At 71.3% G+C, this 55,184-nt stretch carries 55 protein-coding genes and 3 pseudogenes (1 of these 58 running past the window's edge); 21 read left to right on the plus strand and 37 right to left on the minus strand.

Annotated features, from left to right (window positions below; genetic code table 11):
* Positions 1-292 precede the first annotated feature (292 nt).
* Positions 293-1,318, minus strand: a complete 1,026-nt coding sequence (locus AB0F91_RS36365; RefSeq protein ID WP_360605134.1) for a 6-phosphofructokinase — start codon at positions 1,316-1,318, stop codon at positions 293-295.
* A 293-nt stretch (positions 1,319-1,611) separates the two neighbouring features.
* Here AB0F91_RS36365 and AB0F91_RS36370 point away from each other — a divergent pair, with 293 nt between their 5' ends.
* On the plus strand, positions 1,612-2,703 hold the full coding sequence (locus AB0F91_RS36370; RefSeq protein ID WP_360605136.1) for a 3-deoxy-7-phosphoheptulonate synthase: 1,092 nt from the start codon (positions 1,612-1,614) through the stop codon (positions 2,701-2,703).
* Positions 2,704-2,714: 11 nt separating this feature from the next.
* Here the strand turns inward: AB0F91_RS36370 and AB0F91_RS36375 are convergent, their stop codons facing one another.
* Genes AB0F91_RS36375 through AB0F91_RS36385 form a run of 3 tightly spaced genes read right to left on the minus strand, consistent with a single transcriptional unit; the run spans position 2,715 to position 4,980 of the window.
* A complete protein-coding gene (locus AB0F91_RS36375; RefSeq protein ID WP_360605138.1) occupies positions 2,715-3,686 on the minus strand; it encodes a S41 family peptidase in 972 nt (323 codons plus the stop codon).
* A gap of 26 nt (positions 3,687-3,712) precedes the next feature.
* Entirely contained in the window at positions 3,713-4,201 is a 489-nt protein-coding gene (locus tag AB0F91_RS36380; RefSeq protein ID WP_360605140.1) for a polyadenylate-specific 3'-exoribonuclease AS, read from the minus strand.
* Positions 4,202-4,218: 17 nt separating this feature from the next.
* Positions 4,219-4,980, minus strand: coding sequence for a lysophospholipid acyltransferase family protein (locus AB0F91_RS36385; RefSeq protein WP_360605142.1), 762 nt, complete (start codon positions 4,978-4,980; stop codon positions 4,219-4,221).
* A gap of 221 nt (positions 4,981-5,201) precedes the next feature.
* Here AB0F91_RS36385 and AB0F91_RS36390 point away from each other — a divergent pair, with 221 nt between their 5' ends.
* From AB0F91_RS36390 to AB0F91_RS36400, 3 genes are read left to right on the plus strand one after another with little or no spacing between them, the layout of a single operon-like run.
* Entirely contained in the window at positions 5,202-5,966 is a 765-nt protein-coding gene (locus tag AB0F91_RS36390) for an alpha/beta fold hydrolase (protein WP_360605144.1), read from the plus strand.
* On the plus strand, positions 5,966-6,499 hold the full coding sequence (locus AB0F91_RS36395; RefSeq protein WP_360605146.1) for a hypothetical protein: 534 nt from the start codon (positions 5,966-5,968) through the stop codon (positions 6,497-6,499). Before AB0F91_RS36390 ends, AB0F91_RS36395 begins: the two co-directional genes overlap by 1 nt.
* A 10-nt stretch (positions 6,500-6,509) precedes the next feature.
* The gene (locus AB0F91_RS36400) at positions 6,510-7,646 is read left to right on the plus strand and encodes a glutamate--cysteine ligase (protein WP_360605148.1); all 1,137 of its coding nucleotides are present in this window, start codon (positions 6,510-6,512) and stop codon (positions 7,644-7,646) included.
* Here AB0F91_RS36400 and AB0F91_RS36405 read toward each other — a convergent pair.
* The 3 genes from AB0F91_RS36405 to AB0F91_RS36415 all read right to left on the minus strand — a co-directional run bounded on the left by AB0F91_RS36405 (position 7,643) and on the right by AB0F91_RS36415 (position 9,249).
* The gene (locus AB0F91_RS36405) at positions 7,643-8,500 is read right to left on the minus strand and encodes an NUDIX domain-containing protein (RefSeq protein WP_360605150.1); all 858 of its coding nucleotides are present in this window, start codon (positions 8,498-8,500) and stop codon (positions 7,643-7,645) included. The two genes, AB0F91_RS36400 and AB0F91_RS36405, sit on opposite strands and share 4 nt — an antisense overlap.
* A 69-nt stretch (positions 8,501-8,569) precedes the next feature.
* Positions 8,570-8,983: a hypothetical protein gene (locus AB0F91_RS36410; protein WP_360605152.1), complete on the minus strand. Its 414-nt coding sequence runs from the start codon at positions 8,981-8,983 to the stop codon at positions 8,570-8,572.
* Positions 8,984-8,985: 2 nt separating this feature from the next.
* The gene (locus AB0F91_RS36415; RefSeq protein ID WP_360605154.1) at positions 8,986-9,249 is read right to left on the minus strand and encodes a zinc finger protein; all 264 of its coding nucleotides are present in this window, start codon (positions 9,247-9,249) and stop codon (positions 8,986-8,988) included.
* 130 nt (positions 9,250-9,379) lie between these two features.
* Between AB0F91_RS36415 and AB0F91_RS36420 the strand changes: the two genes are divergently transcribed.
* Complete coding sequence (locus AB0F91_RS36420; RefSeq protein WP_360605156.1) at positions 9,380-10,219, plus strand: helix-turn-helix transcriptional regulator; 840 nt, start codon at positions 9,380-9,382, stop codon at positions 10,217-10,219.
* The gene (locus AB0F91_RS36425) at positions 10,216-10,383 is read left to right on the plus strand and encodes a DUF397 domain-containing protein (RefSeq protein WP_360605158.1); all 168 of its coding nucleotides are present in this window, start codon (positions 10,216-10,218) and stop codon (positions 10,381-10,383) included. The genes AB0F91_RS36420 and AB0F91_RS36425 overlap by 4 nt, the downstream gene beginning before the upstream one ends.
* A gap of 77 nt (positions 10,384-10,460) precedes the next feature.
* Here AB0F91_RS36425 and AB0F91_RS36430 read toward each other — a convergent pair whose 3' ends face one another.
* From AB0F91_RS36430 to AB0F91_RS36455, 6 genes are read right to left on the minus strand one after another with little or no spacing between them, the layout of a single operon-like run.
* Complete coding sequence (locus AB0F91_RS36430; protein WP_360605305.1) at positions 10,461-11,414, minus strand: ROK family protein; 954 nt, start codon at positions 11,412-11,414, stop codon at positions 10,461-10,463.
* Positions 11,415-11,429: 15 nt separating this feature from the next.
* The gene (locus AB0F91_RS36435; protein WP_360605160.1) at positions 11,430-11,894 is read right to left on the minus strand and encodes a hypothetical protein; all 465 of its coding nucleotides are present in this window, start codon (positions 11,892-11,894) and stop codon (positions 11,430-11,432) included.
* Positions 11,887-13,050 carry an ArsA family ATPase gene (locus AB0F91_RS36440; RefSeq protein ID WP_360605162.1) on the minus strand — a complete coding sequence of 388 codons (1,164 nt, stop codon included), beginning with the start codon at positions 13,048-13,050 and terminating at the stop codon, positions 11,887-11,889. The genes AB0F91_RS36435 and AB0F91_RS36440 overlap by 8 nt, the downstream gene beginning before the upstream one ends.
* A gap of 5 nt (positions 13,051-13,055) precedes the next feature.
* A complete protein-coding gene (locus AB0F91_RS36445) occupies positions 13,056-13,493 on the minus strand; it encodes an SRPBCC family protein (protein ID WP_360605164.1) in 438 nt (145 codons plus the stop codon).
* 27 nt (positions 13,494-13,520) lie between these two features.
* Positions 13,521-14,315, minus strand: coding sequence for a metallophosphoesterase (locus AB0F91_RS36450; protein WP_360605166.1), 795 nt, complete (start codon positions 14,313-14,315; stop codon positions 13,521-13,523).
* Between the two features lie 9 nt (positions 14,316-14,324).
* Positions 14,325-14,753 (minus strand): polyketide cyclase / dehydrase and lipid transport, encoded by a 429-nt coding sequence (locus AB0F91_RS36455; protein ID WP_360605168.1) that lies wholly within the window; start codon positions 14,751-14,753, stop codon positions 14,325-14,327.
* Between the two features lie 114 nt (positions 14,754-14,867).
* Here AB0F91_RS36455 and AB0F91_RS36460 point away from each other — a divergent pair, with 114 nt between their 5' ends.
* Positions 14,868-16,664 carry a long-chain fatty acid--CoA ligase gene (locus tag AB0F91_RS36460; RefSeq protein ID WP_360605170.1) on the plus strand — a complete coding sequence of 599 codons (1,797 nt, stop codon included), beginning with the start codon at positions 14,868-14,870 and terminating at the stop codon, positions 16,662-16,664.
* 118 nt (positions 16,665-16,782) lie between these two features.
* On the opposite strand, the gene AB0F91_RS36465 is transcribed toward AB0F91_RS36460, so the two are convergent.
* The 3 genes from AB0F91_RS36465 to AB0F91_RS36475 form a co-directional block, all read right to left on the minus strand.
* Positions 16,783-17,235: a YbjQ family protein gene (locus AB0F91_RS36465; protein WP_360605172.1), complete on the minus strand. Its 453-nt coding sequence runs from the start codon at positions 17,233-17,235 to the stop codon at positions 16,783-16,785.
* Between the two features lie 41 nt (positions 17,236-17,276).
* The gene (locus tag AB0F91_RS36470) at positions 17,277-18,398 is read right to left on the minus strand and encodes an FAD-dependent oxidoreductase (RefSeq protein WP_360605174.1); all 1,122 of its coding nucleotides are present in this window, start codon (positions 18,396-18,398) and stop codon (positions 17,277-17,279) included.
* Between the two features lie 78 nt (positions 18,399-18,476).
* Positions 18,477-19,721 carry an aminotransferase class I/II-fold pyridoxal phosphate-dependent enzyme gene (locus AB0F91_RS36475; RefSeq protein WP_360605176.1) on the minus strand — a complete coding sequence of 415 codons (1,245 nt, stop codon included), beginning with the start codon at positions 19,719-19,721 and terminating at the stop codon, positions 18,477-18,479.
* Between the two features lie 71 nt (positions 19,722-19,792).
* On the opposite strand from AB0F91_RS36475, the gene AB0F91_RS36480 reads away from it, so the two are divergent.
* The 4 genes from AB0F91_RS36480 (at position 19,793) to AB0F91_RS36495 (ending at position 22,601) form a co-directional block, all read left to right on the plus strand.
* Positions 19,793-20,275: a hypothetical protein gene (locus AB0F91_RS36480; protein WP_360605178.1), complete on the plus strand. Its 483-nt coding sequence runs from the start codon at positions 19,793-19,795 to the stop codon at positions 20,273-20,275.
* 32 nt (positions 20,276-20,307) lie between these two features.
* Positions 20,308-20,514 (plus strand): hypothetical protein, encoded by a 207-nt coding sequence (locus tag AB0F91_RS36485; protein ID WP_360605180.1) that lies wholly within the window; start codon positions 20,308-20,310, stop codon positions 20,512-20,514.
* Positions 20,515-20,786: 272 nt separating this feature from the next.
* Positions 20,787-21,116, plus strand: a complete 330-nt coding sequence (locus AB0F91_RS36490; RefSeq protein WP_360605182.1) for a hypothetical protein — start codon at positions 20,787-20,789, stop codon at positions 21,114-21,116.
* Between the two features lie 360 nt (positions 21,117-21,476).
* Positions 21,477-22,601, plus strand: a complete 1,125-nt coding sequence (locus AB0F91_RS36495; protein ID WP_360605307.1) for a GDSL-type esterase/lipase family protein — start codon at positions 21,477-21,479, stop codon at positions 22,599-22,601.
* On the opposite strand, the gene AB0F91_RS36500 is transcribed toward AB0F91_RS36495, so the two are convergent.
* The 11 genes and pseudogenes from AB0F91_RS36500 to AB0F91_RS36550 form a co-directional block, all read right to left on the minus strand.
* Entirely contained in the window at positions 22,598-23,080 is a 483-nt protein-coding gene (locus AB0F91_RS36500; protein ID WP_360605184.1) for a hypothetical protein, read from the minus strand. The two genes, AB0F91_RS36495 and AB0F91_RS36500, sit on opposite strands and share 4 nt — an antisense overlap.
* Complete coding sequence (locus tag AB0F91_RS36505) at positions 23,077-23,565, minus strand: hypothetical protein (protein ID WP_360605186.1); 489 nt, start codon at positions 23,563-23,565, stop codon at positions 23,077-23,079. Before AB0F91_RS36505 ends, AB0F91_RS36500 begins: the two co-directional genes overlap by 4 nt.
* Positions 23,565-24,803: an MCE family protein gene (locus AB0F91_RS36510; RefSeq protein ID WP_360605188.1), complete on the minus strand. Its 1,239-nt coding sequence runs from the start codon at positions 24,801-24,803 to the stop codon at positions 23,565-23,567. The genes AB0F91_RS36505 and AB0F91_RS36510 overlap by 1 nt, the downstream gene beginning before the upstream one ends.
* On the minus strand, positions 24,800-25,981 hold the full coding sequence (locus AB0F91_RS36515; RefSeq protein ID WP_360605190.1) for an MCE family protein: 1,182 nt from the start codon (positions 25,979-25,981) through the stop codon (positions 24,800-24,802). Before AB0F91_RS36515 ends, AB0F91_RS36510 begins: the two co-directional genes overlap by 4 nt.
* Positions 25,978-27,174 carry an MCE family protein gene (locus AB0F91_RS36520; protein WP_360605192.1) on the minus strand — a complete coding sequence of 399 codons (1,197 nt, stop codon included), beginning with the start codon at positions 27,172-27,174 and terminating at the stop codon, positions 25,978-25,980. The genes AB0F91_RS36515 and AB0F91_RS36520 overlap by 4 nt, the downstream gene beginning before the upstream one ends.
* Positions 27,175-27,208: 34 nt before the next feature.
* Complete coding sequence (locus tag AB0F91_RS36525) at positions 27,209-28,240, minus strand: MCE family protein (RefSeq protein WP_360605194.1); 1,032 nt, start codon at positions 28,238-28,240, stop codon at positions 27,209-27,211.
* 64 nt (positions 28,241-28,304) lie between these two features.
* Positions 28,305-29,342, minus strand: coding sequence for an MlaD family protein (locus AB0F91_RS36530; protein ID WP_360605196.1), 1,038 nt, complete (start codon positions 29,340-29,342; stop codon positions 28,305-28,307).
* Positions 29,339-30,724 carry an MCE family protein gene (locus tag AB0F91_RS36535; protein ID WP_360605198.1) on the minus strand — a complete coding sequence of 462 codons (1,386 nt, stop codon included), beginning with the start codon at positions 30,722-30,724 and terminating at the stop codon, positions 29,339-29,341. Before AB0F91_RS36535 ends, AB0F91_RS36530 begins: the two co-directional genes overlap by 4 nt.
* Entirely contained in the window at positions 30,721-31,581 is an 861-nt protein-coding gene (locus AB0F91_RS36540; RefSeq protein WP_360605200.1) for an ABC transporter permease, read from the minus strand. Before AB0F91_RS36540 ends, AB0F91_RS36535 begins: the two co-directional genes overlap by 4 nt.
* A gap of 1 nt (position 31,582) precedes the next feature.
* The gene (locus tag AB0F91_RS36545; protein ID WP_360605202.1) at positions 31,583-32,377 is read right to left on the minus strand and encodes an ABC transporter permease; all 795 of its coding nucleotides are present in this window, start codon (positions 32,375-32,377) and stop codon (positions 31,583-31,585) included.
* Between the two features lie 115 nt (positions 32,378-32,492).
* Positions 32,493-32,821 (minus strand): annotated as a pseudogene (locus tag AB0F91_RS36550) (SDR family NAD(P)-dependent oxidoreductase); the annotation flags it as partial.
* A 124-nt stretch (positions 32,822-32,945) separates the two neighbouring features.
* Here AB0F91_RS36550 and AB0F91_RS36555 point away from each other — a divergent pair.
* Positions 32,946-33,131, plus strand: a pseudogene (locus AB0F91_RS36555) (sigma factor); the annotation flags it as partial.
* Between the two features lie 64 nt (positions 33,132-33,195).
* On the opposite strand, the gene AB0F91_RS36560 reads toward AB0F91_RS36555, so the two are convergent.
* From AB0F91_RS36560 to AB0F91_RS36570, 3 genes are all read right to left on the minus strand, one after another.
* Entirely contained in the window at positions 33,196-35,901 is a 2,706-nt protein-coding gene (locus tag AB0F91_RS36560; RefSeq protein WP_360605204.1) for a GNAT family N-acetyltransferase, read from the minus strand.
* Between the two features lie 2 nt (positions 35,902-35,903).
* Positions 35,904-37,076 carry an acetoin utilization protein AcuC gene (locus AB0F91_RS36565; RefSeq protein ID WP_360605206.1) on the minus strand — a complete coding sequence of 391 codons (1,173 nt, stop codon included), beginning with the start codon at positions 37,074-37,076 and terminating at the stop codon, positions 35,904-35,906.
* A 79-nt stretch (positions 37,077-37,155) separates the two neighbouring features.
* Positions 37,156-37,995 carry a sulfurtransferase gene (locus tag AB0F91_RS36570; protein WP_360605208.1) on the minus strand — a complete coding sequence of 280 codons (840 nt, stop codon included), beginning with the start codon at positions 37,993-37,995 and terminating at the stop codon, positions 37,156-37,158.
* Positions 37,996-38,105: 110 nt separating this feature from the next.
* On the opposite strand from AB0F91_RS36570, the gene AB0F91_RS36575 reads away from it, so the two are divergent.
* From AB0F91_RS36575 to galE, 3 genes are all read left to right on the plus strand, one after another.
* Complete coding sequence (locus tag AB0F91_RS36575; RefSeq protein WP_304504291.1) at positions 38,106-38,828, plus strand: metal-dependent transcriptional regulator; 723 nt, start codon at positions 38,106-38,108, stop codon at positions 38,826-38,828.
* A complete protein-coding gene (gene galK / locus AB0F91_RS36580; protein ID WP_360605210.1) occupies positions 38,825-40,006 on the plus strand; it encodes a galactokinase in 1,182 nt (393 codons plus the stop codon). Before AB0F91_RS36575 ends, galK begins: the two co-directional genes overlap by 4 nt.
* A gap of 521 nt (positions 40,007-40,527) precedes the next feature.
* Entirely contained in the window at positions 40,528-41,508 is a 981-nt protein-coding gene (galE, locus tag AB0F91_RS36585) for a UDP-glucose 4-epimerase GalE (protein ID WP_360605212.1), read from the plus strand.
* A 164-nt stretch (positions 41,509-41,672) separates the two neighbouring features.
* On the opposite strand, the gene AB0F91_RS36590 is transcribed toward galE, so the two are convergent.
* Entirely contained in the window at positions 41,673-42,743 is a 1,071-nt protein-coding gene (locus AB0F91_RS36590; protein ID WP_360605214.1) for a DUF4192 domain-containing protein, read from the minus strand.
* A gap of 135 nt (positions 42,744-42,878) precedes the next feature.
* Entirely contained in the window at positions 42,879-43,730 is an 852-nt protein-coding gene (locus AB0F91_RS36595) for a M23 family metallopeptidase (protein ID WP_360605216.1), read from the minus strand.
* A 237-nt stretch (positions 43,731-43,967) separates the two neighbouring features.
* On the opposite strand from AB0F91_RS36595, the gene AB0F91_RS36600 reads away from it, so the two are divergent.
* The 3 genes from AB0F91_RS36600 to AB0F91_RS36610 all read left to right on the plus strand — a co-directional run bounded on the left by AB0F91_RS36600 (position 43,968) and on the right by AB0F91_RS36610 (position 47,188).
* Positions 43,968-45,098: a histidine kinase gene (locus AB0F91_RS36600; protein ID WP_360605218.1), complete on the plus strand. Its 1,131-nt coding sequence runs from the start codon at positions 43,968-43,970 to the stop codon at positions 45,096-45,098.
* Positions 45,095-45,736 carry a response regulator transcription factor gene (locus AB0F91_RS36605; protein WP_360605309.1) on the plus strand — a complete coding sequence of 214 codons (642 nt, stop codon included), beginning with the start codon at positions 45,095-45,097 and terminating at the stop codon, positions 45,734-45,736. The genes AB0F91_RS36600 and AB0F91_RS36605 overlap by 4 nt, the downstream gene beginning before the upstream one ends.
* 639 nt (positions 45,737-46,375) lie before the next feature.
* Positions 46,376-47,188, plus strand: a complete 813-nt coding sequence (locus tag AB0F91_RS36610) for an alpha/beta hydrolase (RefSeq protein WP_360605220.1) — start codon at positions 46,376-46,378, stop codon at positions 47,186-47,188.
* On the opposite strand, the gene AB0F91_RS36615 is transcribed toward AB0F91_RS36610, so the two are convergent.
* Positions 47,157-48,944, minus strand: coding sequence for a Xaa-Pro dipeptidyl-peptidase (locus AB0F91_RS36615; RefSeq protein ID WP_360605222.1), 1,788 nt, complete (start codon positions 48,942-48,944; stop codon positions 47,157-47,159). The two genes, AB0F91_RS36610 and AB0F91_RS36615, sit on opposite strands and share 32 nt — an antisense overlap.
* An 86-nt stretch (positions 48,945-49,030) precedes the next feature.
* On the opposite strand from AB0F91_RS36615, the gene AB0F91_RS36620 reads away from it, so the two are divergent.
* Entirely contained in the window at positions 49,031-50,572 is a 1,542-nt protein-coding gene (locus AB0F91_RS36620; protein ID WP_360605224.1) for a DUF4139 domain-containing protein, read from the plus strand.
* 3 nt (positions 50,573-50,575) lie between these two features.
* Here AB0F91_RS36620 and AB0F91_RS36625 read toward each other — a convergent pair whose 3' ends face one another.
* The 3 genes and pseudogenes from AB0F91_RS36625 to AB0F91_RS36635 all read right to left on the minus strand — a co-directional run bounded on the left by AB0F91_RS36625 (position 50,576) and on the right by AB0F91_RS36635 (position 52,971).
* Positions 50,576-51,007 (minus strand): CBS domain-containing protein, encoded by a 432-nt coding sequence (locus tag AB0F91_RS36625; protein ID WP_360605226.1) that lies wholly within the window; start codon positions 51,005-51,007, stop codon positions 50,576-50,578.
* 100 nt (positions 51,008-51,107) lie between these two features.
* On the minus strand, positions 51,108-51,554 hold the full coding sequence (locus AB0F91_RS36630) for a hypothetical protein (protein ID WP_360605228.1): 447 nt from the start codon (positions 51,552-51,554) through the stop codon (positions 51,108-51,110).
* Positions 51,551-52,971 (minus strand): annotated as a pseudogene (locus AB0F91_RS36635) (PLP-dependent aminotransferase family protein). The gene AB0F91_RS36630 and the pseudogene AB0F91_RS36635 overlap by 4 nt, the downstream one beginning before the upstream one ends.
* A gap of 81 nt (positions 52,972-53,052) precedes the next feature.
* On the opposite strand from AB0F91_RS36635, the gene AB0F91_RS36640 reads away from it, so the two are divergent.
* Positions 53,053-53,631, plus strand: a complete 579-nt coding sequence (locus AB0F91_RS36640; protein WP_360605230.1) for a TIGR03086 family metal-binding protein — start codon at positions 53,053-53,055, stop codon at positions 53,629-53,631.
* Here the strand turns inward: AB0F91_RS36640 and AB0F91_RS36645 are convergent.
* Entirely contained in the window at positions 53,624-54,550 is a 927-nt protein-coding gene (locus AB0F91_RS36645) for a neutral zinc metallopeptidase (RefSeq protein ID WP_360605311.1), read from the minus strand. The genes AB0F91_RS36640 and AB0F91_RS36645 overlap by 8 nt on opposite strands.
* 169 nt (positions 54,551-54,719) lie before the next feature.
* Here AB0F91_RS36645 and AB0F91_RS36650 point away from each other — a divergent pair, with 169 nt between their 5' ends.
* Positions 54,720-55,184, plus strand: the start of a protein-coding gene (locus AB0F91_RS36650) for a prolyl oligopeptidase family serine peptidase (protein ID WP_360605232.1). It continues 1,545 nt past the right edge of the window; 465 of the gene's 2,010 nt are visible here — the first part of the coding sequence; it begins with the start codon at positions 54,720-54,722; the stop codon falls past the right edge of the window.

Raw genomic sequence — 55,184 nt, forward strand, 5'->3', positions numbered from 1 at the left:
GTCACGCTTCCGCCGCAGACGACAACACCAAGCCCGACTCAGCCACTACAAACGACGCGGCTACCCACTCACCTAACCGCCGTTGCAGTACTAGGCGAGGAGCCGCCGGCCGTGTCCGGCGGCCGGACATCCACGAGCTGCCCGGAGCGCTCCATCCACAGTGGAGCCTGGAGTGGCCGCCAAAGCCAAGTCCGCCACCGGAAACCACCGGGCGGCGCCCGCACCGATCGACGAGCACCATCGCGAATCCCGCGCGCCGGGTGGGACTGGCCCCACCCGGCGTGGGAGAGACTCAGCCGAAGAAGACTTCGGCCTCTTCGTAGCGCTCCAGCGGCACCGTCTTCAGCTCGGCGGTCGCCTCGGAGAGCTTCACGCGGACGATGTCGGTGCCCTTCAACGCCACCATCACGCCGAAGTCGCCGTCGGCCACCGCGTCCACGGCGTGCAGGCCGAAGCGGGTGGCGAGCACGCGGTCGTAGGCGGTCGGGGTGCCACCGCGCTGGACGTGGCCCAGCACGACCGCGCGCGACTCCTTGCCGGTGCGGTGCGCGATCTCGTCGGCCAGCCAGGTGCCGATGCCGCCGAGGCGGACGTGCCCGAAGGCGTCCTTCTCGCCGGTGACCAGCTTCTCCTCGCCGCCCTCGGGCAGCGCGCCCTCGGCGACGACGATGATCGGCGCGTACTCGTTCTCGAAGCGGCGCTCGACCCACTCCACGACCTGGTCCACGGAGAAGTGGCGCTCCGGCACCAGGATCACGCTCGCGCCGCCGGCCAGGCCGGAGTGCAGGGCGATCCAGCCGGCGTGGCGGCCCATGACCTCCACGACCAACGCGCGGTGGTGCGACTCGGCCGTGGTGTGCAGCCGGTCGATCGAATCGGTGGCGATGGAGACGGCGGTGTCGAAGCCGAAGGTGTAGTCGGTGGCGCCCAGGTCGTTGTCGATCGTCTTGGGCACGCCGACGACGCCGATGCCGTCGTCGGTGAGGCGCTTCGCGACGCCGAGGGTGTCCTCGCCGCCGATCGCGATCAGCGCGTCGATCTCCTGCTCGGCGAGCACGGCCTTGATCTTCTCGACACCGCCGTCGACCTTGTACGGGTTGGTCCGCGACGAGCGCAGGATCGTGCCGCCACGCGTGAGGATGTCCTCGACGTCGCGCAGGCCGAGCGGCTTGCTCTCGCCCGTGAGCGGTCCCTGCCACCCGTTGCGGAAGCCGACGAAATCCCAGCCGTGCACCTCGATGCCCTTGCGGACCACCGCGCGGATCACCGCGTTCAGGCCCGGGCAGTCACCGCCACCCGTCAGCACACCGACACGCATCTCTTGCCTCCGTCTTCGTCACGTTGGAGATCGCAGTCACATTTCGCCGCCAGAGTAGCGGCAATCGTCTGGATCGGTGCAGGGCGTACCACCTGGCGAATCGGTCCTCGTGCCCACGTAGCGGCCGCATGTGCTAGCTTGATCGGCGTGCAGCGCTATTTCTGGTTTACGAAGCCGGCCCCGGGTGGGTGCGGCCGCGTGAACCTGCGCTGACTTCCCACCCCCGAGCCGGATTCGAAACCGGCTCGGCGAGTTCCCGCGGGTCGGTGTCCATCAGGAAGGAACCACCCGCCGTGACCACCCCGCAGCTGACCGCCGGGCCCGCCGACGCGAGCACCCTCGACAACCAGCGCACCACGTCGATCAGCCCGCTGATCTCCCCCGCGCTGCTCCGCGAAGACCATCCCGTGGACCCCGCCGTGGCGAAGGTCGTGCACGCCGGCCGCACCGAGACCGTCGACATCCTCGACGGCCGCGACGACCGCCTGGCCGTGGTCGTGGGCCCGTGCTCGGTCCACGACCCCGAAGCCGCGATCGAGTACGCCCACAAGCTGGCCGCCAAGGCCGAGCAGCTGCGCGGCGACCTGCACATCGTGATGCGCGTGTACTTCGAGAAGCCGCGCACCACCCTGGGCTGGAAGGGCTTGATCAACGACCCCGACCTCGACGGCACCTTCGCCGTGAACAAGGGCCTGCGCCTGGCCCGCAAGCTGCTGCTCGACGTGTCGGCGCTCGGCCTGCCGGTGGGCTGTGAGTTCCTGGACCCGATCACGCCGCAGTTCATCGCCGACATCGTCACGTGGGGCTCGATCGGCGCGCGCACGGCCGCGAGCCAGGTGCACCGCCAGATGTGCAGCGCGCTGTCGATGCCGGTGGGCATCAAGAACTCGGTGGAGGGCGACATCCAGGTGGCAGTGGACGCCACCCGCGCGGCCGCCGCGTCGCACGTGTTCCCGGGCATCAACGTCGACGGCCTCGCCGCACTGCTGACCACCTCCGGCAACCCCGACTGCCACGTGATCCTGCGCGGCAGCTCGCAGGGTCCGAACTACGACGCCGCCTCGGTGACCGAGACCCTCGGCCGGCTCGCCAAGTCGGGCCTGCCGGAGCGCGTGATCATCGACGCGAGCCACGGCAACAGCAACAAGGACCACGTTCGCTCCCGCGAGGTCGTGCTGGAGCTGGCCGAGCGGATCGCCGCGGGCGAGCGCGGGATCGTCGGGCTGATGATGGAGAGCTTCCTGACTGCGGGCGCCCAGAAGCTCGTCCTGGGCCACGCTTCGGAACTCACGTACGGCCAGTCGATCACCGACGCCTGCCTCGACTGGGACACGACGGCGGATCTGCTGGACACGCTGGCGGGTGCGGTGCGGGCGCGGCGCTGAGTCTCGTTCGGTCAGCGGGTACAGCCGGGTTGGGTGTGGAGCCACGCCGAAGCGGCCGCGATCACCTCGTCGGTGGTCGCGGTCGCGGGTAGCGGGTGGTCGGGTTCGATCGGGGTGTTGCCGTACACGCGGCCGGCCAGGTCCATTTCCTGCACGGTCGTGACCACCAGTTCGGCCCCGTCGCTGAGTCGGAAGACCGCGTTTCCGGTCGCGAAGCCCGCGGTGGCCTGGCCGAACGTGGTCGCGCGGGCGAGACCACGGAAGGCGATGAGCGTCGCCTCACCTGAGCTGCCGGTGCGGGCGGAGGTGAGCACGGCCACCGGTGGGCGCGGGCCGGCCAACCGCAGCGGATTCACCGGGTCGACGGCCAGCCGGCCCGGGACCAGCACCCGGCCCGCACGCAGGATCCAGGAGGCGGCCCCGTCGAGGCCCTTGAACGAGCCGAGGACACCCTCGTCCAGCAGTGGCGCGACGACCGTGAGCATGGGCACCATGTCCCCGCCGCCGTTGTCGCGCAGGTCGACGATCCACCCGCACGGGCGGCGCGCCTCGGCGGACTGCGCCGCGGCGATCCCGGCCGCGACGTACCGGCGCTCGTCCGCCGGATCTTGATGGAACTCGGGCACCGTCAGCACGGCAACGTCTCCGAGGGTCCGGCTGCTCGGCACCTCGATGCTCGCCGGTGGAGCAGGAACGGCCTGGGCGGGACCGATCAGCCTGGTGTGCGGGTTGCCCAGCTCGGCGATCACAGTGCGAATCGCCGAGTACGTGCCCGCTGGTGCCGTCACGCCGGTCGTCCGGCGCAGAGCTTCGGCTTCGACAGCGGGCCAGTCCACGAAATCCCGGTCGATCGAGTAAGTGCGGAGCAGACCAAGGGCGTTGAGCAGATAATCGCGCGCCGGATCAGGCCGAGGTGCCGCCGCGGCCGTGACCAGACCGAGCACCAACACCAGCACCACGAACCCAGCAAGCGTCCGCCGCATTGACGACCCCCCAGTCGCGAAAAAACTCAGCGGCGCCGGAACGCCGATTCGATGATCTCCCAGCGCTGGAAGTTGTGCCGGGCGTCCGCGAGCGCGTCGTGCTGGTCGGTCGGGGCGGCGGGCAGCTTCGGTTTGCCCGCGTCTTCCCAGCGTTGGCGCAGGTCGCGCGTGAAGCGGGGCAGCTGGCGCGGCAGGGCGGGCATCGGGCCCCACAGCTGGGCGAGGGCGACGTGGTCGTAGGCGGCGAACCAGGCCCACAGCTCGATGCCGCCCGGGGGCTTGCCGAAGAACTCGAGCAGGTCCTCCCGGATCTTCTCGCGGCTGCGCCACGCCTGGTCCGCGGGAGAGGGCAGCTTAGGCAGCACGTTGTCGCGCACCCACGGGCCCGCCTTGGCGGGGTCGAAGTCGGTCGACACTGCGTAGAACTCGCGGCCGCGCTCGTCAACGACACCGATCGAAACCAGGTCGATCGTCACGCCGTCCTCGATGAACTCGGTGTCGTAGAAAAAACGCACCGGTGAACCTTAGTGTGCTAGCCGGCCTTGGTCTCGGGGACCCGGTCGGCGTCACGGTTGGAGGGCTGTGCAGGCACCTTCGGTTTGGCGCCGGAAGCTTCGGCGGCGAGCAGCTCCTTGGCCTTCGCCGCGTAGATGTCCACGTACTCCTGGCCCGAGAGCTCCATCAGGGCGTACATGATCTCGTCGGTGATCGAACGCTCGATGAAGCGGTCACCGGCCAGGCCGTCGTAGCGGGAGAAGTCGAGCGGCGCGCCGAAGCGGATCTCGAGGCGGCGCGGCCACCACATCTTGGAGCCGATCGGGTTGACCTTGTCGGTGCCGATCATGGCGACGGGCACGACCAGGCCCTTGGACTCCAGCGCGATGCGGGCGACGCCGGTCTTGCCCTTGTAGAGGCGGCCGTCGGGCGAGCGCGTGCCCTCGGGGTAAATGCCGAGCAGGTGGCCCTGCTTCACGAGCCGGATGGCGGTGTCGAGCGCGGCCTGCGCCGCGTTGCCGCTGGAGCGGTCGATGGGGAACTGGCCCACGCCGGTGAAGAACCACTTCTTGAGCAGGCCCTTAAAGCCCGGCTCGGTGAAGTACTCCGACTTCGCCGGGAACGTGACCTTGCGCTTCACACGCAGCGGCATGAAGAACGAGTCGGCCACGGCCAAGTGGTTGCCGGCGAGGATCGCGCCGCCGGTCTCCGGGATGTTTTCGGCGCCGACGACCTTCGTCGGCCACAACGTCTTGAGCAGTGGTCCGATGAACACGAACTTCATGAGCCAGTACAGCACCGCGCTCTAGTCCTTCCCGAGGCTCGACGTCCGAGTTCCCAGTGGTCAACCCTACGAAACCCGGAGGTCCGCGCACAATGCGGGACGAGCCGCTACTGCGTGGCAGCGATCGATCTCACAGCGGTACCAAGCAGTTCCGGGCACCGGCCGGGGCCCCACAAGACCACTCGACCGTGAGAGCATGGAGGACCTACACCGCTTCGATCGGAAGGGCGTTCGTCATGGGCGTGCTCGCCGGCGCGGAACCGTTCGCCCACACTGGTTCCTCCGGGGCCGGGTTCCTGCTGTGCCACGGCTTCACCGGAACGCCGGCCGGGCTGCGGGCCTGGGGCGACCACCTGGCCGAGGCCGGGTTCAGCGTGCGCTGCCCGCTGCTGCCGGGACACGGCACGCGCTGGCAGGACCTGAACCGGACCACGTGGGAAGACTGGTACGGCGCCGTCCGCGAGGAGCTGCTCGCCCTGCTGGCCGAAAACGACACCGTGTTCGTCGGCGGCTTGTCGATGGGTGGCACGCTCACGCTGCGCCTCGCCGAGGAGTTCGGCGACCGGATCGCCGGGATCGTGCTGGTCAACCCTTCGGTCACGCGGCTGAGCGCCGCCGCGAAGCTGCTGCCGCTGCTCGCGCGCGTGATCCCGTCGATCCCCGCGATCGCCAACGACATCGCCAAGCCCGGCGTGACGGAGTTGGCCTACCCGCGCACGCCGGTGCGCGCCGCCGCGAGCCTGGCGCGCCTGTGGCGGCTCGTGCGCGCCGACCTGGGCAAGGTCACGCAGCCGGTGCTGCTGCTGCGCTCCGCCGTCGACCACGTGGTGGAGCCGGAGAACTCGCGGATCGTGCTGGCCGGCGTCGCCAGCACGGACGTGACCGAGGTGGTGCTCGAGAGCAGCTTCCACGTCGCGACGCAGGACAACGACGCGGAACTGATCTTCAGCCGCAGTGTCGACTTCGCCCGGGCGCTGCGGGCGGGACAGGTGGGTGCCTGATGACCCGGGGGAAAGGCACGGACGGACCCGAGGACGTCGACGCCACGTTCGCCGAGATCGTGGCCGACCTGCGTGCCGAGGGCGTGGGTTTGTTCCTCGAAGAGGACGCGCTGGAACTCGCCGACGACACGGCCGGCGAGCAGGGCGGCGACCCGGCCGCGCCGCCGGTCGCCAAGACCGACCCGAAGCCCGACAAGCCCGAGAAGGCACCCGAGACCGGCGACACCTGGCGTTCCGGCGGCACCACGTGGGACGCCACGATGTTCAGCGACGACCCGGCCGAGGACGACGAGCACTTCGTGCCGCCCGAGCCGCCGCCACTGCCGCGGCCACGCAAGGGCGCGTTCGTGGTGCTGTTGTTCTTCGTGGTCGGGTTGCTGCTGCTGATCGTGCCGAACCTGATCGGCGTCGGGCCCGCGCTGGCGACGCCGCTGGGGATCCTCGCGCTCGCCACCGCCATCGCGCTCCTGCTGCTGCGGGTGCGCCAAGGCCCGCCGCCGGGTGCCGACCCGACCAACGGCGCCCAGGTCTGACCAGGCGGGTATGCGGATCGACTTCAATCCTTCGCGGCGTTCGACGATCGGCGCGGAGTGGGAGCTTGCCCTGGTGGACCGGCGCAGCGGCGAGCTGGCCTCGGTCGCGGAACGGATCCTCGAGGCGGTGCGCCCCGACGGCGCCGACGAGCATCCCAAGATCCAGCAGGAGCTGCTGCTCAACACCATCGAGGTGATCAGCGGCGTCTGCACCACCGTCGCCGAGGTGAAGGCCGATCTGGCCGAATCGCTCGACGTCGTGCACAAGGTGACCGACCCGCTGGGCGTGGAGCTGTTCTCGGCGGGCACGCACCCGTTCTCCAACTGGTACCGCCAGAAGGTGACCGACAAGGCGCGCTACGCCAAGCTCATCGACCGCACCCAGTGGTGGGGCCGGCAGATGCTGATCTACGGCGTCCACGTGCACGTCGGCCTGGACCACCGCGACAAAGTGCTGCCGGTGCTCGACGCGCTGCTCAACTACGCGCCGCACCTGCAGGCGCTCTCGGCGTCCTCGCCGTACTGGGGCGCGGAGGACACCGGCTACGCGTCGAACCGCGCGCTGATGTTCCAGCAGCTGCCCACGGCCGGGCTGCCGTTCCAGTTCCGCGAGTGGGCGGAGCTGGAGCACTACGTCGACGACATGTTCACCACCGGCGTGATCGACCATTTCTCCGAGATCCGCTGGGACATCCGGCCCGCGCCGCACTTCGGCACGATCGAGATGCGCGTGTGCGACGGAGTGCCGACGCTGGAGGAGGTCGGCGCGATCGCCGCGCTGACGCAGTGCCTCGTCGAGGACTTCAGCACACGCCTCGACCACGGCGAGCGGCTCCCGACGTTGCCGCCGTGGCACGTGCAGGAGAACAAGTGGCGCGCCGCCCGCTACGGCACGGACGCGATCATCATTCTCGACGCCGCCGGCCGCGAACGGCTCGTCACCGACGACCTGACCGACCTGCTGGAGAAACTCGAACCCGTCGCGCGGCGGCTCGACTGCGTGGCCGAGCTGCGCGACGTCGAGACGATCTTGAAGTACGGGCCGAGCTACCGGCGCCAGCGCGCGGTGGCCAAGCAGCACCACGGTTCCCTGAAAGCCGTTGTCGCGTCGCTGGTCGCGGAGATGCGCGACGGGATCGCCCGTTAGCCGGCGTCCAGCTCGCGCAGCAGCGTGCCCGGGCCCATGATCGACGCGCCCAGTGCGGCGACCCGGGACCGCAGCTCGCGGTCGGCCGTGACCACCACGACGTGGTCGCCCGGCCGGGCCTGCGCGGTGGCCTCGACGATGTGCGAGTCGCCGTCCGCGGGAGCTGTCGCGATCTCGACGCCGGTGACCGGATCGACGCCGCGCGCCTGGCCCTCGACGACGAGGATCAGCCGCGGCCACCACTCCCACGTCGGCCCGGCGCCGATGCCTGCGACGTCGTCGGCGATCCCGCGCTCGGCGAGCAGGGCGAGCCGGTCGCGCAGGCGTTCGGCGGCGCCGCGGCGGTCTCGCCACCAGCCGTCGGGCCGGGAACCCACCACGTTCGCCCCGTCGACGATCAGCACGAGCTCGCGGCCGAGCTGTTCGCGCAGCTGCGGCCACGACTCGGCGAAGTCGCGGTGCAATGGCAGCTCGGCCACCTCGTCGGGCGCGACCCAGCGCAGCTCGGCGCTCTCCTGGTTGGCCACGCGCGCGTCGAGCGAGCTGTCGGCGACGCCGAGCACGGTGGTGTAGCGCCAGGTCCCGTGGTCGAGCACCGACGCCGACAGCGCGCGGAACGCGGTCTTCGGCACGTCAGCCTCTTCCCACGCCTCGCGGGCCGCCGCCTCACGCGCGGTTTCGCCCGTCTCCAGCGCGCCGCCCGGCAGGGCCCAGGTGCTGCCGTTGTGCACCCACCAGGCGCGCCGCTGCAGCAGCACCCCGCGGGCAGGATCGGACAGAAGGAGCCCGGCCGCGCCGTGCGCACCCCAGTGCAGCCGCCCGCACGAACACCGCACGAACCGGTTGGCGGTCATCGGCGTCACCCGGCCAGCCTTCCACAGGAAGCCCACCGGACGCAGCCTTCAGGCGGACGACTGTGATCGTCAGCCGCGTTCGCCGAGCCGTTCCGCGACGAACACCGTGCAGGCGTCGAGGTTGTCCTTCAGCCGGCCCGCGCGCTTGCGGAGAACTTCCAGTTCGAGCCGGCTCGGCGGCTGGTTTTCCCGGATCCGGAAGACGACGCCGGCCAGGCGGATCGACAGTCCGTAGGTCACGGAGTCGGCCGAGTCCAGGAGTTCTTCGAGCATGCGCTGCTCACCGGTGGTGAGTCCCGGGGCACTCGGCCGGGGTTCCCGAGTGCCCCGGGACGCGGTGGCCCTGCCGCCACCCGACGTGGCGGCAGGGGTCGAGGCGTCCACAGCCGGCGGTGCCGACGCGGAGGTGCGCGCGGAGTCGGCAGCCTCGGCACCGGACTCGCCCTGCGGGTCCTCGCCCGCGACGCGAAGTCGTGCGGTCATGATCAGCCCCGCGCCTTCGAGAGTCCGGCCGCGCGCGGCGCGACCTTCGGGCGAGGGTCCGGAATCCCCAGCACGCGCCGGAAAGCCGCGTCGCAGGGTGGGCACGCCGGGTCGAGCCAGGGTTTACCCGGACCGTGGACGTCGTTCTCCCCCACGCTCGGCTCCGAGCCGCACAAAGCGGTGAACGTCGCCCCGGCGTCGAGCGGGCCGAGGTGCAGGGCCGCTCTCGCGTGACGTTGCCCTTCCGCTTGCTGCCACACGTACATGGAGCCCTCCCCGGGTGATCGGCCAGCACTTCTTTGCTCGCGATGATTTTCTTCTGTGCATGCACAGCTGGCAAGATTCGGGGTGTAAATACACCCGAATGGGTTGCACACTTCCTGGTAAAGTTTGTGCATGCCCAGCACACGTGCGACACCCCGGCAGGTCGAACTCGGCGTACTTTTGCGCAGGATTCGCAAGCGTGCCGGTCTTACTCAGCCGCAAGTGGCGGAGCTGGTGAACCGATCGCACTCACACATCTCGCGCCGCGAGCGCGGCGAACTCGGCTTCGAGGAACAGGCCGAGCTGGAACGAACCCTGACGGTCACCGGCGCCTCGAGCGAGGAAACCAGCCAGGCGCTTCGCCTCTTCCGCGACGGAACGGACCCGAACTGGCTGATCCCCGGCATCGCCCGGGACCTGGCGGTGGTCACCGAATACGAAACGGTCGCGAATGACATCTTCTCGTATCAGCCGTCGTTGATCCCCGGACCGTTGCAGATCCCGGAGTACACCCGCGTGATGATGCTCGACGGTGACATGCCGGAAGCCGAGATCGACGGCAAGCTCGAACTACGAGCAGCACGACGGCGGAGGCATCTCGACGGCAGCGCGCGATACGAAACAGTCATCGGCGAGCAGGCGATCCGGTACCCGGCATGTCCACCCGGTGTGGCGGTGAGGCAGCTGCGCGATCTCTGCGAGGTGGCCGAGCTTTCCCACATCTCGATTCAGCTGCTGCCATTCCGGCTGGGCTATCACCCGGCGAGGGAAGGCGGCTTCGACCTCATCCGCTCGGATTCGACGACAGTGGTCCACGTCGAGCAGTACCGCTCGTCGACGACACTGACCAATACCCGCGACGTGAAAGACTACGTGGAAGCGGCGGAGCGAATCCGCCGTGACGCGATGGGCGCTGTAGCTTCGGTGCGCGCCATCGCGAAAATCGCGGATGAGTTGGAGCAAACGGGATGAACGAAGGTGTCTGGCGGACGTCGTCGTACAGCGGCCAGCAAGGTCAGTGCGTCGAGGTGCGCACGCTTTCCGAAGAGGCCGGTGTGCGTGACTCCAAGGACCGCGAGGGCGGCTCCCTGCTGATCGCCGGGGAGGCGTGGCGGGCGTTCCTGGAACGCCTCTGACCGTTGCGGTGGAAGTGCCCCAGCATCCCGACGGTGCTGGGGCACTTCCGCGTCCGGAAAGCGTCAGCCGGGTAGCGTCAGCCGGCGACCTCGGCGACCGGGGCCTTGGCCGCGTCAAGGGCCAGGGCCGCGGCGCCGACGATCGCCGTGTCGTCGCCGAGGTGGGCCGTGCGGATGCGGGCCAGCGGCCGGTAACGCGCGCCGGTGATGGCTCCTGCGTAGTGCTCACGCGCCTCGTCGAGGAACAGCGGAGCCGACTCGGACACGCCGCCGCCGATCACGATGATCTCGGGGTCGAACACGTCCGCGACCAGCGCGAGGCCCTCGCCCAGCCATTTGGCCAACTCGGCCATCGCGCGCAACGCGATCGGGTCGCCGTCGCGAGCGGCGCCGGCGACGCGGCGGCCCGTGACCGAGCCGGGGTCGCCCGCGACCTCGCGCGAAAGAACTGTGGAGCGGCCCGGGTAGCGCGCCAGCAGCTCGACGGCGGTGGCGGCCAGCGCCGTGCCGCTGCAGTAGCGCTCCCAGCAGCCGTACTTGCCGCACGGGCACGCGCGCCCGCCCGGCACCACGGTCAGGTGGCCCAGCTCGGGGGCGACGCCGTAGGCGCCGCGGTAGATCTCGCCGTCGAGCAGCAGCCCGGCGCCGATGCCCGTGCCCAGCGCGACCAGCGCCGCCACCTGCGCGCCGCGGGCCGCGCCGAAGCGGTGCTCGCCGACCACGGCCGAGTTCACGTCGTGCTCCAGCGTCACCGCCAGGCCCACACGCTTCTCGATACGGTCGGCCACCGGCGCGTCGCGCCACGCGAGGTGCGGCGCGAACATCACCGACCGGCGGTCGCGCGCCACGAACCCGGCAACGGCCAGGCCCACGGCGGCGACGTCGTGGCGGTTGCGCAGGTCCTCGACGACGCCGGCGATGGCGTCCTCGAGGGCGTTCTCCTCACTCGGTGTCCCGACGCGTGCGGTGTCCAGGAGCGATCCCCGCTCGTCCACCACACCGGCGCGCACACTCGTGCCGCCGACGTCCACCCCAATCGTCAGCACTCAGTTCTCCCGCTCCGGCCGCCAGTCTTCCCGCTTGCGGACGGCGATGTGCTGCACCCGGGCGGCGGCTCCCGGATCGTCCGCGTGCGCCGCGTGGTGGGGTGGGGGCCGGAAGCCAGGCATGTGCACACCCTCGTCGGGCTCCCAGCGGTCCGCGAGCACCGCCCGCAGCAACGCCACCAGCTGCGCCGCCTGCTCCAGCAGCCGGGCGGCGAACTCCGGCCGTTCACCTCGCACGACGGCGACGATCGCACACAACGGGCACCAGCCGCACCCCGGACTCCCCGAGGCACCCGGCTCCGTGTCGTGCGACGGCTCGTGGACCTCGTCGCGGCCGTGCCCAGCGGCCATCAGGCCGTCCAGCCACGGCGCGGCCCGTTCGACCACCAGCTCCACCAGCAGGCGGATCTCCTCCGCCAGCCGCAGGCCTTCGGCGGCGTATCCGGGCTCGTCCTGTTCACTCACGCGCGACCCCGGTTCCGGCCAGGCTGATGACCAGGCCACCTCCGTCGGACTCCGCGCCGGTGATCCGGCACGGCCGCAGCGTCTCCGGCAGGGCGATCAGCCGGCGGAAGCCGTCGACGGTGATCGCCAGGTCGTCGTCCACGCGCGCGAGGTCCACGTCGGACTCCCGCCGCAGCGGGATCGCGACACGCAGCCGGAAGCCGTCGGCCTCCGGCGTCACCTGCAGCAGCGGCGTCACGGGCTTTCCGGTGCCGGACAAGGGATGCCGTGTGCCGTAGAGCTCGCGGGCCAGCTCGGCGAGCGCGTCGGCGCCCACCGGTTCGCTCGCCCGGTGCTCGACGCGCGCGAGGTCGGCCGGCCCGAACCCGGCGGCCGCGAGCTCGGCCAGCACGGCGTCCTGCTGGGCGCGCCGCGTGCGCAGCCAGGTGGCCGCCGAACCGCGCCAGAACCCGGGCTCGGGCATGAGGCGGTTGGCGATCAGGCCGTCGACGGCGATGCCGCGCAGGGCCAGCGAAGTGAGCGTGCGGCGGGCCTCGGCGACCACCACGCGCTCCGGCGTGAGCACCAGCCGCACGGTGGTCACGGACGGGTCGGTGAGCAGCTCGCGCAGCGAGTCCAGGTGCGCGCCCAGGCGCCGCACGGACCCGGCGACCCGGCCGCGGCGGCCGTAGGCCTTGTTCAGGTACCCCGCGACGGCCTCGGGCAACGCCAGCAGGCGCAGCGTCTCGGCGGTCGGACCGCAGTCGACCACCACGGTGTCCCACGGCCCCTGCCCGGCCAGCCGCTGCACCTCGCCGAGGGCGAGCAGCTCGTCGACGCCCGGGAGCACGGTCAGCTCCTCGGCGTCCAGCGTGTCGAGCCCGGCGCCGGCCAGCAGCGTGCGCAGCTGGTCGCGCAGCTCGTGCCACGTCCGGTCGGCCAGCGCGCGGGAGTCGACCTGGGCGGCCCACAGGCCCGCCGGGGAGCCGTCCCGGCGGACGTCCACTTCGGACGGTTCCGGGCCCAGCGCCGCGCCGAACGCGTCGCCGAGCGAGTGGGCCGGGTCGGTCGAGACCACGAGGGTCTTCCTGCCGCGCTCGGCGAGCGCGGTGGCGGTGGCCGCGGCGAGCGTGGTCTTCCCGACACCCCCCTTGCCGGTGAACAGCAGGATCCGCATGTCGCCTAGCCTTCGGCCCGTCGCTTCAGCTCCTTGAGCGCCGTGTCCATCACCATCTTCTCGGCCTTGCGCCGGAGCAGGCCGATCATCGGCAGCGCCAGCTCCACCGAGAGCGTGTAGGTGACCTTCGTGCGCCCGTCACGCAGCGCTTCGAGCGCGTAGCGGCCGTTCTGCGCCTTCTGCATCTGACCCTTGACCAGGTGCCAGCTCACGCCGAGCCCGGTCGCGTCCCAGTCGTACTCGAGCGTGTAGACGTCCTTGATCGGTCCGGCGTCCAGGGTCAGCTTCACCTGCTTGGCCCGCCCGGCGTCGTCGGTGCCGAGCACCTCGGCCTCCCGAACGGCCTTCGCCCACTCCGGGTACGCGGGGAAGTCGGCGATCACCGTCATCACCCGTTGGGGCTCGGCGTCGACCTCGATGGACTGCGTGGACTGCTCGGCCATGGGACGAAGCGTAGCCGGAGAGCCACGTCACCAGCGCAGCACGTAGGGCTGCCCAGTCTCCTTGAAGTGACCCACGTTACGGCACTCGGTGTAACCGAGCCGCCGCCGAGAGGCCAGCGGCTGGTGCACGTGGCCGAACACCGACCAGCGCGGCCGCTGCTCGCGGATGAGCTCCAGCAGTGCCCGCGAGCCCAGCTCGGCGCGCCGCGCGACCACGTCGTAGGTCAGCTCGGCGACGGCCGGCGGAATGTGCGTACAGAGCACGTCGACGTCCGACAGCTTGGCTACGCCCTCGTCGAACTCCTCACGGGCCCGCAGGTAGGGCCGCCAGGCGGCGCCCCTGCGCGGCCGCGGCACCACGCCCTCGGGCAGGACCGCTCCCCCGACGAACCCGAAGCGCAGGCCGCCGATGGTGGTGACCTCGCCGTCGAGCACCTGCACGCCGTCGCCGACGAACTCCGGCCACAGCGCGGGCGAGTCGACGTTGCCGGGTGTGGCGTAGGTCGGCGCGGTCATCGAGGCGAACAGCGTGGCGTACTGCTCGCGCACGGCCTCGTCCACGGCCGAGGCCGGGTCGTCGAGCGTGGCCCACAGCGTGCGCGAGTAGGCCACCGTCTCGTCGCGGGTGCCCTCGCGCCGCAGGCGCGCGAACTGCGCCACCTTCTCCGCGCCGAAGAGGGCACCCATGATGCCCTTGTCGTGCTCGCGGTAGTCGACGAAGTCCAGCAGGTCGCCGAGCACGACCAGCGCGTCGGCCCCCTCACCCGCCCGCTTCAGCGCGTCGGCGTTGCCGTGCACGTCCGAAACGACGTGAACCCGCACAAGACCCTCCTAGTCAGTGGTCTCAAGGTCGTCGGCCCGCGGCGGGACCCCGGGCTCGCGCCCGTCCTCGAGGACGTGCTTGAGCTCCAGCGCGAGGTGCTTCGCCGCGCGAGCCCGCCGGTCGAACTCCCGGCGCAGCTCACGCGGAGTCAGGGTCCGCGGCGCACCGCCGGGGCCGGCGGGCGTTGCGCGCAGGAAGTAGTGCAGCACGGTGCCGTCGAGCACGGGTTCCAGCCAGACCTCCATCGTACCGACGAGCGCACCCGTCACGGTCCAGCGCAAACCCTTGTCGCCACGGTCGGTGTACACCTGAAGCGACAGGTCGGGCCAATACCGCCGCCAGGCTGCGGGGTCCGCGAACGCCGCGGCGATCGTGCTCGGCGGCACCACGATGAAGGTTTCGTCCACGAGATCGAGAGCGGGTGGTCCGGGGTTCACAGGCGCAGAATGTCACGACCTCGTCCGGCGGGTCGGCGCGGCGTGGTCTTAAGGTCTACGGCAAGCTAAGTTGACCGGCGGGTAACACCGCACGCGTCGAACACGGAGGTCCACGTGCGCGAATACAGCGCCCCCGCCGGGAAGCCGGTGACCGACGACGAGAACCTGGCCGACGTCGTCTGGGCGAACGCCGAGCGGTTCTCCGACGTCGTGAGCTTCCGCCGGCAGGTCGAGGGCACCTGGCTGGACGTGACGGCCAAGGACTTCGCCGACCAGGTCGCGGCCGTCGCCAAGGGCCTGATCGCCGCCGGAATCGGCCACGGTGACCGCGTCGCGCTGATGTCGAAGACCCGCTACGAGTGGACGCTGATCGACTTCGCGATCTGGGCCGCGGGCGCCGTCACCGTGCCCATCTACGAGACTTCGTCACCCGAGCAGGTGCATTGGATCCTGTCCGACTCGGCCGCCAAGGCCGTGCTGGTGGAGACCGACACGCACCGCGAGGCCGTGGACGCGATCCGCGACCGGCTCACCACACTGCAGCACACCTGGCAGATCGAAGGCGCCTCCCCCGCGGTCGACGAGCTGACCGCGCTGGGCGCCGAGGTCGCCGACGACGCCCTGCACGCGCGCCGCCGCGAGGTCGGCGCGGGCGAGCTGGCCACGATCGTCTACACCTCGGGCACCACGGGCCGGCCCAAGGGCGTCGAGCTCACGCACCGCAACCTGCTGGCCGAGATCCGCGCCGACATCGAGGCGTTCCCCGAGCTCATGGAGCAGGGCAACTCGCTGCTGTGCTTCCTGCCGCTGGCCCACATCCTGGCCCGCGCGATCGCCGTGACCGCGCTGTCGGCCCGCGTGACGCTGGGCCACACGCCGGACGTGAAGAACCTCGTCGCCGACCTCGGCACGTTCCGGCCGACGTTCGTGGTCGCCGTGCCGCGCGTGTTCGAGAAGGTCTACAACTCGGCCAAGCAGAAGGCCCACAGCGAGGGCAAGGGCAAGATCTTCGACGCGGCCGAGGCCACCGCGGTCGAGTACAGCCACGCCGTGGACAAGGGCAGCGTCGCGTTCGGCCTGCGGGCCAAGCACCTGGTGTTCGACAAGCTCGTGTACAGCAAGCTGCGCGCGGCGCTGGGTGGTCGCTGCGTCGCCGCGGTCTCGGGCGGCGCACCGCTCGGCGAGCGGCTGGCCCACTTCTTCCGCGGCATCGGCGTGCCGGTGTTCGAGGGCTACGGCCTCACCGAGACCTCGGCCGCGGCAGCCGTCAGCACCAAGACGGCGTTCCGCGTCGGCACGGTCGGCAAGCCCGTGGCGGGCACCTCGGTGCGCATCGCCGACGACGGCGAGATCCTGCTCAAGGGCAACGTGGTGTTCGGCGCGTACTACAACAACGCCGCCGCGACCGCCGAGTCGCTCACCGACGGGTGGTTCCACACCGGCGATCTGGGCGAGCTGGACGGCGAGGGTTTTCTCAAGATCACCGGCCGCAAGAAGGAGATCATCGTGACGGCCGGCGGCAAGAACGTCGCGCCGTCGGGTCTCGAGGACACGATGAAGGCCTCGCCGCTGATCAGCCAGGCCATGGTGGTCGGCGACCAGCGTCCGTTCATCGCCGCGCTGGTCACCATCGACGAGGAGTTCTTCCCCTCCTGGAAGACCCAGCACGGCAAGCCCGCGCAGGCCACCGTCGCCGACCTGGCGGCCGACGAGGATCTGCTCAAGGAGATCCAGAGCGCGGTCGACGAGGCCAACAAGCAGGTCTCGCACGCCGAGGCGATCAAGAAGTTCACCGTGCTGGCCAAGGACTTCACCGAGGCCGGCGGCGAGATCACACCCTCGCTGAAGCTCAAGCGCAACGTGGTGAACAAGAACTACGCGTCCGACATCGAGGCGCTCTACAAGCGCTAACCCCCACCCCGGCCCTCCCCCGCCGCCCACCCCAATGTGGCGTTCGGTGCGTTCAACGCACCCAATGCGGCGTTCGGTGCGTTCAACGCACCCAACGCCGCATTGGGGTGCTCGGGGTTCAGTTCTGGGGGTAGGGCTGCTGCTGGTACTGGGGCTGGCCCTGCGGCTGCTGGTGCGGGGCCAGCTGACCCTGCTGCTGGCCGGGCTGCTGCGGAGCGCCTTCGGGCACCACGTACACGGCCGTGCCGTACGCGGCGATCTCGCTGGCCGTCTGGGCGATCTCGTTGCAGTCGAAGCGCAGCGCGAGCACGGCGTTGGCCCCGTGCGCCATGGCTTCCTGCGAAAGGCGGCCCAGCGCCTCGTAGCGCGAGTCGGACAGCAGCTTCGACAGGCCCTTGAGCTCACCGCCCGCCATGGCCTTGAAGCCGGCACCGAGGTTGGAGAACATGTTGCGGCTGCGGACGGTGAGGCCGAAAACCTCACCGAACACGCGAACCACGCGGTAACCGGGCAGATCGTTCATCGTGGACAGCATGATCGGGAACTGCATGGGAGGTGCGGGTTGGCTCATGCGCCGGATCGTAGCCACCGGCGGCGCCGCGCACGCGCGAATCAGCCTGTGATTCGCCCGTGCCAGTCGATGTGGTGGTGGTACAGCCAGCCGCGTTCCTCGCCGACGTCCTGTCCCGCACCGGCCGCCACGAGTTTCTCCACGCGGGTGCGCCGCAGCTTCTCGTAGGCGGCGAACGCGGACGGCGCGTCCGGCAGGTCGCGCAGGCACAGCGCGAGCACCACGCTGTCCTCGAGCGCCATCGACGCGCCCTGCCCGGCGGCCGGCGACGCCGCGTGGGCCGCGTCGCCGGCGAGCACCATGGTGTCGGTGGACCAGACGCGGGTGGTGGGCACGTCGGAGGAGTGGCCACCGAAGACCGCCTCGCCGGTCGCCGCCACGATGGCGGCGCACGGCAGTGGATCGCCGTCGAAGGCCGCGTGGGCGAACTCGCGCCAGCCGGCCGGCGTGACGGCGGCGATCTCGCCGCGTGGGCGTTCGGTGTCGGGGATGCGGGCGAACCAGAAGGTGGCGCCGTCGGGCGCGGTGGTGAACCCGAAAACCGCGCGGGTGCCGCGGATCATGCGGTAGATGCCGGGCGCGGTGGGCAGCCCCTCGGCGCGGGTGTAGCCGTAGACCACGGTGAGGCCGGTGAAGCGCGGGCGGTCGGCCTCCGGGTCGATGAGGGTGCGGACCTCGGAGCGCACACCGTCGGCGCCCACGAGCACGTCGCCGGTCGCGGTGGACCCGTCGGCGAAGGTGGCCACCACCCCGGAGGCGCCGGTTTCGGCGGAAGCTGGTTCGGCGGAGACGAGGCGGCGGCCGTGCTCGACAGTGATCCCGCGGCGGCCGGCTTCCTCCTGCAGCGTGCGGTACAACGCGGCACGGGTGAGCGTGCGCGGCCCGGCGAGCTCACCGGTGTCGAACTCGCGCGTGCCCATCGTCGTACCGTCCGGCCCGACCAGCTCGACGCCGAGCGCGGCGAACGACGCGTCGTTCACGGGGCCGTCGGCATCGATCGCCTTCAGCGCGTCCATGCCGTTGTGCATCACCGTGAGGAACGCGCCGGCGTCGGCTCCTCCGGAGGGATGGGCCTCGAACACCACGGGCTCGTGGCCGGCGCGCTGCAGCGCCATCGCCGTGACCGTGCCCGCGACGCCGCCGCCGACGATGAGAACGCGCATCGAAATCCCCCAGTGCCCGAATCCGTGCCACCGCCGACCGTACCGGGCGGCGGTGGCACGAAGCGGGGGCTCGGTGGCTCAGGCGGTCTGGGCGACGGCGAGGCGCAGGCAGACGACGAGCGCGCGCACGGCTTCCTCGACCTCTTCAAGCACGGGGAAGGTCGGCGCAATGCGGATCGTCGAGTCCTTCGGGTCGTCGCCGTAGGGGTGCGTGGCGCCGGCGGGGGTCAACGCGACGCCGGCCTCCTTGGCCAGGCGCACGATCTCCTTGGCGGCGCCCTCGGGCACGGTCAGCGAGATGAAGTACCCGCCGGTCGGCTTGGTCCAGGTGGCCAGGCCCGAGCCGCCCAGCTCCTCGGTGAGGATCCGGTCGACGGCCGCGAACTTCGGCGCGATGATCTCCGCGTGCTTGCGCATGTGGGCGCGCACGCCGTCGGCGTCCTTGAGGAACATCGCGTGGCGCAGCTGGTTGACCTTGTCCGGGCCGATCGTGCGCTTGGCGAGCACGCCCGACCACCACGCGATGTTGGCCGCCGAAGAGCCGAAGAACCCGACGCCGGCGCCGGCGAGCGTGATCTTCGAGGTGGAGCCGAAGACGAACGCGCGGTCGGCGTTGCCGGCCTCGGCGCACAGCGCCAGGATGTCGGCGACCTCGACCTCGGTGTCCGTGAGGTGGTGCACGGCGTAGGCGTTGTCCCAGAAGATGCGGAAGTCCGGCGCGGCCGTGGGCATCGCGGCCAGGCGGCGGGCGACCTCGTCGGAGAAGGTGACGCCGGTCGGGTTCGAGTACTTGGGCACGCACCAGATGCCCTTGATGCCGGCGTCCTCGGCCACAAGGCGCTCGACCACGTCCATGTCCGGGCCTTCGTCGGTCATCGGGACCTGGATCAGCTCGATGCCGAAGCGCTCGGCGAGCGCGAAGTGGCGGTCGTAGCCCGGCACCGGGCACAGCATCGCGATGCGCAGCTCGTCGGCCCAGCGGCGCTCGCCACCCGGCAGGGTGCTCAGCAGCGCCTGCACCACGGTGTCGTGCATGAGTTCGAGGCTCGAGTTGCCGGCCGCGAGCAGCTGGTCGACGGGGACCTGCAGCGCGCCGGCGAAGATCCGGCGCAGCTCGATCAGGCCCTTGAGTCCGCCGTAATTGCGCGTGTCGGTGCCGTCTTCGGCCTTGTACTCGCCGTTGGGCAGCGTGAGCAGGTCCGCGGAGAGGTCGAGCTGCCGGGGGGACGGCTTGCCGCGGGTGATGTCCAGGGAGAGGCCGCGCTCGACGAGCGCCGCGTAGTCGCGACGGGCGGTGTCGACGTCGACGGGAGCAGTGGTCATGGGCTCAACGCTAAACCGCGCGTCGATACCATTTCGGGTGACCCCCTGTCCAGGGTCTACGGTGGGGTCTCGTGCGTCTTGTGGTCCATGCCGATCAGCGTCAGTTCTCGTTGCGGGACAACACCGCCTGGGTCCCCGGCGACGGCGGGTGGTCCGACGAGGCGGTGACCTCGCACCGGATCGCGGTGGAGCCGTCGTCGCTCGCGGTCGCCACCGCGCGCTCCGATCTCGTCGAGGTGGACGTCGCCGTGCACCCCGCCGCACCCGCCGTCCTGGCCGATGCCGAGCACGTGGTCGAGGCCGACCTCGCCGTGCCGGGCGGGAAGGTGACGCTCGCGGGTCCGGCCGACTACCCGGGTCAGGAGCACGTGCTGGAGCTCACGCCGGGCCGTCACCGCGTGCGGGTGTCCTATGTGGAGAGTGGCCCGCCGGCCGTGACGTGGAACGAGCACGAGTACGGCGAGCACTACCGCTACGTCGTGGACCTGTGGCCGGTCGCCGAGCCTGCACCCGTCACCGTGGTGCGCCAGGGTGCCGCGGTCTGGGACGGCTGAACGGCCGGACGCGGCCCGTTTCGCCGCCCCCGATGCCGTCGTGGCACGAGTTCGTCGAGCGCGCGACCGCGCACCCCACGATCGGCGCGCCGGGCAGCCGGGAGACCGGCACCGCCTGGCCGGGCGCGACGTGGGAGGAGGCTCTGCGGCCGGCCGTCGACGGCCGGCCGGTCGCCCTGGCGGAAGCCGGCATCACCGGCGCCGAGCTGCACGCCGGTTCCAGCTCGGCGACCAGGTGACCGAGCTGGAACCGTCGTGGGAGGTCACCGGCAGCGAGGTCGGCATCGGCGCCTCCCTCTCCGGGGTACCCGAGTGCATGGTCGACGCCTCCCCCGCCCGGTTTCCCGCCGCGGCAAGGTCGTCACCTTCCTCATCCCGGCCGCCTACTCCAACCGCATCGCCCACCAGGTGATCATCAACCGCGGCCTGGCGCTGGTGACTTTGTGCGCGGCGATCTTCGACGCGGGCCACCGTGTCGAGACCTGGTCCGGCTTCACCGGGGTGTTCACCATTGCCCCGCAAGAAGCAGCGCACGCACGCGGTCGCCCTGGTGATCTCGGCGGGAGAACCGCTCGACATCGGCCGCCTGATCTTCGGCGTCGCCCACCCCGCGATGCTGCGCCGCCTCTGGATCGGCGTCTGGGACGCGCAACCGGCGGCGCTCGCGCAGACCATCAACGACCACAACTTCGGCATCGCCTGCGACTGCCGGCCCGACGACCTGCCGGCCGAGGTGACGGATCCATACGTGTTCCCGTACCTCACCGAGCAGGACCGGCAGTGGGACGACCTGCCGACGGCGCCGGACCGGGCGAAGGGACGGTTCGGGGAGCTGAGTTGACCCAGCGCTGAACACTGCACTCCACCGTTGTCCGCGGCCACGATCACGTGCGGCGCCGCTTCCCGCCGAGATCGGCCAGAGCCGCTCGGACATTCGCGATCAGGTGTCCGCCGGTGTTGCCACGCCCGCCGAGTTCCGGACAGCCGATCGCCCGTCGCGCCTTCCCCTCACCGCCCTGCCCGACAGTGTCCACGGCCGGGAGGGAGGCGATCGCCCCGTGCGGCGCCCAGAAGTCGCGGGACAGAGGACGACCTGCCGACGGCGACCGTGCGAAGGGGCTGTTCGGGGAGCCGGGGTTGATCCAGCACTGAAACCGCCGTGCGTGGCTCGGCCACGGCGGTCAGACTGGGGCGCGTGCACCTGATCGACTTGCCCGATGTCGTCCGCGGCGCCCTGGAGCTCGAGCACACCGAGCGCGGCCTCGTGCCGCACCGGCTGCCCGCGTGGGCCAGGGCTCGGGGGGACGCGCAGCTGGCCATGGTGGAGGCGCAGCCCTCCGGGGTGCGGCTGGTGTTCCGGACCGCGGCGACCGTGGTGGAGCTGGCCGCGGTGCGCACCAAGGTGTCCTACGTCGGCGCGGCGGCGCGGCCCGACGGGGTGTACGAGCTGTTCGTGGACGGCGCTCCCGTCGGCGCGGGGACGGTGGGCGGCGGGGACGAACTCCTTGTCGACATGACGACCGGCGGCACCGAGGTGCGGCGCGGCGAGCCGGGCACGGTGCGGTTCGCCGGATTGCCCGCGCGGATCAAGGACGTCGAGATCTGGTTGCCGCACAACGAACTGACCACGCTCGTCGAGCTGCGGGCCGACGCGCCGGCCAGTGCGGCCAACCCCGACGGCCGGCAGCGGTGGCTACACCACGGCAGCTCCATCAGCCAGGGGTCGGGCGCGGCGAGCCCCACGACGACGTGGCCGGCGGTGGCCGCGAGGCACGCGGGCGTCGAGCTGACCAACCTGGGCTTCGGCGGCAGTGCGCTGCTGGACCCGTTCACCGCGCAGGTCATGCGCGACACCCCGGCCGACCTGGTCAGCGTGAAGCTCGGCATCAACATCGTCAACGCCGACCTCATGCGGCTGCGCGCGTTCGGCCCCGCCGTGCACGGGTTCCTCGACACGATCCGCGCCGGCCACCCCGTCACACCCCTGCTGGTCGTCTCGCCGCTGCTGTGCCCGATCCACGAGGACACACCCGGCCCCGGCGCCCCGGTCTTCGAAGCCGACGGCATCGTCCGCTTCCGCGCAACCGGCGAACCGGGCCCCGGCAAGCTGACGCTGAAGGTCATCCGGGACGAACTCGCGCGGATCGTCGCGCAGCGCGGTGACGACCCGAATCTGCATCTGCTCGACGGGCTGACCCTGTACGGCGAGCAGGACTTCGCGGAGCTGCCCCTGCCCGACGCCCTGCACCCGGATGCCGAAACCCACCTGCGCGTCGGTGAACGCTTCGCGCGCTTGGTGTTCGGTGCGGGTGGCGCGTTTGGTTAGAGCGGGTCGAGGCCCGTGATCTTCCACGACCCGTCCACGCGGTGGGCAGTCACGGCCAGCTGCGCGACCGAGGACCGCGGTGCGCCGCCGCCAGGCGGGATTGTCTGCTGGTCCAAGAAAAGCAGCAGGGTCGCGTCGTCGCCGTGGAGGGTGCGCACGCCGGCCGAGCGGACGATGGTGGTGCGGATCAGCTCGCCGTCGGTCGCGCGTTTGCTCGCGGTGGCGAACTGGGCGTGGTATTGGCCGACGGCGGGGCCGCTGAGCACGGAGGCGGCGGCCCGCGTGGTGCGGTCGAGGTTGGCGTAGTCGTAGGAGAACAGCGCCTTCACGGCCGCGCTCACCTGGTCGCGCACCTGGGTGGTGGTGGCCTGATCGACCAGCGCGTCGTCGTCACGAGGTCGCAGTGCCGAAGCCTGCAGGGCGAACCAGACCACGCACGCGAGCGCCACCACGGTCACGGCGATCGACCAGCGCTTCACGAGCTCACCGCCTGGACGCCGCCGACTTTCCACGTGTCGCCGTCCCGCGCGAAGTCCACGGTCAGCCGCGCCTGTTTCGGCACCGGCGCGCCGCCGCCCGTGCTCACGCGCACGTCGAGCACGGCGATGACCCGGGCCGTGCCCGCGGCCTGGTCGAGGTCGGTGACGGCCGCCTGCAGGAGCGATGCCGTGGAGACGGTCTTGGTGCTCGTCGCGCGGTCCAGCTGCAGCTGCCGGTCGCCGGCGAGGTTCGCGCCGTACTGGCCGGTGGTGGCGCCGATCCAGCGGTCCACATCGGCGCCGCCGGTGTGGTAGTCGATCGTGTTGAGCGCCACCAGGTCCGTGCTGGCCGCGGCCAGCACGGCGTCGCGGTCGCGGCCGCGCGCCAGGGCGTCGTCGTGCGCCGCGCGCCACCACGACCAGCCGAACCACGCGGCCGCCAGCACGGCCAGCACCGGCACGACCACGAGCAGCCGCGCCTTCATCACGACCCGCCCAGCAGCGCCCCGAGGCCACCGGCCGGCGGCGTGAGCAGACCGAGCAGGCCCGGCAGCTGGTTCGTGTCCGGAGCGGTCGACGGCGCCGATTCCTTCGGTGCGGCCGGGATCGCGGGCGGCTTCCCCGCGTATGGCGCGTTCTGCGCACCGCGCACCTCGACGGGGCTGCCCGGCGGTTCGGCGCAGTAGGCGTTCACGTTCACCGGCGCATCGGTGGTGTCGTCGGCCGGGCGCTGTTTCGTGCCCTGGTAGCCCTTCGTGCACGACGCCGGGTCGAAGAAGTTGAACACCACACCGAGGTGCCCGGTGCCGTCCGGCGACGTCGAGGGCGAAAACGCCGAGATCACCGGATAAGCCACGAGCAGTTCCTCGATCGCGTCGGTGCGCGCGGACGTGATCTGGGCGGTGGTCAAGGAGTTCGCGAAGATCACGCCGAGATCAGTACCCGAGGTGGCGAGCACGTCGCTGATCTGGCGGCTCAGCTGCGGTGCCTGATCGATCACCGTACGCAGATCGGGGTCCGAGGACTTGAGCTGCGCCGCGATCGTCTTCAGCCCGCCCGCGAAGTCGGTGATGTTCTGCGCCTGGCGCTCCTGCGTGGCGAACACCGTGCGCGAGTTGGCCAGAAGCCCACGCGTCTGCGGGATGTACTGCGCGGCCTTGGCCGTGAGCGAACCCGTGCTGTCCAACAGCTTCTGCAGCTGCGGGCCCGTGCCGGCGAACGCGTCGTAGGTCTCGTCGACCACGGTCTTGAGCGAGTCGGGGTGCACGCTCGCCACGAGATCGTCCAGGTGTCCCAGCACGGAATCCGGCGACGCGGGCAGCGACGTGCGGTCCTGCGTGATCACCGAGCCGTCGTGCAGATACGGACCGGTATCGCGGTCGGGCAGCAGGTCCACGAACTGCTCCCCCACCGCCGAGCGGTTCGCCACCTGCGCGTGGAGGTCGTCGGGGATGTCCGGGCCGCCCGAGTCGAGGTCGAGGTGCACGTCGAGGCCGTGGCCGGTGAGCGTCATCGCCGAAACGCGCCCGACCGTCGCCCCGCGGTAGGCGACCTCGGAGTTCACGAAGATGCCACCGGAATCGGCCAGTTGCAGGGTCACCTGGTAGCCGCGGGAACCGAAGAGCCGGTCGAGGCCCGCGTACCTGCCGCCCGCGTAGACCACTGACACCACGGCGATCACCACGAAGGCGATGAGCTGGATCCGCGTCTTGCGCGAGGTCATCTCGCACCTCCCCCGAGCAGGCCGCCGAGGAGACCGCCGAGCAGCCCGCCGGGCCCGGCCTGGTTCTTCGCCGGCGGCGCGGTGGTCGGCAACGGAAGGGGCAGCGCCGGCGTGGCCGCACCCGACCCCGGCTGCGAGGTCAGTCCGGAGATCTGGATCGGCGGCTGCGAGGAGTTCGTGAAGTTCTGCAGCAGCTTGTCGAGATCGAGGTCCACGGTCGCGTCGACGTTGGCGTAGTCGCCCTTGATCGTGTTTCCCGCGTAGTCCGGGAACGGGTAGGTGAGCAGGATCTGCAACGCGTTCGGCAGGTCCTGGCCCGCCTCGCCGAGCTTCTGCAACGTCGGCTGCAGCGCCTTGAGGTTCGCCACGAGCTGGTCGCGACTGCGGTTCACCGTGTCCACCGCGACACCCGAAAGCTTGTTCAGCGCGTTCAGCATCCCGACGAGCTGGTCGCGCTGGTCGGCCACGATCTTCAGGCCGGGCGCCAGGTTGTCCAGCGCGGTCTTGATGTTCTGCTGCTGCCCGGCGAGTGTGCGCGAGAGCTTGTCCAGCCCGTCGATCGCGCGCAGGATCTCGCCCTTGTGCGAGTCCAGCTGCGTCGCGAGATCGTCCACTCGCGACAGCAACGCGCGCAGCTCGGGTTCGTTGCCGGACAACGCGTCGTTGAGCTCGTGGCTGATGTCCTGCAGCTGGCCGAGACCGCCGCCGTTGAGCAGCAGCGAAAGCGCGCCGAGCACTTCCTCGACCTCGGGGTTGCGGTTGGTGCGTCCGAGCGGGATCTGCGCGCCGTCGGCGAGGTGGCCGGCGGGCTGCTCGGCGGTCGGCTGAGCCAGCTCCACGAACTTCTCGCCCAGCAGGCTCGACTGGCGCAGCTCGGCGCGCGCGTTGGCGGGCAGTCGCACGTCGCCGTTGACAGTCATGGCGACCAATGCCGAGCGGGTGTCGGGCGTGAGGGTGATCTTGTCGACCCGGCCCACCGCCACGTCGTCGACCTTCACACTCGCCTGCGGCACGAGGTCGAGCACGTCGGTGAACAGCGCCGTCACGTGGTACGGGTGGTCGCCCAGGTCTGGGCCGCCCGGCAGCGGCGTGGAGTACAGGCCGTTGAACCCGCCGTCGCTGCACCCGGCGAGCACGAGCACGCCGGCGAACACCCCGGCCAGGCGCCGCCGCTTCACTTGCCACCGCCGGAAAGCTGCGTCATCACGTCCACGAGCGGCAGCGGCAACGGGGGCAGCCGGCCGTTCTGCAGCGAGTTGAGCACCTGCGGCACGGACGGCAGCTTGAGCGCGCCGTCGAGGACCGGCGCGAGCTGCTTGCAGATGTCGGTCAACGTGGTGGGCACGCCCTTCGGGGTGCCCGCGGCGAGGATCCGGCAGACGGTGAGGATCGGCGGGTTGGTGATCTCGTTGAGGTTGTCGCGCACGGCGATGGTGCCCGACGCGGCGTCGTAGGAGTTGATGAAGTTCGTGGCGCCGGTGGGCGCGATGTCGAGCACCTCGGCGAGCGCGGCGCGCTGGTCCACGAGCACACCGGTGAGGGACGCCAGCTTATCTACATTGGACTCCAGTCCGGCCTTGTTGTCGGCCACGAACTGTTTCACGTCACCGAGCGAGGAGGCCAGGGAGTTCAGCGCGGCTCCGACGTCGGCCGAGTCGTCGGCGAGGAAGCCGCTGACGTCGGCCAAGCGTTCGTAGAACTCGTTGAGCCGGCTGTCGCTCTGGGCGAGAGCATCGGTGAACGAGTTGAGGTTCTGAACGGTGGCGAACAGGTCGTCCTTGGAGTCGTCGAGCGTGCCCGCGAGATCGGCGAGGCGGCCGACGGTGGAGTTGAGGTCGGAGCCGTTGCCCTTGAGGTTGGCGGCCGCGGTGTCGAGGACGTCGGACAGGGCGCCGTTCTTGTTGGCACCGTTGGGGCCGAGCGCAGTGGAGAGCTTGTCGAGGCTGGCGTAGAGGTCGTCGAGCTCCACGGGCGTGGCCGTCTTGTCGCGGGCGAGCACGGTGCCGCTCGCGAGCGTCGGACCGCTGTCGTAGGCCGGGGTGAGCTGCACGTAGCGGTCGCTGACGAGACTCGGGGCGACCACGACGGCACCGACGTTCACGGGGATCGGCACGTCGTCGTTCACGCGCATGTCCACGCGCACGGCCTGCCCGTCCGGCGTCACGGCGGTCACCTCGCCGACGGGAACTCCCAGCACGCGTACCGAAGAACCGGCGTACAGGCCGACGGTCTTGCCGAAGTACGCCGACAGCGTGGTGCCGCTGCTCGTGCGGAACACCAGCCAGAGCCCCGCCGTGAGCAGCAATGCCGCCACGCACGCGAAACCCAGCCACGTCACCAGGTTGCGCTGCGCTCGCGTTTCGATAGTCATGCCGCCTCCGCGGGAGAAAGCACGTCGGCGGTCGTCATCGTCCACCCACCCCCTGGTTCGGCGCCGCGACGGGCGGGGTGCAGCCCTCGGGGTTGATCGACAGCCCGCCCGCCGTGATCGTCGGTGGCAGCAGCCCGCACAGGTAGCCCTCGAACCAGCGGCCGTTTCCCGTCGCGTTCGCGCCGACGCGCGCGAACGGCGCCATCAGCGCCAGGCCGCGGTCGAGATTGCTCTGGTTGCGCTGCAGCACGTCGGTCACCTTCCCCAGCGCGTCGAGCGTCGGCTTCAGCTGCGCCCGGTTGTCGGCGACGAGCCCGGAGAGCTGTTGCGAGATCTGCTGCGTGCCCTTGAGCAGCGCACTGATCTGGTCACGGCGGTTCTGCAGCTCGGTCAGCAGCAGGTTGCCGTCGCTGATCACCTGCTGCAGCTGGGTGTTGCGGTCCGAGAGCGTCTGGGAGATCGCGCTCGTGTTGGCCAGCAACGTGTGCAGGTCGTCGTCGCGCGAGGACACCGTCTTCGACAGCGCGGACAGGCCCGAGAGCGTGTCCTTCAGGTACTGCGGGCTGCCGGACAGCGAATCCGAAAGCGCGGTGAAGCTGTCCGCGAGCTGCTTCGTGTCGATGTCGCCGACGGTCGTGGAGAGCTGGTCGAACGCGTCCTGCAGCTGAAACGGCGTGCGCGTGCGCTGCAGCGGGATCGTGGCGCCGGGGCTCTGTGTGCCGGCGCCTTTCGGGTGGAGCGCGAGGTACTTCTCCCCCAGCAGCGTCTTGATCTCGATCGACGCGGTCGACGCGTCGCCCACGCGCACGCCCTTCACGCGGAACTTCACCAGCACCTGCTTGTGGGCGAGCGCCACCGACGTCACCTGGCCCACCTTCACGCCGGCGACCTCCACCTCGTTGTCCGGTGCGAGCCCCGCGGCTTCGCCGAAGTACGCGGAGTACGTGGTGCCGTTGCCGAACATCGGGATGCTGGCGGAGAAGTAGGCCACGGCGGTCACGAGCAGGATGAGCACGAGTGTCACCCCGCCGACGGCGGCCTGGTTGCGTTCCTTGAGCGGTTTCATCCGGGGCCGAGCCCCAGACCCCGGCCGGGGGACAAGCCCCTGGACCCCCCGAAAAGACGGTTGATCACGGGCCACACCTGGGCGCACGCTGCGTGGCGGGCAGCGGCACGATCGGCAGCGTCACGTCCAGCGACGAGATCCCGATCGTGCCTTCGATCCCGCACAGGTAGTAGTTGAACCAGCTGCCGTAGCTCAGGGTCCGCGTGAACTTCTCCAGGTTGCCCGGCAGCACCTGCAGCAGGTGGTCGAGCAGCTGGTCGGAGTTCGCGAGGTTGTTCGACAGCGTGCCGAGCTGCTTCACGTCTTCCTGCACGGCAGGGCGCGCGTCGGCGAGCAGGCCCGACGTGGTCTCGGTCAGCTCGCCCAGCGCGCCGACGGCGTCGCCGATCGGCTTGCGCTGCTCGGCCAGGCCGCTCACCAGCCGCTGCGTCTGGTCGATGAGGTCGCCCAGCTGCGGGCCGCGCGAGTTCACCGTGGTCAGGACCTGGTTGAGGTTGTCGATGACCTGCCCGATCACCTGGTCCTTGCCGGCGATCGACGTCGTGATCGACGCGGTGTGCGCGAGCAGGCTCGTGATCGTGCCGCCCTCGCCCTGGAAGACCTGGATGATCTCGGCCGAGAGCTGGTTGACCTCTTTCGGGTCCAGCGCCTGGAACAGCGGCTTGAACCCGTTGAACAGCACGGTGAGGTTCAACGCGGGTTTGGTGCGTTCGGGCGGGATCGTCGCGCCGTCGGCCAGCGTGCCGCCGCCCGTGACGTCGGTGCCGAGCGCGAGGTAGCGCTGGCCGACGAGGTTGCGGTACTTGATCGTCGCGGTCGTGAGCGCGGGTAGCTTGTACTGAGCGTCGACGGCGAAGCGCACGTCCGCGAGGTTCTGCTCGCCCTGCTGCACCGTGATCGAGTCGACCTGCCCCACCTTCACGCCGGAGATGCGCACGTCGTCACCCGGCTGCAGGCCCGACGCGTCGGTGAACTTCGCGGCGAACCCGGAGGTGGTGCCGAAGTTGGTGTTCGCGATGGTGGCCGCGAGGATGCCGGTGAGCAGCACCGTGACGGCCGCGAAGACGAGGATCTTCACCAACGCGGGAACGAAGGATCTCACTTGAGCTCCACCTCCGCCCCGCGGTAGAGCGGCCCCACGAGCAGGCCGGCCCAACCGGGCACCTGGTCCGGCGTGGTGCCCATCGCGGGCGAGGCCAGCAGGTCGATCAGCTGCTCCTCGTCGGTCGAGCCGATCACGGACGGCGCGCCGCCCGACTCACCGCCACCGCCCGACGGACCACGCCCGGCGACGGTGTTCGACGTGATCGCGCCCGAGGTGATCTCGCCGGGCAGCGACTCGGCCGGGCTGTGCGGCGGCGGGGGTTTCGTGGAGCCGTCCTCGACCGCGCCGTCGGGCGGGTACTGCGGCCAGTACCCGGGTTTCGGCACCTGCGGGTAACAGCGGGGGCCGCGCTTGTCGTCGTACTGGGGCTCGTCGACGCCCGGCAGGTACTTGCCGCGGCTGGCGCTGAACTCGATCGTCACGCGGCTCACCTCGGGGTGGGCGGTGCCCTTGCCGAACGCCAGCTCTGCCTCCGGCACCGAAGCGGCGAGCTGCTTGAGCAGGCACGGGTACTCGGGCGCGTACTTCGCGAGCACGTCGAGCGTCGGCTGCACGGCCGTGGTGAGCCGGATCAGGTGGTCCTTGTTGACGTCCAGGAAGCTCGTGAGGTCGGCCGAAGCTGCCGAGACCGAGGCGTACACATCGGACAGTCCCTGGCGTTTCTCCACAATGGTCCGAGTCGTCGTGGTGAGGTCGGCCAACGCGTCGAGCAGATCCGGCGCGGCCTTGTCGTAGGTGTCCGAAACGTCGGCCAGGCCGGTGATGTCGGCCTTGAGGTCGGGCAGCGACGGGTTCAGCTGCCCGAGGTAGTCCGAGAGGTTCACGAGCGTCCGGCCGAGCTGCTTGCCGCGCCCGTCGAGCGCGGTCGACACGGCGCTGAGGGTGCTCGAAAGCTTTTCCGGCTGCACGGCCTGCAGCAGCGGCAGCACGTCGTCGAGCACCTGTTCCAGCTCGATCGCCGTGCTGCTGCGATCCTGCGGGATCACGTCGCCCGCTTCGATGTGCGCGGCGGGCTTCTCGGGCAGCTGCAAGGCGACGTAGCGCTCACCGAAAAGCGTCTTGGGCAGCAGCCGCGCCGAGACGTTGCTCGGGATCTCGTCGATCTTGTCCGGCTGCAGCGCGAGCTCGAGCTCCGCGTGGTCGCCTTCCGCCGTCACCGAACGGATCTCGCCCACGAGCAGGCCACGCACCTTCACGTCGCCGCCGGTGCGCAGCTGGCTGCCGACGTGGTCGGTCTCCAGCTTCACGAGCGCGACGGGCGTGAAGACTTTCTTGTAGATCGCGATCGTGGTCGTGAAGAACACGGCCGCGACGACGAGGAAGACCAGCCCCAGCACCTGGTACCGGAGCCGCTTCAGCGTTTCGCGCCGCGTGCTCATCCGGAGATCCGCACGGTGGTGTTGGCGCCCCAGATGGCAAGGCTGAGGAAGAAGTCGAGCACCGAGATCAGCACGATCGACGTGCGCACGGCGCGGCCCACCGCCACGCCGACCCCGGCCGGGCCACCCTCGGCCGTGTAGCCGTAATAGCAATGGGAAAGGATCACGATCACGCTGAACACGATCACTTTGGCGAACGACCACAACACGTCTTCAGGGGGCAAGAACAGCGTGAAGTAGTGGTCGTAGGTGCCGGCCGACTGGCCGTAGAGCCAGATGGTGATCTGCCGCGACGCGAGGTAGGACGAGAGCAGGCCGATCGCGTACAGCGGGATCACCGCGGTGACGCCGGCGAGCACCCGCGTGGTCACGAGGTAGGGCATGCTCGGCACGGCCATCACCTCGAGCGCGTCGATCTCCTCGGAGATCCGCATCGCGCCCAGCTGCGCGGTGAAGCCGCAGCCGACGGTGGCCGACAGCGCGAGCCCGGCCGAGAGCGGCGCGACCTCACGCGTGTTGAAGTAGGCCGAGACGAAGCCGGTGAGCGCGGCGGTGCCGAGCTGGTTGAGCGCGGAGTAGCCCTGCAGACCCACGATGAGCCCGGTGAACAGCGTCATGCCGATCATCACGCCGAGCGTCCCGCCGATCACCGCGAGTCCGCCCGTCCCGAAGCAGACTTCGGTGAGCAGCCGCCGAGTCTCGTGGCCGTAGCGGCGGACCGTGCGCGGCGACCACGCGAGCGCGCGGCCGTAGAACGACAGCTGGCGCCCGAGTCCTTCCAGGCTCGCCCCCGGGCGCGCGATGATCTCGAGCGTCCGGTCGGACAGCGCGGGGGCCTCGATCGGTTCGGCGGTCACGTCACAGCGCCTTCGGCGGCACGATCTTGAGGTAGATCGCGGTGAGCACGACGTTGATGAGGAACAGCAACAGGAATGTGATCACCACGGCCTGGTTCACCGCGTCGCCCACCCCCTTCGGTCCGCCCGCGGGGTTCAGGCCGCGGGCGGCCGCGACGACGCCGGCGACGAAGCCGTAGAGGAACGCCTTGATCTCGCTGATCCACAGGTCCGGCACCTGGGCCAGCGCGTTGAAGCTCGCCAGGTACGCGCCGGGCGTGCCGCCCTGCAGCACGACGTTGAAGAAGTAGCCACCGAGCACGCCGACCACCGTGACCAGGCCGTTGAGCAGCACCGACACCACGATCGCGGCCAGCACGCGCGGCACGACGATGCGCTGGATCGGGTTGACGCCGAGCACTTCCATGGCGTCGATCTCTTCGCGGATCTTGCGCGCGCCGATGTCCGCGCAGACCGCGCTGCCTCCCGCGCCGGCCACGAGCAGCGCCGTGATCAGCGGGGCGGCCTGCTGCACGATGGCGAGCGCGCTCGCGGCCCCCGTGAACGACTGCGCGCCGATCTGCGTGGTCAGCGACCCCAGTTGCAGCGCGATCACGGCCCCGAACGGGATGGCGACCAACGCCGTCGGCAGGATCGTGACGCTCGCGAAGAACCAGCACTGCTGGATCCACTCGCGGAACTGGAACGGACGCCGGAAGCTCGCCCGCAGCACCTCCCAGGACAGCGTGGCGAGCCGGCCGACCTGGGTCAGCGCCGCGGTGCCCGGGAGAGTGATCGAGCCGGTCTCGCCCACCACACCTCCCAGTAGTCACCCCAAGTCTTGTCCATACCTCCCGTCCGATTTCCGTTAGCGGTGTTCACTGCGCGCTCTCAGTCGCCTGGATCACAGTTTCAACGCGTGAGTCGCCGTACCGCCCCACGCGGCCGAGCGCCACCTTCTTGCCGACCTGCGACACGTCGACGTCGGTGCCGGCAGCCTCGGAATCCATCAACGTGTCGATCTGCCGGGGTTGACGGAGTTCATCCCGATGCCGCGTGCGCCCAGCTCCAGCGCGGCGCCCTTGGCCATCCCGCGGGTCGCGAACTTGCTCGCGGTGCAGGCGAAGAGGAACGGCATGCCGGCAAGTCCCTCCACAGAGGACACGTTGACGATGGAACCGCCACCGGCCCGGGTCATCGGTTCAACCACTGACCGCATCCCGAGAAACGCCCCGATCCGGTTCACGCGCATCACGCGTTCGGCGTGGCGCTCTTCAGCTCCGCGAAATTTCGGGCAGACGCAACGCGGCCTGCCCCAGCGTGAGCCCGCCGGCGTGGACTGCGCGCCTCACGTGCTGGATCGCGGTGATCACGTCGGAGTTCGCATGCCGGTACCAATCCGATCGCGGAGGCGTTCGAGTCCCCATTGCGATCGGTTGCGCGCGGTCGCCTTCCGCGTCCTCGGTTCGCACGCCGACGCCGAAGACGTGGTCCACGAGGCGCGGCTGCGCTTGTCCAGGCAGGATCCGGCGGCGATCGACAACCTCGGCGGCCGGCTCACCACCGCGCTGGAGATCGCGCTGACCAGCTTCTTCACCCGCGTCCACGGCACGAACGGCAAGACCTGGTGAGCCGTCAGTCCGACGGCGTGATGTGGCGCAACCGCCGCGGCCCGGTGTCCGGCCGGGTCGGCGGCGGGCCCAGCACCATGCGCGCGTTGGCCACGAAGGCGCCGTCGGGCGAAGCGAGGATCGGATCGAGCGCCAGCGACCGGACCTCCGGGTTGTCCTCTGCGAGGGCCGCCACGCGCAGCACCATGTCCTGCAACGCCGCCAGGTCGGCGGGTTCGTCGCCGCGGTAGCCGGTGAGCAGGGGTGACGTGCGGGGCTCGCGGATGAGTGTGGCGGCGTCGACGTCGGTGACCGGCACCGCGCGGTAGGCGCGGTCGCCGAGCAGCGTGCTGACCAGGCCCGAGAGCCCGAACGACACGAGCGTGCCGAACGACGGGTCGTCCTGCAGCCCGATCACGCACGAGATCCCCTTGGCGGCCATCCGTTGCACGTACAGCTCGTTGTCGCCGGAGACCTCGCACAGGTCGCGGTAGGCCACGCGCACGGAGTCCTCCGACGTGAGGTCCAGCCGCACGCCCGCGAGGTCAGGCCGGCCGCGCAGCCGCTCGTCCACGGCCTTGAGCGTGACGGGGTAACCCAGCTCCGCGGCGGCCGCGACGGCAGCGTCCACATCGGACACCACGCGGAACGGGACCACGTCGACGCCGTAGCAGCCGAGCAGCCGCACCACGTCGTCGTCGGACAGCATCGTGGCATGGCCGTCGGCCTCGGCGAGCAGCTCGCGCACGATCGACTGCGCCTGCTCGACGTGCAGCCCGCCCGGGCGCACCAGTGTCCCCTGTGGACGCTGCCGCCAGGCCGAATACCGCACCACGCGGGACAACGCGGTCACCGCGCGTTCCGGGCTCGGGTACGACGGGATCGAACCCCGCGTGGGCACGCCGTCCTCGCTGAGCACGGCCAGCTCGTCGGGCACGCCCTCGGCCGCGAGGAACGTGGACACGACGGGTTTCGTGCGCTCGTGCTCCAGCACGGCTTCCTTCAGCGCCCGGGCGTACGCGGTGCCGGGAATGGTGATCGGCGGGGCGAACACGGCGATGAGCGCGTCGGTCTCGGGCGAGTCGAGGGCTTCGCGCACGGCGGCGGCGAACGCGTCGGGCCCGGCCTGCGGGCCGATGTCCACGGGGTCGGCCGCGAGGTGCAGCCCCTGCGCCCGTGCGGTGTCCGCGGCGAGCAGCCCGATCGCGCTCGAGTTGCCGACGATCGCGATCCGCGGCCCGGCCGGCAGCGGCTGGTGCGCGAACACCAGCGCGGTGTCGAAGAGCTGCGCGAGCGACTCCACGCGCACCACCCCGGCCTGTTCGAACAGCGCCTGCACACTCGCCTCGTCGACCTCCGCCGACGTGGCGGCCAGCTGCGGGCGCACGGCGTGGCGGCCCGACTTCACCGCGACGATCGGCTTGTTCCGCGCGAGCCGCCGCGCCAGCCGCGCGAACTTGCGCGGGTTGCCGAAGGACTCGAGGTAGAGCAGCACGAGGTCCGTCTCCGGGTCGGTTTCCCAGTACTGCAACAGATCGTTGCCCGAGACGTCCGCGCGGTTGCCGGCGGAGACAAACGTGGACAGGCCAAGGCCGCGCGAACCGGCGTCGGCCAGGATCGCCGTGCCGAGTGCACCGGACTGGCAGAAGAAGCCCGTGTGCCCGCGCCGCGGCAGCTGCGGCGCGAGGGTGGCATTGAGCCGCACGCCGGGGGCCGTGTTGAGCACGCCGAGCGCGTTCGGGCCGACCACGCGCATGCCGTGGGCGCGGGCCTCGCCGACGAGCCGCAGCTCGGCGTGGAGGCCGAGCGGACCGGACTCGGCGAAGCCGCCGGAGACGATCACCAGCGTCTTCACACCCTTGGCGAGGCAGGCGTCGAGCACGGACTCGACGAGCTCGGCCGGCACGGCGACGAGCGCGAGGTCGACCGGGTCCGGGATGTCGAGCACGGACGCGTAGGCGCGCACGCCGCGCACCGAGCGGTGCTCGGGGTTGACCGGGAAGACGGTGCCGGTGAAGTCGGCGGCGAGCAGGTTGCGGAAGGCGACGTGGCCGACCTTCGTGTGGTCGGCCGACGCGCCGATCACCGCGACCGACCGCGGGTGCAGCAGGTTGTGCACGCTTCGCGCCTCGGCCGCCTGCTCGCGCGAGCGCGCGACGGCCAAGGACTCCTCCGTCGGGTCGATGCTGAACTCCAGGTGCAGCACGCCTTCCTCGATGGCGCGGCTGACCTGGTAGCCGGCGTCACGGAACACGCGCACCATGGGCGCGTTCTCGGCGAGGACCTCGGCGACGAACCGGCGCAGCCCGCTCTCCGATGCGGCGGCGGCCAGGTGCTCCAGCAGGATCGAGCCGAGCCCGCGGCCCTGGTGCTTGTCGTCGACGACGAACGCGACCTCGGCCGAGGGGCCGCCGTCGAGCCGCTCGTAGCGCCCGACGGCCACGATGTCGTCGCCGAGCAGCGCGACGAACGCGACCCGGTCGTGGTGGTCCACGGTGGAGAACCGCTGCAGGTCGCGCGGCGGGATCCGCGGGTAGGCGCCGAAGTAACGCAGATAGCGCGTCCGCTCGGAAAGCCTGCTGTGGAAAGCGACGAGACCGTCGGCGTCCGTGGGCACCACGGGCCGCAGGTGCACGGTGCCGCCGTCGGACAGGACGACGTCGGCCTCCCAGTCGCGAGGGTAGTCGTACGGGTCGCGCAGGCCGTTTGCGGATGCCGGCTCGTCGGACATGGTCAGTCCCTGGGATCGTCCGGGTCGAGACCGTGCAGCGGGAACACCGCGCGGCGGGTGTCGCGGATCGCGATGTCGACCGGGTCGTCGGCGGCGTCGCCCCACGGCTTGAACGCGGTGTCCTTGTCGTCGGTCATCGCGTGCGGGATCTCGGCGGTGGGCGCGGCCTTGGTGATCGAGGAGACCCAGCCGGGCGGCAGCGCCGTGTCGGGCGCGACGTCGCGGCCGAGCACTGTGGCGATCAGGTGCGTCCACGAGCGCGGGACCACGCGGATCAGCTGGTAGCCGCCCCCGCCGACGGCGAGCCAGCGGCCGCCGCTGTAGGTCTCGGCGAGGTCGCGCATCGTCGAGTAGATGGTGCGGTGCCCGTCGACCGACAGCGACAGGTCGGCCAGCGGGTCTTCCTCGTGCGAGTCGACACCGCACTGCGTCACGAGGAGCTGCGGCTCGAACTCCGCCAGCAGCGAGGGCACGACCGCGTTGAACGCCCGCAGCCAGCCGGAGTCTCTCGTCTGCGGCGGCAGCGGGATGTTCACCGAGGTGCCGGCGGCCTTGCCGTTGCCGAGCTCGGCGGCGTAGCCGGTCCCGGGCCAGAGCGTGAACGGGTGCTGGTGCAGCGAAACGGTGAGCACGCGCGGGTCGTCGTAGAAGGCGGTCTGGACGCCGTCCCCGTGGTGCACGTCGGTGTCGAGGTAGGCGATGCGGTCGAAACCGTGGTCGAGCAGCCAGGAGATGGCGATGGCGCAGTCGTTGTAGACGCAGAAGCCCGACGCGTAGTCGCGCATCGCGTGGTGCAGCCCGCCCGCGATGTTGACCGCGCGCTTCACCTCGCCCTCCGCGATCTTGCGCGCCGCGAGCAGCGTCGAGCCGACCACGAGCGCCGACGCGTCGTGCATCCCGCTGAACACCGGGTTGTCGGCCGTGCCCAGCCCGTGGCCGACGTCCCAGCCGACCAGCGGCGCCTCCCGCACGGCCGCGAGGTACTCGGGCGCGTGGATCCGCAGCAGCTCCTCGTCACCGGCCGCGGTGGGCACGAGCAGCTCGACGTCGTTCAGCACGCCCAGCTCCGTGGCCAGCCGGATCGTGAGCTCCAGGCGGACGGGGTTGAACGGATGCTCTCCGCCCAGGTCGTATCCCAGCAGCGCGGCATCCCAGACGACAGCAGGCGAGGACATGTACCGCACTGTACTGGCCTCGGCGCGCCCGAGCCGGGTTCGGCTTCGGTGCCGTGCGGCGGTTCGGGCGGGCGGTGGTTCAGCCGCGCTCGGGGCCGGTGGCGGCAGGGCGCTCGGGGTCGCGCGACCAGTGCGACCAGGAGCCGGTGTACAGCGCCGCCGGCTCGGGGTGACCCGCGACCTCGAGCGCGAGCACGACCGACGACGCTGTGACGCCGGAGCCGCAGTACGCGCCGACGGGGGTGCCTGCTGTCAGGCCCAGGTCGGCGAAGCGCGCGGCGAGGTCGGCGGGCGTGCGCCAGCGGCCGTCTTCACCGACGTGCTCGGACGACGGCGCGCTGACCGCCCCGGGGATGTGGCCGGCGCGCGGGTCGACCGGCTCGGTCTCGCCTGTGTAGCGCGCGTGCGCACGGGCGTCGAACAGCACGCCGGCCCGGGCGCGGGCGGCGGCTTCGTCGGCGGTGAGCACCGGCATGCCGCCCGGGCGCACCTCGAAGTCGCCGGATTCGGGGGTGGGCGCGTCGGTGGTCGTCTCGCGGCCTTCGGCGAGCCACGCTGCGTAACCGCCGTCGAGCACGGCCACCTCGGGGTGGCCGGCCCAGCGCAGCAGCCACCAGGCGCGGGCGGCGACGGAACCGTCGGCGTCGTCGTACACGATCACCGGGCGGCGGGCGCTCACACCGGCTTCGCGCAGCTCACGCTGCAGGTCCGCGGGGTCGGGCAGGGGGTGGCGGCCACCCTCTCCGGGCGGCGCGGCCAGCGCCGTGTCGAGGTCGACGAACACCGCACCGGGCACGTGCCCCTCGCGGTAGGACTCGGCCGCGGGCGGCCCGGCCAGGCGCCAGCGGACGTCCAGCACGACGGGGCGCCGCGCCTCGGGCAGGGCGGCGAGCTCGGCGGGGGTGATCAACGGTCCCATACGCCCCATCCTGCAGGTCCGGGCGCATCGCGCGCACCCGGGCCGGACTTTTCAGCATGCCTGGCTTGTTATGTTGCCGCGTGCCGTCGCCGTCCGGGCCAACGACTACGATGAGCTACGCGGACGAAGGGGACAGCGTGAACGATCTCATCGACACCACCGAGATGTACTTGCGTACCATCTACGAGCTCGAAGAAGAGGGTGTCGTCCCGCTGCGGGCCCGGATCGCGGAACGACTGCAGCAGAGCGGGCCGACCGTGAGCCAGACCGTGGCCAGGATGGAACGCGACGGGCTGGTGGTCGTGGCCGACGATCGGCACCTGCAGCTGACCGACCACGGTCGTGAGCTGGCCATCGCCGTCATGCGCAAGCACCGTCTCGCCGAGCGCCTCCTCGTCGACGTCATCGGGCTCGAGTGGGAGCACGTGCACACCGAGGCGTGCCGCTGGGAACACGTGATGAGTGAGGCCGTCGAGCGCAAGCTGGTCAAGCTGCTCGACCACCCGACCACCTCGCCGTACGGCAACCCGATCCCGGGCCTCGACAAGCTGGGCGACGGCGACCCCGCCCCGCCCGCCGAGTCCGACCTCGTGCGCCTCGACGAGTTCGCCCGCACCGGCGGCGGCGACGTCGTGGTGCGGCGCATCGCCGAGCACGTGCAGCTCGACGAGTCGCTGCTCACCGAGCTCAAGTCCGTCGGCATCGTGCCCGGCGGCCGCGTCACGGTCGGCAAGGCCAACGGCGGCACCGTGACCATCGAGGTCACCGGCAGCGACTCCTCGGCGCAGGTCTCCACGTCGGCGCTGCACGCCGTGCTGGCGCAGGCCAGGTGAGCCCCGCCGAAAACGCCGCCGGCGCGTTCCACCGGATCCACGGCCGCGCCCCGGCCGGGGTCTGGTCCGCTCCCGGCCGGGTGAATCTGATCGGTGAGCACACCGACTACAACGACGGCTTCGTGCTGCCCTTCGCCCTCCCCCACCGTCTCGCCGTGGCGGCCACGCCGCGTGACGACGGCAAGCTGAACGTCGCCACCCTCGGCGACGACGGCCAGTTGCAGTACTCCGATCCCCTCGACATCGCGTCCCTCGAACCGGGTTCGGTCGGGGGCTGGGCCGCCTACCCCGCGGGCGTCGCCTGGGTGCTGCGCGACCACGGCCACGCCACGGGCGCCGACCTGGTCATCGCCGGTGACGTCCCTTCCGGCGCGGGCCTGTCCTCGTCCCACGCCTTGGAGTGCGCCGTCACGCTCGCGCTGCTCGGCCTCGCCGGCGTCGAACTCGACGACGGCGCGCCCGGCACCCCGGCCCGTCCGGAGATCGCCCGCTGGGTGCAGCGCTCCGAGAACGACTTCGTCGGCGCCCCCACCGGCCTGCTGGACCAGACGGCGTCGTTGTGCTGCCAGGATTCCTGCGTGCTGTTCCTCGACGTCCGCTCGGGTGAGATGGAGCAGGTGCCGTTCCCGCTCGCCGCGGCCGGCGTCCGCGTGCTGATCATGGACACGCGCACCAAGCACTCCCACGCCGAAGGCGGCTACGGCGAACGCCGCCGCGGCACCGAGCGCGCCGCCGAGCTGCTGGGTGTGAAGGCCCTGCGCGATGTCACCCTTTCCGGGCTCGACGCCGCCCTGGCCCAGCTGCCCGACGACCTCGCGCCGCTCGTGCGCCACGTGGTCACCGAGAACCAGCGCGTGCTCGACGTCGTGGCCCTGCTCCGCCAGGGCCGCCTCACCGACATCGGCCCGCACCTGGACGCTTCCCACGTCAGCATGCGCGATGACTACCGCATCTCCACCTCCGAACTCGACCTCGCCGTGGACTCCGCGCGCTCCGCCGGCGCCCTGGGTGCCCGTATGACCGGCGGCGGCTTCGGCGGCTCGGCCATCGCGCTGGTCCGCGAGGCCGACCTGGACCACGTCCGCGCGGCCGTCGAGGAGGCCTTCGAGGCCGCCGGGCTCCGCCGCCCCCGCACCTTCACGGCGGTGCCTTCCCGCGGCGCGGGCCGCGACGTCTGACGCTGTACCGGCTTCGGCTGATTCGGCCGCGGCACTGCCCCCGGAATTGGCACTGCCCCCGGAATTCTTGTCTCGGGGGCAGTGCCGCGGCCGGGGTCGGACTTGGGCTGCGGAGCGCGGGCCGCTCACCGTCCGGCTTTCGCGCAAGGGCGTCAGGCTAGGCAGCCGGAATCGCTTTCGCGCTGAGCCGCCGGTTCTCCCGCCGCGTGTCCCGAACTGCCGGCCGGGCGGGACCAGCGTCCACCGCGTCCGGAGGAAGAGCCGGCGGCGCAGCTCCAGGAGGGCGCCACCCAGGTCTGCCAACACTGTTCCCCTCGGGGCCTCGACCGAGTCTCACCGTGCGCCGCGCACCCGGCAACGGGTCGCGCGGCTCCGGCGGCCGCACGGCTGCGGAGCCGAGGTGGGCCACCGGCCGAAGCGGCCGGGCCGGATCGGCCGCGGCAACCCCCGGGCGGCCGGGCGCGGCCCGGTGAGGGGAGACTGTGGCGCACAGTCACCGCCCACACCAGAAAGGCCACACCGTGACGGACCCGCAGAGCCCCCTGAAACTGATCGTCACGGGTGGCGCCGGCTACGTGGGCAGCGTGTGCGCCGCGCGGCTCATCGAGGCCGGTCACCAGGTCACGGTCGTGGACGACCTGTCCACCGGGCACGCCGACGCCGTGCACCCCGACGCGCGCTTCATCGAGGGCGACGCCGCCGCCGTCGCCGCGGACGTCCTCGGCGAGGGCTTCGACGGCGTGCTGCACTTCGCCGCGAAGTCGCTCGTGGGCGAGTCGATGACGGACCCGGCCAAGTACTGGGAAGGCAACGTCGTCACCTCCCTGCGCCTGCTGGAGGCCATGAAGGCCCACGGCACGCCGCGACTGGTGTTCTCCTCCACCGCGGCCACCTACGGCGAGCCCGAGTCGTCGCCGATCCCGGAGACCGCGCCGACGCAGCCGACCAACACCTACGGCGCGTCCAAGCTCGCGATCGACCACGCCATCACGAGCTTCGCCCGCGCTCACGGGATCGCCGCGGTGAGCCTGCGCTACTTCAACGTCGCCGGCGCCTACCACGCTTTCGGCGAGCGCCACACCACCGAAACCCACCTCATCCCCCTCGTGCTCCAGGTCGCCACCGGCGATCGCGCCCACATCTCCATCTACGGCGACGACTACCCGACGCCCGATCACACGGCCGTCCGCGACTACATCCACGTCGTCGACCTCGCCGACGCCCACCAGCTCGCGCTGCGCCACGCGACGGCCGGCGAACACCGCATCTACAACCTCGGCAGCGGCACGGGCTTCTCCGTGCTGGAGGTCGTCGAGTCCTGCCGCCGCGTGACCGGCCACCCGATCCCCGCCGAGGTCGCGCCGCGCCGCGCGGGCGACCCGTCGGTCCTCGTGGCCTCCAGCGAAAAAGCCGGCCGCGAACTCGGCTGGAAACCCGAGCGCACCGACCTCGACGGCATCGTCTCCGACGCCTGGGCGTTCACCCAGTCCCGCCGCTCCTGACCGATCTCCCTTCCGGCGGGTCCAGGCTCTTGGCGAGTCTGGACCCGCCGGAGGCGTTTTCCCTGCAGCACCACCACGTTCCGGCCTCCGGGTCTGCACCCGGCCCGGGTTGACGACAAGCCACGTCCACCAGCTTCGGCCCCTGGTTCGGCGCGGCCTCACGGTCAGGGCGCAAGGTCAGGCGGCGGATCTTCCACACTCAGCTCCGGCAACGACAGACCGAGGTCCACGGCATCGGGCAGCGAAGCCAGCCCGGCGAGTCTCGCCGGGTCCGTGCCGAGGTTCCAGACCGCGTGGAGGAGCTGCGCTAGGACATGCTCGGGGCAGGCCTCCAGGGCATTGGTCAGTGCCATGCCCGCGAGCGCGCCCTCGCTGCGCATGAGGGCGGCGTAGGCGACCAGGGCGGCGGCGTCCGCACGGTGGGGCGCGGGCAGTTCGCGCACGAGCTCCAGCCACAGGCTCATCGCGGCCACGGCGACGGGCGACTCCGACGGGACCGCGGTCGCCAGGCAGGCGTCGCGGACCTTCGGGACGCGCAGAGCGTGGGCGAGGCGCACCGCCTGGTCGTCCGACGGCGGACCTTCGGCCCGGCGGTGGCGGAAGAACGCCGCGCGGACCTCGGCGGCCGCCGCGAGCACGTCGTCGGGATCCGCCGGTGGGGTCGCGCGGGAGAGTAGCGCGCGGCGCCGCACCAACGCGGCGGGAGACCGTGGCTCCATCAAGGCCAAGACGTCGTCGCGGCTGGGGAAGGAGACGAAGCCGGCGTTGGTGGTCGTGGCCGCCACCACGGTGTCGCGCGGATCCGGCAGCAGGCCGCCGCAGGTGGGTTCGCGGTAGCACGCCCACGGTGCCCCGGCCGCGATCTCCGGTGTCCACAGTGGATGCATCACCGGCAGCTCGTACTCCTTGAGCGCCCGGCCGAGCTCCTCGGCGAGCTCGGCGTGCGGCAGCTCGCCGTCGGGCCCGGCCCGCCCGCCGACGATCACCAAGGTGACGCCGGTGTGGTCGTCAACGCGGAACCGCGGCGCGAGCGCATCCGCTTGCTCCGCAACGAGATCGCGCGGCGGCAGGTCCGCGCGCAGGATCAGGCCGATCCGCGTGCCGGGCGGGCGGTGCCCGAGCAGCACCACGGAATCGGCAGGCGTGAAACCGAGCAGGTACGGGAGCGCCGCGATGAGCTGCGCCGGGTCGGTGAGCAGGGCCCGGGCCGTGCCGGGTGGGGTCGAGGTGGTCACGCACTCCACTGTGCGGCGGGAAACGGGCGGGGGACGGCACTCGGGGAAATCTGTGGACAGCCGCGGCAGTTGTGGAAAACCCGGCCCAGCCTCGCGGGCTGGACCGGGTTCGTGTCGGTGCGGTGTGCTAGGCGCTCAGCCGCAGTGCTCGAACGGGCTCGTGTAGCTGTCCGAGCCCACCGAACCGCCCCACTTCACGCAGGTGGCGCCCGCGGTCTTCTTCACCGGCCCGGCGTAGTAGGTGAAGTTGCCTGAGTCGGTTGTGCGCGCCTGGCCCTCCACTTCCAGGAACGCCGACGTCGGGCTCGCGGTACCCAGCGAAACGGACTTCAGCGTCGTCACGCAGTTGGCCTTCGTCGAAGCGTTGTACAGCAGGTACGCGGTGCCGGACGAGCCCAGCCCCTGCTGGTCGATCACCGAGAACCCGGAGCCGCACACCTCGGTGGCCGAATAGGGGTTGCCGCCGCAGTTGTTCTTGCTCGTGAAGTCCTTCTTGCCGTAGTAGACCGCCGCGACGCCGTTCAGCACGGCCTTCTGCGTCACGCCGTTGAGGTTCTCCTCGAAGTGCAGGTGCGGTCCCGTCACACCGCCCGTCGCGCCCGCCTTGCCGATTTCGGCGCCCCCGCTCACCTTCTGGCCCACGGACACCTCCTGCGCGGACAAGTGCGCGTAGCGGGTTCGCCAGCCGCCGCCGTGGTCGAGCTCGATCCAGCGGCCGTAGCTCGTGCTGCCCTCGTTCTCGACGCGCGTGACGGTGCCGGCCACCGAAGCGACCACGGGCATGCCCGTGATGCCGGACTTCTGGAAGTCGACGGAGTTGGCGGGGTTGTGCCCGCTGAACGTCGCGGCCGTCACGGTGACCCCGCACTTGAACGGCACCTGGAAGTTCGGCGCGGCGGACGCCGGAGCCTGGGCGGCGAACGTGAGACCGAGCGCGGGCAACACCGCGGCAGCGGCGAACACGGCGAGCCGTCGCAACCTGGACATGGTGCGTACCTCCTGTTTGGCGTGGATGACGGAACCAGGAAAGCGACGCGAAGTACATTTTGCGTACATGCCGGGCAAACCACCTGGTAGCAACGGGTGTCCCGGCGGCGAACGGCCTCGACGGACGCTGTTTCGGCGCCGGCCTCGAGAGCGCAAGACCATTCCGCGAAACGCCTTCACACCCCGCCGCGCGAGAGGTCCTCCCGTACATTCTCCCTAGAAACACCGGGGAGGGACATGATCACCACGACCACTGGGAACCGCTCGCGGCTCGGCGCGCCCGACTGGGTGCGGTGGGGGTTCGTGGTGTTCCCGTTGATCATCTCGATCCCGTACCTCACGGGGTGGTGGGCGTGGGCTCTGTTCGGCGTGACGCTGGTGGCGTCGGCGCCGTTGCTGCCCGCGACGCCGGAGTCGAGGCCGGCGTGGGCGTTGCCGGCGGCGATGCCGGTGGTGGTCGCGGCGGCGGGCGCGCTGTGGGTGCTCGAGCCGAACAGCTGGATGTCGGTCGCGATGTTCAGCACGACGTTCTACACGCTGCGGACGTTCGGCCGGGCGCTGACCACGGTGGTGCTGGTGGCGAGTGCCGGCGCGATCGTCACGTGGGCCGTGGTGCACCGGCTCGAATGGCTGAACGCGCTCGCACTGTTCGCCATCCTCATCGTCATGGTGCTGCTCGCCGCGAGCCGGCGCGACCGCGCCGCCCGGCTGGAGCAGACGGAGCTCGCGCTGGCCCGCGCGCAGACCGCCACCGAGGAGCACGCGCGCGCCGCGGCGCTGGCCGAACGCGCGCGTATCGCCCGTGAGGTGCACGACGTCCTCGCCCACTCCCTGGCCGGCCTCGCGCTCAACCTGCAGGGCGCCCGGTTGATGCTCGTGCGCGACGGCGCCAGCCCCGAAGCCGTCGCCCAGATCGAACGCGCCCAGAAGCTGGCCTCGGACGGGCTGTCCGAGGCGCGCAAGGCCGTCGCCGCGCTGCGGGAGGACGCGGTGCCCGCGCAGCGCGCCGTGGCCGACCTGCTCGCGGGCTACCGCCTGGACACGGGTGCGCGTGCCGACCTGGTCGTGGAGGGCGAGCCGCGGGAGCTCGACGCCGGTGTGACCACCGCGCTCGTCCGCGCCGTGCAGGAGGCGCTGTCGAACACGCGCAAGCACGCGCCGGGAGCCGATGTGGACGTCACGCTCGCCTTCGCTGAGTCACACGTCGAGCTGACGGTGCTCGACCGCCAGGGCCGCCGTCCGCCGGACGCGCCCGCGGCGGGATACGGTTTGCGCGGCATGGCCGAGCGGGTCGCGCTGCTCGAAGGAAAGCTGGACAGCGGGCCGGGAGAGGACGGATGGCGGATTCACCTGACGGTGCCGGCGTGAACCTGCGCGTGGTGCTGGCCGACGACCAGGCCGTGGTGCGCGAGGGCCTCGTGACGCTGCTGGGGTTGCTGCCCGGCGTCGAGGTGGTCGGTGCGGCCGCCGACGGCGACGCCGCGCTGGCGCTCGTCGCCGAGCACCGCCCGGACGTCCTGCTCGTCGACCTGCGCATGCCCCGCCGCGACGGCGTCTCCACGACCGAAGCCGTCCGCGAGCGCCACCCGTCGACGGAGGTCGTGGTCCTCACCACCTACACCGACGACGAGTCCCTGCTCGGCGCTCTGCGCGCCGGCGCCCGCGGCTTCCTCACGAAAGACGCGGACGCCGAGGCCATCGCCCGCGCGCTGCGTTCCGCCGCGGCCGGCCAGTCCACAGTGGACGGCGAGCTGCAGCGCCGCCTCGTCGACGCCGCCACGCGCCGGGGCCCCGTGCGCGCGGCGGAGGTCGAGGGCCTGACGGCGCGCGAGATCGAGGTACTGCGCCTCATCGCGGCAGGCCTGTCGAACACGGAGATCGCGCGGGAGTTGGTGGTCAGCGAGGCCACGGTCAAGACGCACGTGAACCACCTGTTCTCCAAGGCCGGCTTGAGGGACCGGGCGCAGGCGGTGGCGTTCGCCTACCGGGCGGGGATCGCGGGCTAGCGCAAGGCCGCACAGCCTCGACGTACGGCCGCAGCGCGTCGGCGAAAGCGGCGTCCGGGACCGAATCGGGGACGACCGTGCCGCCCGGGGTGCCGACGGGGATCGACCTCGCGGACCTCGAAGCGGTAGCGAGCGTGGACGAGCGCCGGCGCGGCGGGCGTTTCCTCGCCAGACGTCGTGGCGCCGTGGCTCCCGTAGATGTTGCAGGTGTACCCGGCGTCGGCGCCGCGGCGGTTGCCCCTGGTCCGGCACGGGCACTCACTACGCCGGCAGGCTCGGCGCACCGGAACCCCGGAGAACCGGGCGCGTGCTCAGGCGCGCGGGCCACACCGCCGTCTTGATCAGCGTCGCCAGGCCGGGCCCGGGACTGGTGTACTTCGCGCCGCCCCAGTCGTTCGCAGCCCGGGGCAGTCGTGTCACACGGGTTGTCGGCCGGCGGCGCATCGGACGAGCACGCCGCCAAACCCGCGACGGTGACCACGACGGCAGCCGCGAAACCCCCCAGCTTCCACACGGTCGTGATTGTCCAGCACCGGCGGCCAGGTCCGGACGAAGTGCCACCGAATACTTTTTTTGTCTTGACAACTACAGTGATCGGTCTGCAGGATGAGCCCACCACCACGAGAGAGGACCCGCCTCATGGACCACGTCACCTCAGCCGACGGCACCCGCATCGCCTACGACAAGCAGGGTCGGGGGCCCGCGGTCGTGATCGTGGCCGGTGCGTTCAGCTACCGCCACTTCCCCGGCCTGCTCGAACTCTCCGCCCTGCTGTCCGAGCACTTCACGGTCTACAACTACGACCGCCGCGGCCGCGGGGACAGCGGTGACGCCCAGCCCTACGCCGTGCAGCGCGAAGTCGAAGATCTCGCGGCCGTCGTCCAGGCCGCCGGTGGTGAGGCGACCGCGTGGGGCCTGTCCTCGGGCGCCGTCCTGGCACTTCACGCGGCCAGGGCCGGCGTCCCCTTGACCAGGCTCGCGCTCTACGAGCCGCCGTTCGTCACCACCGAGGCCGGCCACCCGCCGCACGACTTCGCCGAACACCTGGAAACCCTGATCTCCCAGGGAAAACGCGGCGAAGCCGTCAAGTACTTCATGACCCGGGACATGGGCGCCCCCGGATTCGTGATCCCGCTGATGCGGGTCATGCCCGGCGTCTGGAAGCGCCTCACCTCAGTCGCCCACACGCTGCCGTACGACGCTGCTCTCCTCGAAGGCCACCTGAACGGCGAAGTGCTGACAGACTTCGCCACTGTCGGCCGGCCCACGCTCGTCCTCAGCGGCGGCAAGAGCGCGAAAAGCCTTCAGCAGGCCGCGAAAGCCCTCGCCGACGCCCTCCCCCAAGCGCGGCACCGCACCCTCGAAGGCCAGAACCACAACGTCTCGATGAAGGTCCTGGCTCCCGTCGTCGCGGAGTTCCTCAGAAGCCCAGCGCCGGCTTCCCACCGGTGACCGGCAGCGTCAGCGACGTGCGCGTGAGGTCCAGCGACAGCCCCGCTCCCGGACGCGGCCGCAGGGTGTAGTCGTGGTCGCTGGAGGCCACGAGGAACTCCAGGCGGTGCCCGGCTGCCAGCACGTAGTCCTTCGGCATCAGGGAAACCTCGATGCGGTACGAGGTCCCGGGCACGATCGGCGAGGTCACCGCAGGCGAAATCCGGTTCTGCGGGTCGGTCCAGCCACGCGTGATCACGAACGACTTGCCGTCCGGGGCGCGGTCCAGCAGCGCCACCGTGACGTTGGCGGCCGGCCGGTCGAACGACAGCTGCAGGTCGGCCCGCGCGGTGCCCGAAAGGCGCAGCGACGACTTCACCGCGGGAGTGCCGTACAGCAGGCGGTTGCCCGACGAAGCGGCGTCGGCGAGCTGCTGCACGGTCTTCGAGGCGTCGTCCGCCAGGACCTCCATCGTCGGGCGGCCCGGTACGGGGTTGCGCGCGTCGAGAGTCCCCTTCGCGCGGCCGCCCGGCCACGGGTAGACCTTCACGCCACGAGTGCCCGGCGCGGGCCAGTCGGCTTCGTCGACCCAGGACTTGTCCTCGCGCTGGATCGTCGCCTTCGGTTCGCGCTCGATGCCGTTGTCGATGCCGTAGAGGTAGTGCGACAGCCACTTGTTCAGCGTCGTCAGCCACGCATCACGGCGCAGCGAGATCGGGTCCGCGTGGCCCGACTGGTGCAGCCAGATCTTGTGCTCCACCCCGTGCGCCTTCAGGGCTTCGTACCACGAAGCGACCTGGTCGGTCTTCACGTTCCAGTCGTTCAGCCCGTGCACGGCGAGCACGGACGCGTGCACCTTCCCGACGTCGTTGCGGTAGTTGCGCACGTCCCAGAACGGGCCGTAGTCGCCGGTCACCCGATCCTGGTCGGCGGTGAGCCCGTCGATCACCGGACGGCAGATCTGCCGGTCGGCGCGCGTGTAGACGTACTCGGCCAGCACGTCGGTGTCCTCGCCCTGGAAGCCCCCGGCGGCGACGACCGCGCCGTCGTTGCGGTAGTACTCGTACCAGTTCGAGATCGCAGCGATCGGCACGATCGTCTCGAGGCCCGCAACGCCCGTGCTCGCGACGGCGTTGGGCAGGGTTCCGTTGTAGGACACGCCCATCATGCCCGTGTGCCCGGTACTCCAGCTCGCCGTCACGGGCGCACCGGCCTCGTTGCGCGCCGGGGCGCGGCCGCCCAGCCAGTCGACCACCGACCGCGCGCCCACGGTCTCGTTCACGTCGCCGGTGGTCGGGCAGCCGGTGGACAGGCCGGTGCCCAGGGATTCCCCGTACACCACGGCGAACCCGCGTGCGGTGAAGTAGTCCTGATAGCTCCAGCGGATCGGCGGCGCCGCGTGCGGGCCGACGCCGACGGCGGCTGTCCGCCCCGAGTCCGGCACCGACAGCTCCACGTCCACGTCGTGATTCGCGACGTCGTTGCCACCCGCGAAGTACGGGCTCGCCTGGTAGACCACCGGCACCTTCATCCCGGCGTCCGTCGCGCGGGGCCGCACCACCTGCGCGTGGACGAGGTCGTCCTGCCCGTCGTGGTCGCTGTCCACCGGAGCGGTGACCCAGACGTCCTCGCGCACCACGTCGGCCGGGTCGAACACCGGCTGGGCCTGCCCGGCTGAGAACACCGGTGCGGGGGGCGGATCCGCCTGCGCCACCCCCGTTCCGAGCGGAAGCGCGAGCACAGCAGCGAGCACGGACACGATCCGAGCAGCTCCCACCAGAACCCCCAAGCCGGACGAAGCGGGCGATCACCCCCGACACTTCCGGCAACCGCGGCCGCCGTCAACCGACTAACGTCGGAGTCATGGATGCTCCGATCGTCGCCGTGACCGTCTATCCGCAGCACGCGCGGGTCACCCGCCGGGGCCGGATGAACCTGGCCGAGGGCGCCCGCGTGCGGATCACCGGCCTCCCGCTGGCGCTCGACGCGGAATCGGTGCGCGTCACCGGAACCGGCGCCGCGCTGATCACCGGCGTCGACGTCGGTTACGAGCAGCACGCCGGACCCGCCGACCCCGCGCTCAACGCGCTCGTCGAGCAACGCCGCACGGACCAGGCCGCCATCGACGCCGTCGCCGACGACGAAGCGGCCGAAGCCGCGAAAGTCGAGCTGCTCACGGGCGTGGCGAAACGCAGCGGGGCGAGCTTCGCGAAGGCCCTGGCGTCGGGCGTCGCGGGCCCCACGCGCGTCGAGGAGGTCACCGAAGCGCTGGGTGGACAGCTCGCCGCCGCGTTGCGCACCCGCCGGGCCCTCACCGAACGCCTCGAGCGGATGCGGGAAGACCTCGCCGCGCTGGAACGCCGGATCTCCAACCACAGCGCCCAGTCCGAACAGGACAGTGCCTGCGTCACTGTCGACCTCGAACCACAGGACGGCGCCGGAGAGATCGAAGTCGAACTGTCCTATGTGGTCCCTGGCGCCGCCTGGGAGCCGGGTTACGACGTGCGCGTGCGCGACACGGACGTCACCGTGACCTCCTTCGGCCTGGTCAGCCAGCACACCGGCGAAGACTGGCCGGAGTGCGAGCTCGCCCTGTCGACCGCTCGCCCTGCGAGCACCGTCGTGGTGCCCGAGCTCGACCCGTGGTTCCTCGACCGCGTGCAGCCCGCCCCGCCGCCCCGGCCGATGGCCGCGTTCGCCGCGGCCGCGCCCGGCGGCGCCGCTGTGCGGGACAAGGCCGTTTCGTTGCGGCGCATGGCCCCCGTGTTCGCCGAGGCCGAGCAGGGCACCACCGCGGTCACCTACCGGCCGTCGCGCCCGATCGCCATCCCGTCGGGCTCGCAGGGGCACCGGACCACGCTGGCACAGCTCGATCTGACGGCCGAGCTCGGCTACGTGACCGCGCCCGTGCAAGCAACGGAGGCGTATCTGCGCGCGACCGTGGTGAACACCGGCGAACACACGTTGCGCGCCGGGCGCGCGTCCGTCTTCCACGACACCGAGTTCGTCGGCACCACCCGGCTCGATCTGTGGGCTCCGGGCGAAGAGATCGAGCTCGCCCTCGGGGTGGACGACCGCATCCGCGTGGAACGCGACCTCGTGCGGCGCACGGCGAGCAAGGCCACACTGTCGGGCCAGCGCCGCCGCGAAGCGGAGTACCGCACCACGGTGACCAACCACAGCCCGCGCGAAGCCGTGGTCACCCTGCTCGACCAAGCGCCCGTCTCCCGCGACGAAGCCATCACGGTGCGGGACGTGCGCGCGACGCCCGACCCGGTGGAGACCACCGACCTCGGCGAGTTCACGTGGCGGCTCACGCTCGCGCCCGGTGCGACCGGGACGGTCACGCTCGCCTACCGCGTGGACGTCGCCAAGGGGGTGGAGCTCAGCGGCTGGCGGGAATGACCCTCAGCCCTGTGCGATGTAGGCCTCGAGCTGTTCCTGGCTCTTCTCGAGTTGCTCGATCCGGGACTTCACCACGTCGCCGATGCTGATGATGCCGGCGAGGCGGCCCTCTTCGAGCACGGGCACATGCCGGATGCGGCGTTCGGTCATCAGCACGCTCAGCTCGTCGACCGAGTCGTCGGGCCCGGCGCTGGCCACCATCTTCGTCATGATGTCGGCGACGGGGCCGTCGAGGACCACCGGGCCGTGGTCGTTGAGCCGGCGCACGACGTCGCGTTCGGACACGATCCCCGCGATGGCGCCTTCTGGTGTCACCACCACCATGGCACCGACGTTGTGGCGGGCGAGCCCGGCGAGCAGTTCGGTCACCGTGGTCCCCGGAGCCACCGTGGCGACAGCGGCGCCTTTGGTCCGGAGCAGATCCGCGATCCGCATGGTGTTCCCCTCTCCTCGTCGAGTTGGGTCACACCAGGTTAGGGCCCGGGTGCCGAGTGCGAAAGTCCGGCGAGTCGCGTTCACCCGTGGTATGGAGTGCTCACACCAGCCGTTCGGCCAGGCCTTCCAGCGCGGCGCGGATGCCCGCGGCGTAGTCGTCCTCGCCCAGCGCGTCGAGCTTTTCCCGGGCCGACGCGAGATGCCGGCGCGCGGCATCGAGGTCACCGAGCTTGCGGTAGTCCTCGCCGAGGTTGAGGTGCAGCGACGGGTAGAAGCCACGCACGGCGAGCGTCGAGTGGTACTGCTGCGCGCGTTCGTCGGTCAGGGAGTCCGCGGCGGCGAGAGCACGGAGGTCCCACTCGAGCTCTTCGGCGGGCTCGTCGCAGACGTCGGCGAGGTGGTGGGCCAGCGCGCAGCGGTGCAGCGGGTCACCGTCCTCGCCGATCTCCTGCCACAGCGCAAGGAACGCCTCGCGCGCGCCCGCGCGGTCACCCGCGATGTGCTTGCGCAGGCCCGCGTCGATCGCCACCATCACGTCGTCGGTCATCGCACTCCCTCGTCGAACACCCGGCGCAGCCGGGCCAGTCCCGGTTCGATGGCCTCGGCCGCGATCGCACCGTAGCCGAACAGCAATCCGTGGCAGGTCCGGGTCATCGAGAAGTCGCCGAGGGACAACAGGCGTACGCCGGCGTCCCGCGCTTTGCGGGCCACCAGGCGCAGATCGCGGTCGGCCGAAGCGCCCAGGTGCAGCCCGGCCGCCGCGGGTACGGGGTCGAGCACGTCGCCGAACTCGCTGCGCAGGCCGTCGACGAGGAGGTCGTGGCGCCCGCGGTAGATCTTGCGCATCCGCCGGATGTGGCGCGCGAAGCCGCCTTCGTCGATGAAGTCGGCCAGCACAGCCTGCTCGAGCGCGGGTGTGTGCCAGTCGGCGAGGTACTTCGCTTCGTCAAGGCGCCCACGAGCGACGGCGGCGCGGCCAGGAACCCCACCCGCAACGCCGGCGAGAGCACCTTCGACATCGACCCCACGTACACGACGCGGCCGCGGGAATCCAGGCTGTGCAACGGTTCCAGCGGCCGTCCGGTGTAGCGGAACTCGCTGTCGTAGTCGTCCTCGATGACCACCGCGCCCGTGCGCTCGCCCCAGTCGAGCAGTTCCTGCCGCCGTGCCAACGACATCGCGACGCCGAGCGGGCACTGGTGCGAAGGCGTCACGTACACAACCCGCGTGCCGGCCGGGATCGCCTCGACGACGATCCCCTCCCCGTCCACCGGCACGCCGGCGACGCGCATGCCCAGGGTGCCGAGCAGCAGCCGCGGCGGCGGGTACCCGGGATCCTCCACGGCCACGAGGTCACCGGCCTGCAGCAGGACCCGCGCGACGAGGTCCACGGTCTGCTGGACGCCCGTCGTGACATCGATGTCTTCCGGCCGCACACGGACGTTTCGCGACACCCCGAGGTGGCGCGCGAGCCCCTCACGCAGGCGCGGATCGCCCTGCGGCGCGCCGTACATGAGCAGATCGGCCTGCGACGCGCGCAGCCGCTGCGTCATCAGCCGGCGCCAGGTGTCGAACGGGAACAGCCGCACGTCGGGCACGCCGGCGCGGAAGTCGTACTCCGCCACGGATCCGAAGGAGCGCGGCGGGGACGGCACCGTCGTCCACTCCGGACGCGGGCGAACGGCCTCCTCGGACTGCTCGGCCGCCTCGGCGGGCCACGGTGCAGCGCCCGACCGGACGAACGTGCCCGCGCCGGGCCGGGCGTTGAGGAAACCCTCGGCGGCGAGAAGTTCGTAGGCGGCGCTGACGGTTGTGCGCGAGACGGTGAGCCGCTGGGCCAGCTCGCGCGTGGGCGGCAGGACGTCGCCGTCGCGAATCCGGCCGTCGAGCACGGCCTCGCGGATCTGGCGGTAGATCTCGTCGCGGTGGCCTCGGCGGCCGTTCAGATCGATGTGCAGGTCCACGTCGCCAGCCTAGATTGGTCCACCAGAGTTCGGCCCGTTTTGGACCTTAAGCTGGTCCGCTGGGGCGGTTAGCGTCCCGGTATGACCACGTTCGAACTCGACCGCCAGTCTCTGCTCGTCCTCGACAAAATCGTGGCCGGCGCCACGGGCCAGGACCTTTCCCGACCCACCCCCTGCGCCGGCTGGACGCTGGCCGACCTGCTGCGCCACCAGGTCAGTGAAAACCACGCCTTCGCCGAAGCCCTGCGCTGCGGCGAAGCGACCGACTGGGACGCCGGGCGCCTCGGCGAAGACCCGTACGCGTCCTACGCCGCTTCGGTCGGCGACTTCCTCGCCGCGTACGGCGAAGAGGGCGCGATGCGCCGCCAGCTGAAGATCCACGAGTTCGGCCCGTTCGCCGCCGAGATCGCCACGGCCATGCACCTCGTCGACACGGTGGTGCACGGCTGGGACCTCGCGAAGACGTTCGGCGTGGCGTACGAGCCCGTGTCGGACGCGGTGACCGCCGCCCTCGGCTTCGCCGCCATGGCGCCCACCGACCCGGCCGAACGCGCGGTGAGCGGCGCGTTCGGCGCGCTGGTCGAGGTGCCCGAGGACGCCGACGAGCTCGACCGGCTGATCGGGCTGCTCGGGCGCGATCCGGGCTGGAAGCTCAGCTGACCTCGTCGGCCGGCGCCGACCACGTGTTGCACGCGGCCGTGTTCTGGCCCGTGAAGCCGGCCTTCGCCCAGGACAGCTGGTGGGCGCGGCTGCCGTGGTCGTCGCTGTCGTCGGCGCGGCCGTAGTCGGCGACGGCCGCGTTGGCCGTGGCGCGGCTGATCGAGCCGCGCCCCTCCGCGGCGGCGAGGAACAGCGCGCCGAAGCAGTTGGCCTGCAGCTCGATACGCCGCACCAGGGCCAGGTCGGCGGGGCTGTCCTGGTCCGGTGAGCTCATGCGGTCGGCCGCCGCGGTCAGGATGCCGCTCTCGCTCTGCACGTGGTGGCCGTACTCGTGGGCGATGGTCGCGAGGTGGCGCGAGCGGTTCTGCCCGGCGTCCGAGAGCATCCAGTCGGTGGGGGCGTAGATCGTGGTGTCGCCGCCGCAGTAGTAGGCCACGGCCTGGTCCTTCGACGGCGCCGCCCCGCACGCGCTCACCTTCGGCAGCGTCACGGACACGGAGACCTTCACGCTCGGCTCGTCCGCGCGGTCGAGCGCCGGGTGCCACGCCTGCTCCAGGCAGCCGGTGAGGGCCTCGTAGAACGCCGACAGCTCGGGCCCGGTGTCCCCCAGCTGCGGCAGCTCGCACGACACCGCGCCGAGCCTGACGCCGTCGGTCAGGATGGGGTTGGTCTCCAGCTCGGGCACCGCGTGGGGACGGGAGCGGGCTCCGTCGCCCGGCGACGCGTCGGAGCGGTGCGCGGAGTTCGGCACGGCGATCGCGTGGCCGGACAGCTCGTGCGGGACCACGGCCATGACCCCGGCCGTGGCGACCAGGATCACGAGCGCGACGACTCCGCCGACGACCCCACCGTTTCGACGGCGCGGCGGACCGTACGAAACCGGTGCCCACGGGTTCACGGCGGGTGGCCGGGCCGCCATCGGCGGCGGTGGCGGCGGCCCGGCCGGCTCCCCGCCCGCGTTTTCACTCAAGTGCGCTCCCCCTGTCACCAGCGCGCTCCAGCATACGGAGCACCCGGCCGGGCGGGATCACGAAACGGGAACGCCGGGCGGGTGGCCGGAACCCCCGCCCGGCGGCGAGACTGGGGCCATGAGTGTCGAAGATCCGTACCTGTGGCTGGAAGACGTGACCGGCGACGAGGCACTGGACTGGGTCCGCACGCGCAACGCCGAGACGCTGGACGTGCTCACGTCCGGCGAACGCTTCGCGGCGCTGCGGGACGAGATCCGCGAAGTGCTCGACGCCGGGGGGCGCATCCCCTACGTGACCCGCCGGGGGCCCAAGCTCTACAACTTCTGGCAGGACGCCGAGCACCCGCGCGGGCTGTGGCGGCGCACCACCCTCGAAGAGTACCGCAAGGCCGAGCCTGACTGGGAGGTGCTGCTCGACGTCGACGCGCTGGCCAAGGCCGAGAACGAGAACTGGGTGTGGAAGGGCGCGGCGGTCCTGCGGCCCGGCCACCGGCTGGGGCTCGTGCAGCTCTCGCGCGGCGGTGCCGACGCGACGGTGGTGCGCGAGTTCGACCTGGACGCGCACGAGTTCGTCGAAGGCGGC

It is taken from the genome of Amycolatopsis sp. NPDC023774 (genome assembly GCF_040639695.1).
Lineage (GTDB): Bacteria > Actinomycetota > Actinomycetes > Mycobacteriales > Pseudonocardiaceae > Amycolatopsis.

Excerpts from the sequence above, each read along its gene's own strand:
- AB0F91_RS36560 (WP_360605204.1), bottom strand. The coding sequence starts at position 35,901 with ATGTCCGACGAGCCGGCATCCGCAAACGGCCTGCGCGACCCGTACGAC.
- AB0F91_RS36570 (WP_360605208.1), bottom strand. The coding sequence starts at position 37,995 with ATGGGACCGTTGATCACCCCCGCCGAGCTCGCCGCCCTGCCCGAGGCG.
- AB0F91_RS36600 (WP_360605218.1), top strand. The coding sequence starts at position 43,968 with ATGATCACCACGACCACTGGGAACCGCTCGCGGCTCGGCGCGCCCGAC.
- AB0F91_RS36445 (WP_360605164.1), bottom strand. The coding sequence starts at position 13,493 with ATGGCCGAGCAGTCCACGCAGTCCATCGAGGTCGACGCCGAGCCCCAA.
- AB0F91_RS36465 (WP_360605172.1), bottom strand. The coding sequence starts at position 17,235 with ATGAGCCAACCCGCACCTCCCATGCAGTTCCCGATCATGCTGTCCACG.
- AB0F91_RS36645 (WP_360605311.1), bottom strand. The coding sequence starts at position 54,550 with ATGGCGGCCCGGCCACCCGCCGTGAACCCGTGGGCACCGGTTTCGTAC.
- AB0F91_RS36565 (WP_360605206.1), bottom strand. The coding sequence starts at position 37,076 with ATGTCCTCGCCTGCTGTCGTCTGGGATGCCGCGCTGCTGGGATACGAC.
- AB0F91_RS36390 (WP_360605144.1), top strand. The coding sequence starts at position 5,202 with ATGGGCGTGCTCGCCGGCGCGGAACCGTTCGCCCACACTGGTTCCTCC.
- AB0F91_RS36425 (WP_360605158.1), top strand. The coding sequence starts at position 10,216 with ATGAACGAAGGTGTCTGGCGGACGTCGTCGTACAGCGGCCAGCAAGGT.
- AB0F91_RS36475 (WP_360605176.1), bottom strand. The coding sequence starts at position 19,721 with ATGACCACTGCTCCCGTCGACGTCGACACCGCCCGTCGCGACTACGCG.
- AB0F91_RS36400 (WP_360605148.1), top strand. The coding sequence starts at position 6,510 with ATGCGGATCGACTTCAATCCTTCGCGGCGTTCGACGATCGGCGCGGAG.
- AB0F91_RS36535 (WP_360605198.1), bottom strand. The coding sequence starts at position 30,724 with ATGAGCACGCGGCGCGAAACGCTGAAGCGGCTCCGGTACCAGGTGCTG.
- AB0F91_RS36485 (WP_360605180.1), top strand. The coding sequence starts at position 20,308 with ATGCCGTCGTGGCACGAGTTCGTCGAGCGCGCGACCGCGCACCCCACG.
- AB0F91_RS36525 (WP_360605194.1), bottom strand. The coding sequence starts at position 28,240 with ATGAAACCGCTCAAGGAACGCAACCAGGCCGCCGTCGGCGGGGTGACA.
- AB0F91_RS36405 (WP_360605150.1), bottom strand. The coding sequence starts at position 8,500 with ATGACCGCCAACCGGTTCGTGCGGTGTTCGTGCGGGCGGCTGCACTGG.
- AB0F91_RS36420 (WP_360605156.1), top strand. The coding sequence starts at position 9,380 with ATGCCCAGCACACGTGCGACACCCCGGCAGGTCGAACTCGGCGTACTT.
- AB0F91_RS36365 (WP_360605134.1), bottom strand. The coding sequence starts at position 1,318 with ATGCGTGTCGGTGTGCTGACGGGTGGCGGTGACTGCCCGGGCCTGAAC.
- AB0F91_RS36415 (WP_360605154.1), bottom strand. The coding sequence starts at position 9,249 with ATGTACGTGTGGCAGCAAGCGGAAGGGCAACGTCACGCGAGAGCGGCC.
- AB0F91_RS36610 (WP_360605220.1), top strand. The coding sequence starts at position 46,376 with ATGGACCACGTCACCTCAGCCGACGGCACCCGCATCGCCTACGACAAG.
- AB0F91_RS36440 (WP_360605162.1), bottom strand. The coding sequence starts at position 13,050 with ATGCGGATCCTGCTGTTCACCGGCAAGGGGGGTGTCGGGAAGACCACG.
- AB0F91_RS36630 (WP_360605228.1), bottom strand. The coding sequence starts at position 51,554 with ATGACCGACGACGTGATGGTGGCGATCGACGCGGGCCTGCGCAAGCAC.
- AB0F91_RS36625 (WP_360605226.1), bottom strand. The coding sequence starts at position 51,007 with ATGCGGATCGCGGATCTGCTCCGGACCAAAGGCGCCGCTGTCGCCACG.
- AB0F91_RS36470 (WP_360605174.1), bottom strand. The coding sequence starts at position 18,398 with ATGCGCGTTCTCATCGTCGGCGGCGGCGTCGCGGGCACGGTCACGGCG.
- AB0F91_RS36410 (WP_360605152.1), bottom strand. The coding sequence starts at position 8,983 with ATGACCGCACGACTTCGCGTCGCGGGCGAGGACCCGCAGGGCGAGTCC.
- AB0F91_RS36620 (WP_360605224.1), top strand. The coding sequence starts at position 49,031 with ATGGATGCTCCGATCGTCGCCGTGACCGTCTATCCGCAGCACGCGCGG.
- AB0F91_RS36640 (WP_360605230.1), top strand. The coding sequence starts at position 53,053 with ATGACCACGTTCGAACTCGACCGCCAGTCTCTGCTCGTCCTCGACAAA.
- AB0F91_RS36375 (WP_360605138.1), bottom strand. The coding sequence starts at position 3,686 with ATGCGGCGGACGCTTGCTGGGTTCGTGGTGCTGGTGTTGGTGCTCGGT.
- AB0F91_RS36395 (WP_360605146.1), top strand. The coding sequence starts at position 5,966 with ATGACCCGGGGGAAAGGCACGGACGGACCCGAGGACGTCGACGCCACG.
- AB0F91_RS36520 (WP_360605192.1), bottom strand. The coding sequence starts at position 27,174 with ATGACTATCGAAACGCGAGCGCAGCGCAACCTGGTGACGTGGCTGGGT.
- AB0F91_RS36505 (WP_360605186.1), bottom strand. The coding sequence starts at position 23,565 with ATGAAGGCGCGGCTGCTCGTGGTCGTGCCGGTGCTGGCCGTGCTGGCG.
- AB0F91_RS36575 (WP_304504291.1), top strand. The coding sequence starts at position 38,106 with ATGAGCTACGCGGACGAAGGGGACAGCGTGAACGATCTCATCGACACC.
- AB0F91_RS36510 (WP_360605188.1), bottom strand. The coding sequence starts at position 24,803 with ATGACCTCGCGCAAGACGCGGATCCAGCTCATCGCCTTCGTGGTGATC.
- AB0F91_RS36595 (WP_360605216.1), bottom strand. The coding sequence starts at position 43,730 with ATGTCCAGGTTGCGACGGCTCGCCGTGTTCGCCGCTGCCGCGGTGTTG.